Below are 45,588 nucleotides of genomic sequence, written 5' to 3'. Positions count from 1 at the left end.
GGCTGATTGGTTTTTATGCCGAAAATAAAGGAATACACCTTAATTATCAGGCAAATAGTATCAAATCAAGAAGAGTCATCTCTCACCTAACATTAGCGGAGAATGTATTACGCCATTCTCCGCTAATATTATTTGAAATAGTGCTTAATAAAACACTCAAGCACCTCGCCAAAATCTACCAAAATATGGTTTTGATTTATTAGCGCTGATTTGTGGGGATTCCTCAGCGCTTGAGACGAGGTTTGATACCTTACGAATAATTAATTTACATAGACAACGCTTTTAAAACATGAATAGGATCTTTTTCTATTGCTTTCAGCAATGCTTTTGCTGGCCCGGTTGGTTCACGTCTTCCTTGCTCCCAATTGCGTAAAGTCCCAACGTTAACGGAAATCAACTTAGCAAAACCAGTTTGACTTAAGCCTGTCGCTTGGCGAATATTCTTTACTTTTATCGCCTCAACATTAATTTCACGAGAGGGCACACGTTCACCATTAATAATCTCATTCATCTGTGTCATACTTTCAGTCAGCCTGGCAAATAATTTACTATCCATCTCTACCACCTCTCATTTAAGTCTCTCAGGATTTTCTTCTCTGATTCACTCAGATCGTCTTTTGTGCCTTTTTTATAAATCAACAACAATCGGATATGTGAAACATCCACTTTGTAGTAATAAATAATACGTACACCACCACGCTTTTCCTTACCACGAGAGACCCACCTGACTTTACGCAACCCGCCAGTACGCTGGATAACATCTCCAGCCGTGGGATTATCTGCAAGATATTGCTGAAACTCACGATATTCATCGCCACTTAATAACTCTTTACAGTCCTCAGTAAAAATATCAGTTTCAATGAATATCATATTTAAGTGCGTCATAAGTGTATGTGAAATCATCATATGCCCCATCACACAGTAAGTCAATGACGCATAAATGTCTGTTGATATAAACCGCTTTAATAGTAGGTGTTTTTTACCATCCTTTGCTTAGGGTTAGAATGAGCAACTAAAAAAACAATGCTGATATATACCCTATGGATTTCAAGATACATCGCGACGGCAAGGGAGCGAATCCTCGGGAGCATAGCTAACTATGTGACTGGGGTGAGCGAGTGCAGCCAACAAAGAGGCAATTTGAAAGATAACGGGTATAGATGTCGTGGAATTTGTGCACATAGCCTATTTGTTGTCATTAAACCCAGTCCAGATTCTGGACAAAATAAAGCTGAAAAAACCTAGTCTTAACAACAACCTAAAGTGAACATCCACAGTGCATATCACAAATAAAAACACCAAAAAACGCTTTAATTTTATTGGTGTTTTTAGTTTAGGCTTCAACCGATGTCTATAGACTCTGAGAACTTCCCACTCTTATAAATTTGGTGTCGCCCTCCTTTCAAAGTGCACGGTTTGGTAGCCAAGTTCCGTGCGATGCCATCGCGGCTAGAAAAGGATACTTTCGTCCCAACCACCGTGTTTCGCCTGTGTCACTTTAGCTTTTATCCTCGCCTCTAGCGACTTGATAAACCGAACCGAGGCCGCAACATGATTGAAGATCAACAGGCTTTCCTCATAATTCAGGATTGGGTTGTCGTGAGCTAAGCTCTTGTTGTTCCGCACATCGTTAAAGGCTTCAAGCACCGAGATGCTGGACTTTAAGATACGCTCGGTCATCGCTGACTCAAGATGACCTCCATCACGTAACGCCTTCACATACTCGCCAAAGACGCTATGCAACGGTTTGCCACGGGTGATCGTGATGCCGTGAGGCGCACATGTTACACGGATAAACTTGTTGACGAACGTATGAAGCCTATCTAACCCGCCCTCAGGTTGATTTTTCTCGATAGCTTCGCGAACGTGCTCCGCCACCACCTCGAAATCTCGTTCATCCGCGATGGCTATCAGCGCATCTAGCTCAGCAACCGGCTGGTCACTGAGAAGCCGCTGAGCGATCTTCCGGCAATCGTCAATCAGCACTGGGTTGCTGTCACCAAAGCACTGCTTTTCGCTGGCGTAGTCGACCAAACCGCCGATAACTCGACCCACCACATAGTTCGCCTCCAACTCCCAGAAGATGCGCATACGGTTAGCCTTCGACGTGCCGCGCGCTCGGTAGCGTTCGGCATCAATTTCCACCCGGTATTCGTCGAAGAAGTCGCCGAAGGTTCGGTCGGAAAAATTGAGGACGTACCCGCCGCTCATTCCGAGCAGCCTTTCCAGTTTCCGACGTTCACTCCCGCTAAGATCGGACATTGGTGCTCCTATCTCAGCCCAACCGTGCCGCTTCTGCCGCAACGTGGCCTGCCAAAGCTGCCACGAACGTTTTGAGGCTGGTCATCGAGGACAGCTCCGCGAAATCGCCGGTATTCACCGCGCTGCGCTCCGCCGCGATGACGGCAGCGGTAGTGTAAAGCTGCTCCTGCACCAGTCGCTGACACAGCAGGTCATACCGCTTGAGATATGACGCGCCCTTGAATTCCTCGAACACAGGAAAGTGTGGCGACGAGTCGCGGACGGATTTACGAAACTCCGGCGCATCCTCAACCATCATCATCCACCCTACAAATGGACGCGGTTGCTTGCCGAAAGCTGCTTCGCGGTTGCCCCAAAACGCCTTCACGGCTTCGCGGGCTTTCTGTTCGTAGTCGACGAGATCGAGCGCCATTTATTCTCCATTTCCCCCGAGGGCAGATCGTTCTTCTTGGCTTAGGTCGTAGAGCCTGAACACAGCCCGGTTGCAAGCTTGCAAGTCCCGTTTGATAGCAGCCTCGGCTAACTCACGGCGCAGCGGTTCTGACACTTCAGCCCAGTGCGGAATGCGAATGCGGCGCAGGTACTGAGCTTGGAAGCGTAGGAATCCACCCCGCATTTTCGTTGAATAGGTCGCCACAAACAGACGAGTGACAGCGGATAGCAGGACAGCCTGCAAGGCCCGTAAATCCCAGTCGTCTGACGTGACGTAGTAGAGGTTGTGGTGAGGATACAGTTCACCATTTTCATAGACGATATGCGCCTGTCCCTTGATATCTGGAATCAGGAGCTTTGGCCTCGCAGCCAACGACGGCATGATGCGGTCAATTGTGCGATACCAGTTGGCCGGAGCTTTCTGCGCACAGTGACGCCCAGCGATCACCTCTCGTCGAGCCTCAAGGTAGCGCCGCAGACGGGGATACTCGTCAAGATCGACCAGTCCGCCCTGCTCAGCAAAGGGGTTGATAACACCCAGACCGCGCCACTCCACTTCGCCAGTCATGATGTCTTTGGTTGTTACCAGCGGCACCTTCCGGTCTGGCTCAACATTAAGCGCGTCGAAATCCCCGATAAATGCTTTGTCCGCGCCAGTCGCAACACCGATCCCGACCTTACACCCTGCCTCTTCCAGCAGGGGAAAGTCCCCCTCCAGACGGCGAATAACCGCCATCTGGTCGAACGACTCCAGCAACCACGGCTCCGAACCGTTGGTCACTCGGGCAAGTTCACGCGCCGGGCCGACTTCCTTCGGCAGCGAAGGTGCTTTGAGCAAACCTGCCAATGCGGTCAGCGTCGCACGGTCAATAGCCGGGCGGTAAGCGATGCGCGTTGGCCCCGGCACTTCACGGCTGATGATAGTGATTGCTGGGTAAGCAATTACATCGGAGTGGAAGGCAGGTGTATCCACCATGTCGACATAGACTTTCAGGTGGAACCGCTCGGCTACGAGGCTGCGCAGTGGCCCGCCATAGCGGTTTTTCATCCAGCGATCAGCGCAGATGAAGCCTAGGCTGCCACCATCCGACAAAACTGACAGAGACCGCTCAATGAAGGGAATGTAGATATCTGCCCGGTCATACATCGTCAGGTAACGACTACGATATTCTGCAAGCAGCGGCGCCGGAATCAACTCCTGACGAACATAGGGTGGGTTGCCAACCACAAAATCAAATTGCCCCTCCAGCGGTGCCAGCAGGAAATCGCCTTGCGACAGCCAGTAACTAGCCAACGTAACCGCAGCATTCGCAGCGATCCCTTGCCGCCTGAGCAGTGCGACAACGGCAGCTTTGGTGCTCTTAAAGGTCTCGTGGTGCAATTCCACCGCCCGGATTGCATCGGTTAGTTCGTCGAGCGCGGAACCACTCGGCCTTGCTGCCCGCCATGCACTCAGTAGCCGCTCAATGATCGGCAACAGAAAGTCGCCACCACCAAATGACGGCTCCAAAAGCCGCTTTTCGTGAAGCGGTTGATCCTCTGTGTAACCAACCAAGTCGAGAATGAAATCCACCACCTCAAAGCGCGTGAAAATGGCCCCTCGGGCTTCGAGCCCGCCCTCTGTCGCCAAAGCCTCAGTCGCTGCCGTGACGGGACATACAGGCACTGCAACAGCTCTAGGAGTAACCTTGCTGCGCACGCTGTCTGCGCATCTAGTTGTTGGGTCATCCCAAATCCTCATTGGCGCGGCGTGATGACGCCGACGTGCTTGTAAAGTGTGGTTCGAGACACGCCATAACGGCGGGCTACCTCGGCCACCTGAATATCGGGATCGCGCAACAGGGCTTTGATCTCGCGCACCTGCTGGTCGTCTAGCTTCGGTTTGCGGCCACGTGCGCGGGCTGCTGCAAGCCCGGCCTGCTTGAGCGCGTCGCGCTGCAGGTCCAGGTGCCGGTCTATGCCGGACGCGGGATCATTCCCACTCAATAGTCGCAGGTGGTTTACCGCTGACATCATAGACAACTCTTGATATCCCATTGACTTCATTGATGATCCGGTTAGAAACCCGACCCAGGAAATCGTATGGTAAATGCGCCCAATGTGCGGTCATAAAATCAATCGTTTCTACTGCCCGTAACGAAACAACCCAGTCATATTTACGACCATCCCCCATCACGCCCACGGAGCGAACTGGCAAGAATACAGTAAACGCCTGGCTGACTTTATTGTACAAATCAGCCTTATGCAGCTCTTCGATGAAAATAGCATCTGCACAACGCAGCAAATCGCAGTACTCTTTCTTCACTTCACCCAGTACACGAACACCCAAGCCAGGGCCTGGGAATGGATGACGGTTCAACATGTCATAAGGCAATCCCAATTCCAAACCAATCTTACGTACTTCATCTTTGAACAACTCTTTCAGCGGTTCCACCAAACCCAATTTCATCTCTTCCGGCAAACCACCTACGTTATGATGAGATTTGATAACGTGTGCTTTGCCTGTCGCAGATGCTGCTGATTCGATGACATCCGGATATATAGTGCCCTGTGCCAGCCATTTAACCTGAGCCTGTTTGCTCGCCTCTTCATCAAAGACTTCAACAAATACACGACCAATTGTTTTACGCTTCTCTTCAGGATCATTGATGCCAGCCAGTGCAGTCAGGAAGCGATCTTCTGCGGGAACATGAACAATATTCAGTCCAAATTTGCCGGCAAACATTTCCATCACTTGAGTGGCTTCATTCAAACGCAGTAAACCATTATCAACAAATACACAGGTCAGGCGGTTACCAATTGCACGATGCAGTAACAATGCAGTGACAGAGGAATCAACACCACCGGACAGCCCCAAAATAACGTGATCCTCACCAACCTGTTCACGCAGGCGTACAACGGTATCTTCGATAATAGAAGCAGGCGTCCACAACGCTTCACATTGGCATACATCCAGTACAAAACGTTCCAATATACGCTGTCCCTGATGGGTATGAGTGACTTCCGGGTGGAATTGCACGCCATAAAAACGTTTTTCTTCATTTGCTATGATGGCAAATGGACAGGTATCAGTGCTGGCGATAGTGATAAAGTCCTCGGGAATTGCAGTAACTTTATCACCGTGACTCATCCATACATCCAATGATGGTTTACCTTGCTCATTTAATGAATCTTGGATCCCACGGAATAATGCACTCTCCGCTTTAATCTCAACCTGAGCATACCCAAATTCACGCTCAGTAGAATCTTCTACCTTACCACCAAACTGTACTGACATCGTTTGCATGCCATAGCAAACGCCCAGAACCGGAACGCCAGCGTTGAAAACATATTCAGGAGCACGTGGGCTTCCTTGTGCTGTGGTACTTTCCGGGCCACCGGAAAGAATAATGCCGCTTGGGTTAAATTCGCGGATTTGCTCTTCAGTGACATCCCATGCCCAAAGTTCACAATAAACCCCGATTTCACGGATACGGCGAGCAATCAATTGAGTATATTGCGAACCAAAATCAAGGATAAGAATGCGGTGCTGATGGATATTAGTTGTCATGTGCGGTGAATTCCAAAAAAACAAGTAACAAATAAAGATAAGTGGCCCTTATATGGGCCACAATAAATATGGATTACAAACCTAACCGGTAGTTTGGAGACTCTTTGATGATAGTGACATCGTGAACGTGGCTTTCCTGAATACCGGCATTACTGATGCGAACAAATTCTGCTTTGGTTCTCAACTCATCAATAGTTGCACAACCAGTCAGCCCCATACAGGAACGCAAGCCTCCCATTTGCTGATGGACAATGTTTTTCAGCAAGCCTTTATAGGCAACACGGCCTTCAATACCTTCCGGCACCAGTTTGTCTGCGGCATTATCAGTTTGGAAATATCGATCAGAAGAGCCTTTGGACATCGCCCCCAATGATCCCATACCACGATAAGATTTAAATGAACGTCCTTGGTAGAGCTCAATTTCTCCTGGTGATTCTTCTGTCCCTGCCAACATAGAGCCCACCATAACACACGACGCTCCCGCGGCGATGGCTTTGGCAATATCGCCAGAGAAACGAATACCACCATCAGCAATAACTGGAATGCCGGTGCCTTCCAGCGCTTCAACGGCATCAGAGATAGCGGTAATTTGTGGCACTCCTACACCAGTAACAATACGGGTAGTACAGATAGAACCGGGACCAATACCGACTTTAACCGCATTGACGCCAGCCGCTACCAGCGCTTTTGCGCCTTCCCCAGTCGCCACGTTACCACCAATAATTTGTAGATTCGGGTATTTAGCGCGGGTTTCACGGATACGTTGCAGTACCCCTTCAGAATGACCATGCGAGGAATCAATAAGCAGAACATCAACACCGGCGGCAACCAGTGCATCAATACGCGCTTCATTGCCAGCACCGGCACCAACCGCGGCACCAACACGTAAACGGCCACGTTCATCCTTACAGGCGTTCGGTTTACGTTCTGCTTTCTGAAAATCTTTAACCGTGATCATGCCAAGTAGATGAAAGTTTTCATCAACTACCAGCGCTTTTTCGACACGTTTTTCGTGCATTTTTTGCAACACAACTTCACGGGCTTCACCTTCTTTTACTGTCACCAGACGCTCTTTAGGCGTCATTACCGCAGTAACAGGCTGATCCAAATCGGTAACGAAACGTACATCACGGCCAGTAATAATACCAACCAACTCATTTCCTTCAGTGACAACCGGATAACCCGCGAAACCATTACGTTCTGTCAATTCCTTAACTTCACGCAGCGTTGTTTTAGGTGCCACAGTGACTGGATCTGTCACTACCCCACTCTCATGTTTTTTGACTCGGCTAACTTCTTCTGCCTGACGCTCAATGGACATATTTTTATGGATAAAACCCATTCCACCTTCCTGAGCCAACGCAATAGCCAAACCGGATTCGGTGACGGTATCCATAGCGGCAGACAACATAGGAACTTGCAAACGAATGGAGGAAGTCAGTTGAGTAGACAGGTCAGCAGTGTTAGGTAAAACAGTAGAGTGGGCAGGAACTAACAGAACATCATCAAAGGTTAAAGCTTCTTTTTTAATTCGTAACATAAGCAATATCTCACCAAGCTGCTGAAAATTTAAGGGATAAAATATTGCCGCGGCATTATACAGAACGTAATCGGTTGCCTCCAGCATTTTATTAAAAAATTTCTTGCTTACTTCATGATGAAGGTTAGTATCAGCATATTAAGTTATTGTTTTGAAATTTGATCTTTCTCACATGTCACTACTTTTTAATACTGGAATTTTTTCTGTCAGCCGTCTCAATCAGACGGTTCGGCAACTGCTCGAAATGGAAATGGGCAGAATTTGGCTAAGCGCTGAAATATCCAATTTTTCTCACCCCGCCTCCGGGCACTGGTATTTCACGCTGAAAGATGAGCGTGCCCAAGTGCGGGCGGCAATGTTTCGCAGTAGCAATCAACGGGTAACATTCAGGCCACAAAATGGTCAGCAAGTTTTGGTTCGCGCGACAATCACGCTTTATGAACCAAGAGGAGATTACCAGCTTATTGTTGAAAATATGCAACCCGCCGGTGATGGCCTGTTACAGCAACAGTTTGAATTATTGAAACAAAAACTTGATGCCGAAGGATTATTTGACCAAAGCCACAAGAAGCCCCTGCCATCCCCTGCTCAACAGCTTGGTGTCATTACTTCAACCAGTGGCGCAGCCCTGCATGATATTTTGAATATTTTAAAGCGTCGTGATCCATCATTACCCATCATCATTTATCCAACAGCGGTTCAGGGCACAGAAGCACCATTGCAGATTATTCGAGCTATTGAATTAGCTAATAAGCGTCGGGAGTGTGATGTATTGATTGTTGGGCGCGGTGGTGGCTCTTTAGAAGACTTATGGAGTTTCAACGATGAACGTGTCGCCAGAGCCATTTTTCACAGTGATATTCCGATAGTCAGTGCGGTCGGTCATGAAACAGATGTCACCATTGCTGATTTTGTGGCAGATTTACGCGCCCCGACGCCATCAGCGGCCGCTGAGTTAGTTAGCCGTAATCAGCTCGAATTATTACGTCAAATTCAGTCGCAACAACAGCGGTTGGAGATGGCAATGGATTATTTCTTTGCCCAGAAACAACGTGTTTTCAGTCTGTTATCTCATCGTTTACAGCAACAACACCCTCATTTACGACTAGCGCGTCAGCAAAACTTACTGGTCAATTTACGCCAGCGACTCACTGACAGCTTACAACGGTACTTAAAGCAAAGCAGCCTGGCTTATGAGAAATTACAGCAACGGCTCTGGTACGTGGAACCTAGCCCGCAGATCCACCAGTATAGCCAACAGATTCAGCAACAAGATTTTCGGTTAAGACAGGCGATTGAAAAGCAAATCAGCCGTTCCAGAGAAAAATTTGCCGTTTCCTGTTCACGGATGGAAGCCGTTAGCCCTCTGGCAACACTGGCTCGTGGTTATAACATTAGTCAAACATCGGATGGAAAATTACTGAAACAAACCAAACAGGTACGTGTTGGTGATGTCCTGAATACCCGTTTACAAGATGGCTGGATTGAAAGTGAGGTGTTGAAAATCAAAAAAGAACGGAAAAAACGCTCTGCAAATCTGAAATAGTGGCCTTCCTTTGCCACTTATTTCTCCTACAAGTCAGAAACGAATTTCTGCGCCGACAATATAAGTCCGGCCCCGAGCGGTTTGCATAGCCGAAGTTTGCTCAGTCATTAATGGAGAAGAGTTTGCACGATTAAGTGCTTCAGAGTAATTTTTATTTGCCAAATTCTGTACTGAGAATTTCAGCAGCACATTGTGATTTATCTGATAATCGCTATAAAGATCGACTATCGTTGGAATTTTAGGTTCTTTTTGCTGTACAACCCTCCCATCTTCATCAAAATTATATTGATCTGGGTCCAGCCTATGAGAATCACCGGTATATTTAACAATCGCACCAACACGGAATTTCTCATTAAATAAACGAACACCGGTATCCAACGTCATAAAGCTATCAGGTAATTGTGACAACGGCTCTGCACCAAAATGCGCTGTAGCGGCAGAGGTTGGCTGGCGCGTTTTTTGCCAACTATAAGCCAATTTGCTATAAAACATACCAGCATCATAATCAGCAGCAATTTCATATCCGCGTATTTTTACCGGAGTCAAGCTATTGTGATAAATATACATTTTAATGTTAGGATCGACTTCATTGTAATCTGTCGAACTATCGTCTTTACATTTTTTCCTATTGCCACATATAAGCCAGATATCACTGAGAATATAATTTTTTACTTTAGTATGATACCAAGCAGCTTTCAGACGGAAAGTATCTCCCTTTACAATTAAATCTGGGCGGAAACTGTTAAAACCAATTTGATAAGTGTCTGATGACTCTCCTTTCAAAAATGGGTTCATAGATCCACCACCTTCATTACTATAGAAAGTCTCCTGAATATTTGGTGCTCTCATTGAACGGGCATAACTTACGAATGGTTGGAACTCAGGAATAATTTCTGCTGATAGTAAAATACCTGGATTAAACCCATGTTCTTTTAAATCCAATTCGGTTGCTCCCTGGGGAAAACAAGGAATCCGCAGATCACAAGCCGGTTTATAGCCTTTGACACTGTAATCCATATAATTAAACGTAATATCTGCCTGATAAATTCCACGATTTATTTTTAATCCACCATAAATACTGGCAATATCTTGTTTACCACTTGGCGCGAAAACATTATTTTCTTTTACTTCACTATCTTTCTTTTTATATTCGTTCTTTTCTTTTTCATCTTTACCTCGACCAGAATAAACACTATTTGTTGTCCTGCTATATTCGGTTTCCATCAACTTACTGCCAAATGTTAACTCAAAATTTGTATCACCATAGTCGAAGCGACTAATATTATTGATATCTATTGCATCTGATTTATTTTTTGCATTACTATTTAGCAACTTAAAAAGTGAATCACCTTCATAACGTTGACTACTCTCACTGGTGCTAACCAGTAATTTTATATCAACCCATTCACTAAATGGAGTGTAATTATATTTTAAATAAATATCCCGACTATCAATATGACGGCGAGTAAATTTATTGTGATAGTTCCGGCCACTTAGCTCCATATCATGAAATTCATTTGGTTCAATTTTTATTTTCATTAATTGAGAATTAGGTTTTTGCTTAAACGATTTATCTGTAACAAACTCATCGCTTAATACTCCGTCGCCATTCTTATAATGTGCATCAATTGAATGCCCGCTGACAGCTAGCATAGCACCTATTGAACCTTCAGAACTGAAAGCAGGTGTTTTACCTGCAACCGCTATCATACCATTATAGCCAACACCATTATTTCCATACGCTGTTTTTGTACGTACTCCCAATGAATTCCCTGCGAATATCACATCATCTACACCAATTGTGCGAAAATTAGCGCTACCCACTAATGCATTAACACTCGCTGAGCCATCAGATTGACCACGATTGACATCAACTCCTACAATAAAATTGGGATCAATGATTGTACCAAATTGGTTATAAGTAGTACCGTGAGCTGGACTCGTCGGAGATGTACCATAAAAACTCTGGCTAACACCATCAACCATCATATTTACTCGCCCAAATCCACTTAATCCACGAATATTCACACTCACGGTTCCCTGCCCCGGATCTATTTGCGTATAGGTCCCAGGCATACTACGTAATATGCTATCCGTTGATTGAAGTTTTGTATCTTCTCCTTTAGAACTGTATGAACCGGGCCTTTCCATTGCTCTCACTTCCGCATCATCCTGTGAACCAGAAACCTTAAGGCTACTGAATTTCATCACCTTATCTGATTTTCTCTCTTGCTTTTCCTCGCCATAAGCAAACCCTTGAAGCCCAATGAAAACCACACCAGCCCCTGCTATCTTTGTCATTATTTTCATTTCAATCATCCCAAATACATACAAATCAATATTTGCTCACATGCGCGTCTTTAGAAAATAAAAATATTTAGCACTGATAATGATTTATCAGTGCTTTAAATAACAAACTTATACTATTTATAATTTATTTCAGTTATCTTTTAATTGCGGAAAATACTTTTTAGCATCATCCAGCATCAAAATAAAACTGTAATCCAGTGCAGTATCTTTTAATCGATTAAATCGGCCCGATTTACCACCATGCCCGGCACTCATATTGGTTTCTAATAACAAAATAGAGTTATCTTTCTTCATATCCCGTAATTTTGCTACCCATTTAGTCGGTTCCCAATATTGCACTTGGGAATCATAAAATCCACTCGTAACCAATAAGTTTGGATAACGTTGATGTTTTATATTGTCATACGGACTATATGATTTAATCCGGAAATAATCTTCTTTATTTTCAGGATTACCCCACTCCTCATATTCTCCTACGGTCAGCGGAATAGAGGGATCAAGCATAGTTGTCACGGCATCAACAAATGGAACCTGAGCAACCACACCGCGATATAATTCCGGTGCCTGATTAATCACAGTACCCATTAGCAAACCACCCGCACTCCCTCCCATCGCATAAACACGTTTACTGTCACCATATTTCTGAGCAATCAGTGCTTTAGTCACATCGATAAAGTCATTAAAACTATTCATTTTATTTTCGACTTTACCTTGTAGATACCATTTCTTACCCAATTCACCGCCACCACGCACATGCACCAAGGCGTAAACAAAGCCCCGATCTAATAAACTCAATCGTGGTGAACTAAATGAAGGGTCCATGCTGATACCATAAGCCCCATATCCATAAATCAGTATTGGGTTATGACCTTTTTTAAACAGTGATTTGCGATATACCAGAGATACCGGAACTTCAATGCCATCACGGGCCTTCACCCAAATACGCTGGCTCTCATAATGATGTTTATCAAAACCTTTTACTTCCTGCTGCTTAAGTAATTCCCGCCCGCCTGTTTTCATATTCCATTGGAATGTTGAGCTTGGTGTCGTCATGGATGAATAACCATAACGGACAAAATCAGTATTGGGTTCAGGGTTGTAATCAATCCATGCCATATAACTTGGATCATCAAACTTAATCTGTTTTTCTTGCTGTGTCTGCCAATTAATCTGACGAATTGTTGGTAATCCTTTTGTTCGCTCCTGTACGACCAACCAGTCATTAAACAGATCGAAATCTTCAAGATCACTATCTTGCCGTGGAGCAATGACTATTTTCCACGGTATATTGATGGCATCCGTCTGATAAAGACCATAAGTTTCATTTTCATGATTTGAGCGGATGTAGAAATGATCACGGAAATGGTCAACATAATACTCTCTGCCTTCCTGACGAGGAGAAAATAGTTGAAGTTCAGCTTGTGGTTTATTGGCATCAATCAGCAAATATTCAGAAGTCGAATTACTGGTTATCGCCAACATAATATAATCGCGGGAAGTGCTCTTAGACATGCTTAAATAAAAACGCTCATCTTCTTCCTGATATATTTTCTGATCTTCTCTGGTATTGCTACCATATTGGTGACGAAATACCTGATATGGCAATAACGTTTGTGAATGCCTGCGCACATAAAACAACGTATTGTTGTCGTTAGCCCAAACCATGTTGCCAGAAGTATTTTTTATTACATCGTTATTCCACTGTTTATCAGCAATATCTTTAAAAGAGATCTGATAATTACGGCGTCCTTGCGTATCTTCAGCAATCGCAATACGTTTATTATCCAGAGAAATGGCAAAATTACTCAGTTGGTAATATTCGTGCCCTTTAGCCCTTTCATTACCATCGACCAGTATCTGCCAATCTGATGAGCCATCAACAGGTTTACGCTGATAAATTGGGAAATCTTTGCCCGTTTCATAGGTTGTCCGATAAATATACCCATTATAAGTATAGGGTACCGATTGATCATCCTGCTTCACCCTGCCAACCATTTCTTCGTATAACGTATCCCGTAGCTGTTCACCGGGTTTTAGCATCTGTTCGGTATATTTATTTTCGGCTGTCAGATAATCAATGACTTTTTGATCTTTACGATTATCATCCCGCATCCAGTAATAATCATCTATACGAGTATCACCGTGGGTAGTTATATGGTGTGGTTGTTTCATTGCCTTTGGTGGCATAATTTCTTCCTCTGCGGCGACAGGATTCAACCAGCCGCTTAATAAAAACATCAATAACAGCCCTTTAGTTTTCAGGGCAAACCGCGCTTGCTGCCTTAACATATTTGCTGTCCTTAAGTCACTCAAAAGTATTAATTAGTTAAACTAAAATCAATCGGAAGTTCTATCGTAATTCCATTACCGCTTAAAACGGTATCGGGGGGAGCTGGCAACGGTTGCGCTCTTGCCAGAACTTGCTTCGCTTCCCTGTCTAAAGAATGAGTTCCTGAACGACGAACTAAGTCACTGTTAGTAACATAGCCCTGTTTATCAATAGTGAATCTGACTGTAGGCCGACCCGTGCGGTTTCTTCTCTGTGCATCCTCTGGATAGCGTTTATAGCGGTTCAAATGCCCGATAACTTCGGCTCGCCATAGTGCATCCGCATCAGCGATAGCCTTTGAATCACTGTCATAAGAAGCAGCAACCCGCGAAGTAACATTCGTAGATATAGCCGTACTGCTCACCATAGCAGCACTACTTTGAGATTTTTCACTCTCTTGTTCTTCTACCTGCTGGCGCTTCACCGGTGGTGTTTTTTCAAGCTTCTCATGGTGTTTTTTCTGTTTTTTAGGTTTATGCACCAGAATCTGCGCCTGTTCATCTTTAATAAGCTCAGGCGTCTTAATCTCATTAATCTCGCTTTCCTGCTGCCGGCTGGCAACAGAAAGTTGCTGTTCAATACCGATAGGCTGTTTTTGTACCCGATGTGTCGCTTCTGTTAACAATGAAAGCTCCATCATCACCGCCGGCGGTGGCATCAGTTCATCAATAGCAATTTCGTCTGGCTGGTAGATAATCCAACCAACCAAAATGAGGTGAGCAGCAATAGCAGAAACGAGTCCTTTTTTAAAATGCCCCGTTTGAAAGGCCGGGTGTGTCAGCGTCAACATGGATGATAGCGCATAATTTTAATTATCATTTAGTAATGATAATTAATTTCATATGCTAATGAAAATTATTTTTCCCTGTATCGTTAACTTGAGCACATCCCTGTGCCAAGGCCCCTTATATACGGGGAAAAGATTACCATTTGTTTAAAATATCTACGGTTTTTTTACTGGTGTATACCAGACATAATCAGCATATTGGCTATCCAGTACATTGCTTTTTTCAGCGATGATCAACACAACAAGATCCTCTTGTGGAGATAAGTCTTTAACATGCAGAGGAACACCTATTACTTTTGTTGCATGATATCCACCCGCAATCAGTGTGGCAGGAGCCGGTGCTTTAAGTAACTGTTCCGCCATTCTGCGATCCCGCATTTGCTGAATAGCTGTCATGGCAGATAACTGTTGTTCCGTTATTTCACCACCGTGAACATCTTTAATCACCGCTTCAATCTGCGCTTTAACATTTTCAGCAACAGAAATATTCCCCTGGAGGGTCGGAGGGTTACTGTAAACTGCTTTAATTTCACTGCGATCTAAGTTTGCAGACAGCAACGGATAAGGCTGATACATAAGCTCCATAACCAATCCACCATACAACTCCCACCGCCACCCATCTTGCCATGCAAGAAGCTCTTTTATGCGACTTTCACGTACGATAGGCTTAGTTTGCAACCAACTCTTAACCTTATTCACTTTTTGCTGCTGATCAGGATTAATCATCTCTAACAGGACTGACCCCTGTTCTCTTTTAAGCGGAAGTTGCTGAACCAACCAAAGCTCTATCTGATGATGATATGGATTATCATGTTTTTCACCCACAATTACCCGTTGATGTGATGCCAGCCGATTGATCAATTCATCAGGGGTCAGGGCGTTGCCTGTTTTAAGATCGATAATAGTCCCTTGTTGAGTCAGTTCCGGTGAAAGTACCTGGAGAGCGGTTTTTTGTTGTACAGATACACATCCAGATAAGATCAGTAAGCCACAGATAATCAGAAAAGATTTTACAGTCGTGAGAAATTTCATCATGTCCATATCCATATTATTAATGTTTTGCGCATCATGTAGATAATAAGAATCGTTTACAACAAACCGCCCCTGCCTACAGGAAACAGGGGCGATGGGTATTACAGCGGATGAGTTTGCGCTTCAACCGCCGCCAGAGCGACCATATTAACGATACGACGTACAGAAGAAATTGGTGTCAGAATGTGTACCGGTTTGGCAACCCCCATCAGAACTGGGCCAACGGTAACGCCTTCAGAACTGGTGACACGTAGCAAGTTATAACTGATACGGGCAGATTCCATATTCGGCATAATTAACAGATTGGCTGCCCCTTTCAATGGGCTATCTGGCATGATGTCACGGCGAATACTTTCAACCAATGCGGCATCACCATGCATTTCACCATCAATTTCAAGCGAAGGTGACATTTTATTCACCAATTCCAGCGTCTGGCGCATCTTCTGTGCTGAGAGGCAATCTGTGGAACCAAAACTTGAATGAGAAAGCAAAGCAACTTTTGGTTCAATACCGAAACGGCGGATTGTCTCTGCCGCCATAAGGGTAATCTCGGCCAATTGTTCAGGCGTTGGATCATTATTAACATAAGTATCCGCAATAAAAGTATTACCACTTGGCAACATCAGTGCATTCATTGCACCAGCAGTATGAACCCCATCACGGAAACCAAATACATTTCTCACGACATCGTAATGTTCACTGTAACTGCCAACGGTACCACAAATCAGGCCATCAGCTTCACCACGCAGTACCATAATCGCCCCAATCAGGGTGGGATTACCGATAACTGCACGACGAGCTTGTTCAGCAGAAACACCTCGACGTTTCATCATGTGATGATATTCCTGCCAGTATTTTTTGAAGCGCGGATCATTCTCATTATTGACGACTTCAAAATCTTTACCCGCTTCAATATGCAATCCCAGTTTCTGGATACGCATTTCGATAACACTGGGGCGACCAATTAGAATCGGGTAAGCCAGCTCAAGAGAGATCAGCTCCTGAGTCGCATGCAATACACGTACTTCTTCCCCTTCGGCCAAAACGATACGCTTTTTCGCTTTCTTAGCCTGAGAAAAAATAGGTTTCATAAACAAGTTTGTTTTATAGACAAACTCATTCAGCTTCTCGATATACGCGCCAAAGTCTTCAATCGGGCGGGTTGCTACGCCGGAATCCATTGCTGCTTTGGCAACTGCCGGGGCAATTTTCACAATCAGGCGCGGATCAAATGGTTTAGGAATAATATACTCCGGGCCAAAAAACAGATCCTGATCATCATAAGCGGAAGCCACTTCTTCACTCTGTTCCGCCAGCGCTAAATCCGCAATCGCATGAACACAGGCGAGCTTCATCTCCTCGTTAATGGTTGTTGCACCAACATCCAGCGCACCACGGAAAATAAACGGGAAACAGAGCACATTATTAACCTGATTCGGATAATCAGAACGACCAGTACAAATGATTGCATCAGGGCGAACTTGTTTTGCCAATGGTGGCAAAATTTCTGGTTCAGGGTTTGCCAATGCCATGATGAGGGGATCTTTAGCCATCGTTTTCACCATGTCTTGAGTCAACACGCCAGGACCGGAACATCCGAGGAAAATATCCGCACCAGGGATAACATCACCTAATGTGCGGCTGCCATTGTCTTCAATCGCATAGGCAGCTTTAGTTTCTTCCATATTTTTATCGCGACCACGATAAATCACCCCTTTAGAGTCACATACCACAATATTCTTGCGTTGCAACCCAAGCGCAACCAGCAAGTTCATACAGGCAATTGAGGCAGCTCCAGCACCAGAAACGACTAAGCGAACCGCTGAAATCTCTTTTTTCATAATCCGCAAGCCATTCAAAACAGCAGCAGTACAAATTATCGCTGTGCCATGCTGGTCATCATGGAATACCGGAATGTTCATTTTTTCCCGAAGTTTTTTCTCAATATAAAAACATTCCGGTGCTTTGATATCTTCGAGGTTAATTCCCCCAAACGTCGGCTCCAGTGCCGCAATGATATCAATCAATTTGTCAGGATCAGACTCATCAACTTCAATATCAAATACATCAATACCTGAGAACTTTTTAAACAGGACACCTTTTCCTTCCATCACTGGCTTACCTGCCAGTGCACCAATATTCCCCAATCCTAAGACCGCACTACCATTAGATATCACTGCCACAAGATTGCCACGCGCAGTATATTTGTAAGCCGCTAATGGATCTTCTGCAATTTCCAGGCAAGGCGCGGCAACACCCGGTGAATAAGCTAAGGCCAAATCTCGCTGAGTTATCAGAGGTTTAGTAGGAGTAATCGTGATTTTCCCTGGTTGTGGAAACTGGTGAAAATCCAATGCACTCTGTTTTAATTTTTCATCCATCGTCGGATCCTTTATATACAATCTGGAGTAAAAGCAGGAGCAGTATAATAGGTACTGTGTGTCAAATCATAACATTGACAGCATCTTATCAATAAAGTAGCACTTTTTTGCTCATGAAAAGCACTACCTAATTTCTCCACTAATACCATTACTTATTACCGCCTATCTCAATAGGGCTATTTTATTTGCCACTCTTTGCCACTCTTTGCCATAAAGAAAAGAGCGAACTGGGCAGTGCCACTGTTCATTTATAAGAGCGGTCTGCAACAATTACGCTTATTGGGATGGGGACTTAATCAAGGAAAATTAAAGAAAGAAACATTATCATTTATACAATATCATTAAAGTTATAGTAACTTTAATAACTATAACATGGAAAAACTCTCAATATAAATTCAATTAAAATAAATTTTATAAAAGAAAACAAATCTAATAATTATTCATTTAACATGTTGATTTTTAACACTATTAAAAGAAGTGAAGTTATGTATTTTTTGTGAAAATTACTCATCTTCTTTTTTTACTTATCAAACTAATTTGCGCTATTTATATTTTTATATCAGGATGTGCTTTCTGGACTTACAGAGCTATCAACTTTGTAAATCAATCGGTTTTGATAAAATTTTTTCATAGCAATTTAATTTAGGGCAGACCCATTAATTACTGCCTTTTAATCAAATTCAAAGTCTGCATTTCGTGGCTTTACTTATTTAAGGGAGAAGGAAAATGTATAACCATTCAGTGATGATAGTTGATGACCACCCTCTCATTCGCCATGGCTTGAAACAGATTGTAGAGCTCGATCGGGCGCTTACTGTGACAGCGGAAGCTGACAATGGTGAAGAAGCAATAAATATTGCATGCAAGCTGAAACCTGATGTCATTATGATAGATCTCAATATGAATGGTCTTTCAGGCGTGGACACAATTAAATCTATCCGTAGAAAAGGGATCAATTCCTATGTACTGGTATTATCCGTTTCAGATGATCGAAATGATGTTTACGCAGCCATTGACGCAGGAGCTAATGGCTACTTGCTTAAAGATAGCGACTTAGATTCGTTATTAAGCAGTATTCGCCATGCTGCTCGTGGACAAACTGTATTTAGTGAAAAAATATACCAACATCTCGCTAACCGTCATAAACATGTTGATCCTTTATCTGAATTGACCAAACGTGAGTTAGATGTATTAAAAGAAGTTTCCAGTGGCATGACCAATAAGGAAGTTGCTGATGTCTTATTTATTTCTGAAGAGACAGTGAAGGTACACATCAGAAACTTGTTAAAAAAACTGAATGTACGTTCCCGCCTGGCTGCAACAATCATGTATTTGCAACATAGGAAAAATGGAGTAGCCTAATACTTCTTCCGAGCCGCTCCTTGAGCTTATTACCGAGGGTCGGCTCTTATCGCTGTTATGTAGTAAATGTTATGTAGCAAATACCCCCTATGAGAACAGGCCAATAAAATTGAGTCTCCTGTTTTGGTATCTCCGATAATAAAAATCAGGATATCATCTAGATAAAACAGGCATTTTCCAGCATTATGTTTAGGTATTTAAATTTTTTTTAAGGATCTGTTAAATGATATTGGATAAATCTTCTCAACCCGCTTTTACTCTCTATGGGATCAAGAATTGTGACACGATAAAAAAAGCCCGTCGTTGGCTGGAAGAACAGGAAATTACTTACCTGTTTCATGATTATCGTGTTGATGGACTCAATGCAACACTTTTGCAGTCATTTATTGACAAACTGGGTTGGGAATCATTAATTAACACCCGTGGTACAACCTGGCGTAAACTGACCGATCAACAACGAACGACAATTAATAATGCTGACGCAGCAAAAGCGTTGATGTTGGAACAACCCGCTATTATCAAACGTCCACTATTAATTTCTGCAAAAGGTGATTGCCTATTAGGTTATAAGGTGGATGAGTATCAGCAATTTTTTGCTGAGGCACTCTGAAATGACTTGCCCTGTAATTGAACTTGCACAACAACTCATCAGACAACCCTCTATCAGCCCGGACGATAAAGGTTGCCAAAATATTATGATCGCTCATTTGCAAGCAATTGGCTTTACCATTGAACGAATGCCCTTTGGCGATACAAACAATTTTTGGGCCTATCGCGGCATAGGCCCGACATTAGCCTTTGCCGGACACACCGATGTCGTCCCTGCGGGCGATGAATCTCAGTGGGAATATCCCCCATTTGAGCCAACTATCCGTAATGGCATGCTATATGGCCGGGGTGCGGCAGATATGAAAGGCTCATTAGCTGCCATGATTGTCGCGGCTGAACGTTTCGTTGCCACCTATCCCAACCATAATGGACGTCTGGCCTTTCTTATTACTTCAGACGAGGAAGCGAAAGCCACCCACGGCACCATTAAAGTGGTTGAAGCCTTGATGTCCCGCAATGAACGTTTGGATTATTGCCTGATAGGTGAACCTTCTAGCCAGCATCGTCTTGGCGATATGGTGAAAAACGGCCGTCGAGGTTCCCTTACTGCGAATCTCACTGTTCACGGTATTCAAGGCCACGTTGCCTATCCGCATTTAGCTGATAACCCAATCCACCGTCTCCTTCCTGCTTTACAGACATTGATCAATACACATTGGGATAAAGGGAATGAATTTTTCCCGGCGACCAGTATGCAAATTGCCAATATCCACGCGGGAACAGGCAGTCATAACGTGATCCCTGGGAATGTGCAAGTTCAATTCAATTTCCGTTTCAGTACAGAACTGACTGACAGCCAAATCCGTGAACAGGTTGAAACTATCCTCAAAAATCACAATCTCAATTACACGATTGAGTGGATACTGGCAGGTCAGCCTTTCCTAACAGCCAAAGGTGAGTTAGTCAATGCCGTCATCCAGGCAATAGACCAATATTGCGGCTATCAACCTGAATTATCTACCAGTGGTGGTACATCCGATGGGCGATTTATTGCTCCGATGGGTGCTCAAGTTGTCGAACTGGGGCCACTGAACTCAACAATTCATAAAGTTAATGAGTCCGTTAGCGCCGCCGATCTGCAACAACTCAGCCGGATTTATCAACGTGTTATGGAGCAATTAATCCAGTGATCACAGCAAATATGTTAACCGGCCTGGCTACTGGCCACTTGATTTCTCTCTTTGGCAATCACCGATTACAACCAGAAGCCGCCAATGCTTTTCTTTCCATGCAACAAGCCGCTGAAAAGGCCGGAATTCATCTGCAACCGGCCAGCACGTTCCGTGATTTTCAACGTCAGCAAGCTATCTGGAATGGAAAATTCCGTGGTGAACGCCCGGTGTTGGATGAAAACAGCCAACCCATGGACATCACCCAATTATCAGAAGGAGAACGCTGTAAAGCAATTCTTCGTTGGTCCGCCCTGCCCGGTGCCAGCCATCATCATTGGGGAACAGATTTGGATATCTATGACCCAACGATGCTACCGGATAACCAGACGTTATTACTCGAACCTTGGGAATATGAAAATGGTGGTTATTTCGCACCATTAACTCATTGGTTGACCGAGAATATGGCTCATTTCGGTTTTTACCGTCCTTTTGTCGGTAACCGTGGCAGTGTCGCTGATGAACCGTGGCATATCAGCTACCAACCATTAGCCAAGCAATTGGAAAAATTGCTGACTCAGCAGATGTTACTGGATGTATGGCAACAGCATGACATCGCCGGCATTGACTGGTTATCTACTAACTTACCTTATGTATTTGAAAATTACCTCCATGTTGCGCAGGAGACAACCTCATGCAATGGTTAGCTGATTACTGGTGGATTATTTTAGTTTTATTGGTTGGCGTTCTTCTCAATGCAATTAAAGAGTTACGCCGACTGGATGTTAAAAAATTTCTGGACAATAAACCGGAACTACCTCCTCATCGGGATCTTAATAGCAAGTGGGATGATGAAGATGATTGGCCACAGAAAAAGCCGTAGTCCATTCTTGCCAATCTTTGGCAAGTTTCTTATCGAAACTTGACAACGCCTGTGCGGTTTCTTGCCGCCAGAGTCGCATTAATGCCTTATATCCACTCAACTTTAATACGGTGATGCATTGCTCAACACTCATTTCTTGCTGGAGATGATTTCTTAGCGCAATCAACGGCAAATCACTGTTCAGCAACAATCGTTGCAAGGCCGGTAATGAAGCAGAAAATGGTCGGTGAGCAAATGCAAAACCTGACAGTTCCCGCCAATCATGCTGATTGAGATGATGGTCAGTTTGGTAATCAACAGGCAAGCTAAATCCAATCTGCGATTCCAGCCAATGTGCATCACGGGCAAGCTGTCGCTCAGCTTGAATCCCCAGCACAATCCCTTGTTCACTCAGGGGAAAAATAGCCATTGCCGTATAACAACCGCTGCTGGCTTCTAAATGAGTTCCCATTCGCACTAATTGGAAGCCACATTTCTGCCATAATGCCCAAAGCTCCGCGGTATAACCAAAGCTAACGGAAATAAAATCCACTCCCTGTTTTTCTGCCCTTTCCCGTTGATACGCGATCATTCCCTGAGCAATACCTTGCCTGCGATGATTAGCCTGTACAGCAACTCTGCTGATCCGTTGAGATTTCAAAACCGCCGCCTGCGGTAAACCGCTATGGGCAGCTAACGATTGAGCAACCAAATTTCCTCTTGGACGACGCCTGCCTGCCCATATTTCATGGGCTAACTCAAGCGCCAATCCCCCCTCTTCAACCATCCACAAAGCCCCCATTAAGGCATTATTTCCAAGAGCCGCAACAAATTGCATGCCTTTGGCATCAAGTAAACGCCGTAAATCCAGAGGTGAAGTTTTGTAGTGAGCACTGGTTAATATGCCGTAAAACTGCCTCAGTAATTCAGGCTGTTTAATCCATTGCTGCTGATGATAGACCTGATAACTGATCGCCTGATCAGAATTGTTGACAGGAATTGCATCCTCAAACAGTAAAGCGCTTTCCAACCAATTTTCCAGCGGATCATTTTCCGCCCAACGCACAGGAGCCGTCAGGTTCAGGACATGACGATCAGGAAACCCAACGCAAAATTTAAGTAAAAATCCGCGCCCTGTGCCTTCATATCCCTGTACCGTTGTGGTCAACAATATGCGGGGAAAATAGCTGATTAATTCAGATAATTGAGGCATTGGAATAGCAGCGGCTTCATCGATAAGCAACCAATCAATATCTGACACGCTATTTTGTCTACAATATTTGAGCAAATTATCTACGGCCCAGAATTTTCCCTTTTCCCCCGCATAGCACCTAATGACTGCTGTTGTTGCCTTCGCCGGTGCAGTTAACCAACAATTTCCTTGCCATTGCTGCATTAGCATACCTGCAAGTGTCGATTTACCTCGCCCTCTTGGCGCAGTAATGACCCATACCCCCTGACTTGCCCGCAAAAGTCGCGCCAAAATGGCATGCTGGCTGGCTGTTGGGCTGCCATTAGGCAGTTGCCACGCGCTGTATTGTGGAAATGCAGGGATGCATAAGGGATCATTTTGCCGCCATAGTAAAACTTGGGGATCGCTAACAATTTGCTGCTGAATATGCTGAACAAAATGCGGTGTTGGAATAGCATCTAACTGTTCGTTCCAACGCGCACTATCCTTATCTGGTTGATAACGCCATTGGTACCAAGATGGAACCATCATCACCAACCAACTTCCCGCTTTCAATGTGCCTGCCAATATCGCCAGTGCTTCCGCATTAAAACCTGCGGTAGCGTCAAATATTCCATGCAGATATTCCTGACCTAATAAACTGGCCGCCTTTTCTGGCAGCACAGCGTGCTGTTTACGATAAGAGATCCATAACCAATCCCCAATAAATCTTTGCTGTAATTCATTAGCCTGTAAATAGCACCAATGATCATCGCCACTCAACACCAACAAACGACGTAACCCTTGCTGCTGCATTTCCGTCTGTATCACACTCAGTTCCGGCAACATAACGGCTATGATTTACCAATCAATAATGACAAAATCCCCGCTGCAATCAGCGGCCCCACAGGAACACCTTTAAACAGGGCAACACCCAATACCGTCCCCACCAGCAAACCAGCGACTGTCGATGGCTGATTAGACATAAGCGAAATACCCCGGCTACCCAACCATGACACTAATACACCTATCACTATCGCGAGTAACGATTTCCAACTCATAAACGAGTTGAGGACAGCTTGTACTGTAATTTTTCCACTGGCGATAGGCGCCATTACTCCCACGGTCAAAATAAGTACACCGATAGTCAACCCATATTTTTCCACCCACGGGAAAAAATGATTCAGTGGCGTTATACGGATAACCAGCAAGAGCAGCATTGCAAGAGTGACAGTTATGTTGTGGCTGATGATACCCAGTGCTGCCAACACTAGCAGCACCAGTAAAGTAGGATCGAGATGACTCATAGATTTCAATACCCTATACCCGTTATCTTTCAAGTTGCTTCTTTGTTGGCTGCACTCGCTCACCCCGGTCACATAGTTTGCTATGCTCCCGGGGATTCACTCCCTTGCCGCCGCGATCCATCTTGAAATCTATAGGGTATATACCCGTTATCCTTCAAGTTGCTTCTTTGTTGGCTGCACTCGCTCACCCAGGTCACATCGTTATCGATGCTCCCGGGGATTCGCTCCCTTGCCGCCGCGATCCATCTTGAAATCCATTGGGTATTAATCCTATTCGGCTAGGGCAATTTTTCCTTACGTTACAGAAATGACAGGTATTTTCGTATTAATTCAAACAATTAACAAGCTAACGTCGCACCACCATCAACCACAATATCTTGTAGCGTTATATGGCTTGCCAAATCAGAAGACAAGAACAGTACGGTATGTGAAATTTCATTAACACTTGCAATTTTACCGAGAGGAATACCTAATTTATATCGCTCAGGATACCCGTTAATCGTATTTTTTTCATCATCATCAGTTTTCCACATGGAACGCTGCATAGTTGTATCCGTCGAACCCGGTGATACAACATTACAACGTACACCAAACGGCGCGAGTTCTAACCCAACACAATGCGTTAAACTTGTCAGTGCTGATTTTGATGCACAATAAGCCGCCATTTGCATACGTGGAACACGTGCCGCATTAGAGCTGACGCTGATAATAGTGCCACCGCGCTGACGTTTAAAATGGGGAATCACGCTACGAAATAGATAAAAAGCCCCAGAAGCATTCACATTAATACAACGATGCCAGTCACTAATATTTAGCTCATCAATATTTCCCAATTGCAATATACCGGCAGCATTAACCAGAATATCTAATTCGGCTGAGACAGACAGTTGTTGGGAACAGATCGTTTCAACCTTTTCTGGATCACTAATATCGAGTTGTATACATTTATAAGGCAAATTATCTTGCTCAAATACGCGATCGAAACCTATTACGTTAGCGCCCAGAGCGGTAAAATCACGGGCAATTTGTTCACCAATGCCACGTGCCGCCCCAGTTACCCAGACGGTTTTATGGCTAAAATCCATTTGTAAATTTTGTTTATTTTTCATCTTATTTCTTATTTCTTCTTTAATAGCGATTTATTATGCATTTTTTATAAATTCAGTTTATCGAAATTTACTGATGAAATTATCTCTTTAGTACTCACAACCATTCCTGATTTTTCAGCAACATATTTTAAAGCCATGAGGTGATCTTCCAGCGTAAAATCCGCTATCGCATCACCCACTAAAAAAGGCTTTATATCTCTCATGAATGCGTCAACCGCAGTAATCATACAACCAATATGTCCATACACCCCGCAAATAATTAATTGATCCCGACCTAAGTCTTTTATATTTTTTTCTAACGAAGAGCGTTGAAATGCACTATAACGCCACTTAACTATCACAATATCATCGTTATTAGGGGCCAAAGCAGGGTTAATATTTTGTAAATGGGGTGATCTATTCAAGCCGGCCCCCCATATATCATTAAGTAATGCGCGTTCTTCATCACTTTGCATTTTAGGTTGTGCTGTATATATAATGGGGATCTCTTTTTCTTTACAAAAGACTCTCAACAAATGGATATTTTCAATTAATTTATTGATTAGAGGGCTATTATCACCGAAAAACTGTAAGAAATAGTCCTGCATATCATGAATAAGTAAAATTGCCCTATGGGGTTCGAATAACCAAGATGCTTTATTGCTTGGAAAATCTTTTGGCTGAGGTAATATATAATTTTTCAATGATGGAATGGTCATTTTAATACCTTCATGTCATTAATTAACTTTCTAATTTGTCTCGAATGATTTTTCTTAATAAGAATTTATCAATCTTTCCGACTGGTGTAACCGGCATAACATCAATAATCTCGAAACGATCAGGCAATTTATATTCAGCAATCCCCATACCCCTTAAATATTTCCTCAGCTGCAACGTGTTTATATTCGGATCAGCCACTACAATAAAAGCACAACTTTTTTCTCCCATCAGAGGATCAGGCATCGAAACCAAAGCGCTATGGATAACACCTTCATGTTTGAGTAACAAAGATTCAATTTCTTCCGAAGCAATTTTTTCACCACCGCGATTTATTTGATCTTTCTCACGTCCGACAATACACACATAACCCTCTTTAGTCATATAGGCTAAATCACCGGAATAATAAAAACCTTCTTTATCGAACACCTTCGCATTGTGCGCTGGGCTTTTATAATATCCCCGGAATGTATATGGCCCACGAATGATTAACATCCCCGCTGAACCTGGCGCTTGGATATTGCCTTGATCATCAACGATACGTATCTCATCATCTTCACTCATTGGGTGCCCCTGAGTGGTAAATATACGTTCATCATCGTCATTAAGCCGGGTATAACATACCAACCCTTCGGCCATACCAAAAATCTGTTGCAACTTACATGAAAAAAATTTCGGTATCACTCGCGCCACACTTTCACTTAACTTTGCTCCACCGACTTGTAATAACCGAAGACTTTCTAGTGAATATTCGTATTTCCTCATCGTCTGAATCCATAACGCAACAGCCGATGGCACCAGTGAGGTCATTGTTACTTTATGTTCACGTATGAGTGGAAAGCAGGTCGTAGGTCCAGGATCTGTTGCTAATATGACACAACCACCAGCATAAAATACGCCAAGCGCCCCCGGAGAACTCAATGGATAATTATGTTGCGCCGGCAAAGCACAAAGATAACGGGTCTGTTGTGTCAACTCACAAATTTCAACACTGCGTCTCACACTATAATAGTAATCGTCATGCGTCCTTGGAATTAATTTAGGTGTCCCTGTACTCCCGCCTGAAAGTTGAAAAAAAGCGACTTCATCTGAACGTGTCGCCTCAAAATTCAAAGGTAAATTTATTGGCTCTAACCACGGCTTTAATTCATTGGTATATAATTCATTAGTATATTGTATTTTGCGACCATCAACGACGATACTCCTTAACCGTGGACAATGTGTTTTTAATTGCTCCAGGAAATCATTATTCTGTAACAGTGAATGATCTGACGAAAATACAATTAGACTTGGATCAATTTGTTGCGCATAAGCAAGTAACTCTAATTTATTATGGCTAAACAATGCATTAATAGGTACTACCCCCATTTTCAGTAACGCAAAAAATGTAATATAAAACTCAGCTATATTTGGCAATTGTACGATAGCAGTATCACCCCTCTTTATTCCCACTAACATTAAATTTTTGGCTAATGCAGATGATTGTTGATCAAGTTGATGATAACTAAATTTACGGTCACCACAGATAATAGCTATTGCTTCAGGTTGGCTCTGACATTGTTTATAAAGTATGTCAGTCAAGGGTTTACCAAGCCAATACCCCTTTTCACGATAACGCTCTGCTAATTCAACCGGCCAGGGTGTAAATTCAATAGACATGATTTTATTCCTTACAATAATATTCAATACCTTGAAAAATCGTCGATTACTGTTTATACCTATTTACTTTATCCTCAACCAGAAATATTTCGAACCCTATTTTGTGAGCTGCTTCTAAATAAATTCATTCCGTAACAAATCATACTTCGTGCAAGCACTCAAAATACAAATTTAATTACCTAATATATTGCAAAATAAAATCATATTGCTAATAGTTAGTAACGTATAACCTTTAATCCAACAGGGGTAAATTATGTCATGCTTTCCTCCTGGATATTGGGAACAATATCCGAACACCGCCACCGTGATCACAACATATACTTGCAATGCTGCTTGCAAAGAATGTTGTTTTGAATGTAACCCCTCGGTAAAAGCGCGTTTAAGCCTGGATGAAATTAAACAATTTATTGCACACTCAAAAGCTAATTTTCCAGGGCTAAAGTTAGTTGTTTTCAGTGGTGGGGAGTGTTTCCTGCTAGGTAAAGATCTGATTGAAGCCATTCGCTTTGCCTCAGATCACGGCTTATTAACTCGTTGCGTGACTAACGGTTATTGGGGGAAAAATAGAGAAAAGGCGCAAAAAATCGCTCAAGATTTAATAAATGCGGGCATCACAGAGATGAATATCAGTACAGGGAAAGATCACAGTGAATGGATTCCCCTTGATAGCGTAGTGACAGCGGCAGAAGCATTGGCCGAACAAAATATTACAACACTGATTACCGTAGAACAGGATACCTTTGATTCCGCCATTGCAACGCAGATCACCCAGAATCCCGTTATTAAGCGACTGAAAGGGCAAAACAAGATTAATTTACAGCGAAATACCTGGATGCCGTTTTATGACACCAGCGAAGAACGAAAAGATATTCCAAACCGGGATCAGCAACTGGCAAAAGGGTGCGATCAGGTCTTTGAAAATATTGTACTGACACCACACGGTGAAATTTCCGCTTGCTGTGGGCTGACATTAGAGCATATCCCCGAAATGAAACTTGGCCGTTTACAAGGAGGCGATGTATCTCAGCTTTTTAAAGGTCAGGAAGAAGACTTTATGAAAGTCTGGTTAAGAACTGAGGGACCATACAACATCCTAAAAAAATATCGCCCGCAGGATAGCAATATTAATCTGGAAAAAATCGTTCATCCCTGCCAAGCCTGTGCTTATTTGCATAAAGACGAAAGGACACGCCGGAATCTGTTAGATAATTATCACAAAGAAATTATTCCGGTAATAAAGAAATTTAACGCTAAAGAACGGCTGGATCTCATCTACTACTCAGCAGAAAAAAATGCCATTAATTTAACTGAGGAATGAAAAATATATACCCTATGGATTTCAAGATGGATCGCGATGGCAAGGGAGTGAATCCCCGGGAGCATAGGTAATTATGTGGCCGGGGTGAGCGAGCGCAGCCAACAAAGAGGCAACTTGAAAGATAACGGGTATAACAGGATCGAGTTGGAGCTTTGATGTTACTACTAACGAATATTGCGAAAACACCCTTTTTCCGGCTAGCAAATTTTTATTGAATGTAGTGGTAATCAAGGAAAGGAAATACTTTATTCTTCTTTAGAAATATTTTTACTTGTTATTTTGTGATCGGACTCTAAATAAGGACATTTTGTCGCAAGATATATTTAGTCTAAACGCTCAAAATATAAATTTAATCAACTAATCTATTGCAAAATTTCACCATCCAGCTAATAGTTAGTACCGTCTAACCTTTAATCGAGCGGAGGGTAAATTATTCTATATTTTCCCATTGAGTATTAGATGCTATACCCAAATACTGTTATGGTAATCACAATATATACTTACAATCAATATCGCAGGCAAGAAATATCAGTTAGATAATTATTTCAGTAATGAAGAAGCTTAATAAGGAAAGGTTACATATTATCTTATACAACGCTCAATAAAAAAAGAATTCCGTTAACTTATAAAGGAACGAATTATGAAAAGACGTACATTTATTGGCGTGGCTGCCGGTGCAGCTATTGGCAGTGTCATACCCACCGTCAACGCTAGCACTGATAGCAACCGCCTGTTTGGCGTGCCACGTTCATTACTCTCTCCGGGGGAGGTTGAAGAAAATAAGCTAAGGCTGTCAATGTCAAACGCCAAACTCCCGGTTGAAGTTTGGGAAGAGATCATCACCTATAACCGATTCTGGGAAACCCTACAACAACAGCCCAATTTAGCATTAGAATACCGGGAATCACCGGAAAAAGTGCTGGCTGAATTTGGCATAGACAAAGATATCGTTAGCCCCGGTTCCGCGGAGGAATTACTGCTATTCATCACTTATGACAAAGACTTAATGAATGCGGTAAAAACCAACGACTATGAAGCGCTCTTTTCCCACTTAAAAACCTATGGTTTAAACGAAAGGGGCTCAAGTCTGAGAAGCCGAATCAATCACCATCTCAATCAAGATGCCAGTCTTGTCGCGCATTTTAAAGAACACATCGAATCCTACCAGCTCCAAGACACAAACACTCCTCCTCTTATCCGGCTGAAGGAAATTCTGGAACCCTTAAACCGTGAAGATGACACCAGTATTGAGATTGCTCGCCTTGTGGTAGGGGCAAATGTCGTCGCTGCGGTTAACGTAGCTGTTGGCACCCGAGTTGTCGCAGCGGTGAACGCGGCGGCGGCCGTTAACGTAGCAGCTTACTTGAGCCTGGCGGTACAAGTAGCGGTTACTGTATGTATGGCAAATTATTTACCCAAAATTGATCATAGCGACCTTTCAACCGGCACGGCTTCTCTTCATCTTGCCAGACTCTATAACAACCAAGAAATGGTGGATACACTGGTCAAAGAAGCTGTTAGAAGGGAGATCACCGCTTGCCTGTTTGCGGCGCAAAAGTGTGGTTATATCAATCTGCCCGCAACCCGCGAAGAACGCAAAGAAGTGATTCATCTCTTTACCAAATTATCTTTAGGAATGGCAGCAGCATGAATAATATCGTGGGATTAAATCCAGACTTCAAAGTCATATTAATGAATGTCGCTATGCTCGTCCTGATCGCTTTAGTTTTTCTGCCTGTACCATACTGGCTCAGTAACAGCAATCCCAATAAGCTGGCGGCAAGTATCGCGACAACGCTCTTTGTCATCATTACCTTATTTATAGGCTATCAACTGTTATCAAATAAAGCCGTGGTCAAGGAAGGAAAATTATTGATGAAGTCCGGGGTATATTCACACGAATGGGTTATTTCCTCATTACACCAGGAAGAAGGCGTTTCCTTGGAAGATTTTAGTCGAAGTAATGGTATACATATTATCCATTATTCGTCTGGATACTACCACAAGGGACAAAACAAACATTTTATTCTGCGTGTAAGTAAACGCCCTCTGATCTGCTTTAGCTCAGAAGGTAATATTGGGTTATGCATAGATGAATCTATTTTTGAAAAAATAAAGGGCGAGTTACAAGGTAAAATATAGCGCCTATCCCAATAGGCGTCATTGTCGCAGGCCATTCTTATCAATGAACAGTGAACACGGACAGCGCGGAAAAACCGGAGCGTACACGTAGTACGTGAGGATTTTGAGCACTGCCCAGGTTCGCTCTTTATAGCAAAGAATGGCAAATAAAATAGCCTATTTGGATAGGCAGATAGCGTGGAGCCGCAAAATAATGGAATATAGTGACAATTATTGGCCGTTGAATTATACACAGCTCCGTTTAGCTATTGCTAACACTGTTGCTGACGATAAGTCTGTCTTCAATGTCGGTGAATTCGTCAGTTTCAGTGATAATATTAGTTTGGCAAGATTGAAGCAGGCCATTATAACCATTCATCACTTCAATGATGGTTTTTCCTTACGTTACCGTATTGCTGAACACAATATTTTTCAGGAGAAGGGATCTACACAGGTCGAAGTTATACCAATAAAACTGTCAGAGCCAATAGTAGAACCAGCGGCAAAAGCAGATTTTGCAAAGAGAACAACTCAACCGCTAGCGCCTGAAAAGGGTGTGACGATAAGGCATTATCTTTACTTCAATGATGTTGGGTGCTATTTCTGGGGAATCATCGCTCACCATATTGCCACAGATTATTGGGGCATAGGTCAGTTGATTCATGATGTTTTGTCTTGCTATGAACAACCAACATTCCACCCAACATCAGCGCCTATTTTTACCTATCAGGCTTACCTTGACGAAGTTAAATATAAAGCAAACGTGCATTATGCCAACAACAAAGAGTATTGGAATAATTACCTCAACCAACTGCCCAAATTAGAGGATTATGCCCGTAAACGCCTATTTCCCTCAAAAGCAATTAAAGTAAGCCGGCCGCTCACCGCAAATAACGGTGGTTTTACCTTTAATGATAAATTAATGATGATACTGGCTCTATGTCTGCAAATGACCAAACGAGGTTGCTTATCAACAAGTATCATCAATTTACCCTTCTCTAACCGACATGATAAAGGAGAGTACCGCTATTATCGCCCGGCAATGAACACCTTGCCTCTGATGGTTTCTTTGGCCCCGCAGGCAACAATAAAACAGATCCTCGTAGCAATGCAGTCGCAAATTAGTCTGCATAGCAAGCATAGCCGTATTGATATAAATGATTTAAATGATTTAAATGATGAAGCAATCAGTCGAGCAGATCAATTTACTGCCGCTCCCTATGTTAATCTGCTACATGAGCTTGAACATGATCTTATGAAAGATAATCGCGCCATTCGCGGTTGTATGACTTCCGGCGCAGTCAACAATTATGGTATTAACATCCGGTTTTCTCCTGATGGGAAATCAGCATTAGTTGAATTGGATGTGGGGAGCCGCCTGTATAGTCATTTTGCCGCCCATACTCTGATCGACGATTATTTACGTATTTATGGTACGATTGCAGAAAATATTAATGAAACGGTTGAGACATATTGGGGGAAATATAAAGAAATTGAACCAACGGATAATATTATATCTAGCCTAGATAACCCAGAAAATATTGTCGTTAATCACCCTATCAAAGAGAATATTATTGGTCGAATAGCACAAATATTTGCAGTATCACCGGACAAAAAATCTGTCATTTATGGGGATCAAACAGAAATAAACGCCGTGCATTGCCTTAATTACCGTGAACTTTACCGAAAATTATCCACTTTCAGTCAATTGTTATTATCCTGCCCACTACAAAACCGAAGGGTAGCCGTATTATTGCCCAGAGGGGTGGATTCCTTATTATCCATATTATCCATCCATACTGCGGGATTATGTTTTGTCCCAATCAATATGACATTTGGGCAAGAAGAGATAAATAATATATTAAGTAGCCTGAATATTTCTTTATTAATCACTGCTCGTCATTACCATGAAAAAGTAAACGGTGTTAATAATACGCACATTCTCTTTATCGAAGATATAGAAACTCGCCCTTCCGAGATATTTCTGGGGCATGATATAAAACGTCCCGCAACTCAAGAAGACGAAGCCTATATCTTTTTCACATCAGGCACCACAGGTGTACCGAAAGCAGTACCGATAACGTTTAAGGGGCTTTATGCCTATTTGGCGGCAATGACAGAGCAGTATGATATTAAACAAGATGACATTATTCTCAATTTCAGCACACCCGTCTTCGATGCTTATATTGAAGAAGTGTTCGGATGTTTTTATCAAGGCGCTACATTAGCCATTGCCAATGATAATATGATCGTTGAACTGGAGACACTATTTTCATTTTGCCATACACAATCGGTCACTATAGTTAATTTTCCTACCAATTATTGGCATCAAATTGTCTTTTTCCTACATTCAACCATTAAAGAACTCGCACCTTCGATTAGAATGACAATTATCGGTGGCGATCTAGCAATGGATAAAGCCATTCATCATTGGTTGGAAAAAGTAGGATGCGGTATTTCCTTGATTAACTCTTATGGCCCAACAGAATGTTGCGTTGTGGCTAGCAGTCACAAAATAGATGATAAATTTCAACCCGGTAATATCATTGGTAAAGCGCTAGCAAATACCACTATCGTTATTCGGGAATATGGAACTAATAAGATCATTAATGGCAGTAGTGGAGAAATATGCATCCGGGGCGATTCTATCTGTATCGGATATATTAACGATAATCAGTCAACTTCACGTAAATTCTTACAGTTGAACGATGGAGAAATCTATTATTTAACCGGAGACCGTGGATTTTACGATGCCCAAGGGAATTTAAATTTCATTGGCCGTCTGGATAAAGAGCATAAAATTGACGGGAAACGTGTCGATCTGGATGAAATGCAAAAATTAATTACAGCGGCGATTAATATTGATGACATTCATTTAGCGATAAAAGAAAATGAAACGGGGTACCAATATATTAATATATTTATACCTGATAGATCATGCTCAATCACACGTCACGAAATCGTCTCATTTTTGCGTGGATGTTACCCAAAATTGCAGGTACCTTTTATTGTCGAATTATCATCATCCAACAATTCTGTTACAATATCAGAGTTGAATAAAGAAGATAATATTTCTCAGATTAAAGGCGAAAAACGAGAAATATTTTTTACTTTATGGCGGGAAGTTTTTGGCGATAGCGATGGCATTGTTGATGAAGAGACGAATTTCTTTGACGCAGGTGGTACTTCGCTTAAGGCATTATTATTAATTAACAAGATCCAGCAACGTTTTAATTGTTCTATTCACCTGGAAGATTTCTATCACGCCCCTAGATTAGGTTATCTATTACAATCTGTCATTCAACAAGGACAAATACCGGTTTTAATCGATAAAAATAACACTTGCCTGACAGAACAACACGACCAGTATTATTGGATCATCGATACTATCTCTAATCGTTCCGGCGCTCATAATATCCCACTATATTATCATCTGACCGGCGAGATTGATTTAAAGAAATTACGTTACGCTTTGCTGTATATCATGCAATATTTCCCTGCCCTCTGCCAAAGAGTCACCATAATAGATGGGCAACTCTCTTTAACCCTCTCACCTGTTATTGAAGAGAACCTGCCTTTCGAATATATCGATTTAACTCATGCTACCGGCATCAATATTGAGATTTCATTCCGCAAGATCTTAAATGATATGGCATTTAAACCGATGGCGTTACAGGATAATCCACCGGTATATTTTAAGTTATTAAAAATAGCAGAACATGAGAACTATCTTTTATTAAATTTTCATCATGCATTTTGTGACGGGATGTCGATTGCTCATGTGTTGCAAAAATTATCTTCCGTTTACGCAGATAATGTACCAAAGATTGAAGCCTCGACGGAAACAAGCATTAATCTCATTAATCAGCGCATGTCAGACGAAACATTAAATTTTTGGACAGAAAAATTGTTCAACGTCCTTTCGGTTGCCGGACAAAATAATGATTCATCGGAAGCTCATCTTAGGGTCCGAGGCCGACGTTATTCAATGCCGTTGTCTCCACAATTAATCGCCGCACTATCCAGCACACAGAAAAAATATTCGGTGACTCTGGAACATATTGTGATTGGCGCATTTCTGATGACCATTAACTCATTACTCAATAAAGATGAGATTATCATCGGTATTCCTTGTGCCAACCGCGTTCCTCCCATACCGTTTGACAGTGTTGGTAGCTTCGCAACCACACTACTGCTGCCCTACGTTACTGCGGAAATTTCGCTGATTAACGTATCCAGGTATGTCCGCGATTTTCTGGCAGAGGCAAATATCCATTCCAATATCTCACTGGCCTATTTGAAACAACATCTCCATCACCACCACGGTATGCAATTGCCGGAAGTCACTTATTATTTTTCTTCTCAAATAGGGTTTGAAACCGGTTTATATCTTGGTGAAACCCGTTGCACCAAAGAAAAAATCAAGGGGCTCAAGCCTAAAGGAGATATCGCGCTCGAACTGATCAATTTGCCAACGGGGATAGGTCTGGAATGGCTCTACGATGATGATATTTTCTCTGAAGATATCATCAGCGACATGGGGCTGTTTTTGATTGATTTATTGGATTGCATAGGCACTCAGCATGACCTGATGCCTGGCAATATGGAACGATAACAAATAGTAAAATGGATGCTGATTGTGCTGGTCAAAAAAAAGAAATGGGTTGTTATCACCATCATCATGATCGCTTTTCTTGCCGTGGCTTATAACAACTTTAGCCAAAAAGAGACATCTACGGTGATGACAGAACAAATCATCACCGGAACGTTATGTGATGTTATTACTACGGTAAATGCTGCCGGTGTTGTACAACCAACCAGTCAGGTCAATGTTGGTAGCCAAATCTCAGGCCAGTTAACCAAGTTATATGTTGAAGTCGGGGATAGCGTTGAAGCAGGTAAGCTGGTCGCTAGCATTGATGATACTTTTTATCGTACTAAAGTTGAGGCAAGCCGAGCGCGACTAGAAAAATTGCGAGCCATGTTGCAGGAAGAACAATATGCTTATCAACTTCTGGTCATCACGGAAAAGCGCCAAAGAGAGCTTAACCTGCACTCCGCAACCAGCCAGCAACTGCTGGATGAGGCTGCTTTTGGCGTCAAAAAAAGCCAGGCCAGAATTGAAAGCCTCAAAGCAGACATCAGGCAAAATGAACATATTTTGCATAGTGAAGAAGTCAGCCTCAGTTATACCCAAATCTATTCGCCGATTGCCGGCGTAGTGACTGCAATTCATGTTGACCCCGGGCAAACGCTAAATGTCAATCAACAGACACCGGTTCTCATGCAAATTGCCGACCTCAAAAATATGACTGTTTATGCAAAAGTTTCCGAAGCAGATATTAACCAAATCGTGACGGGGCAAAAAGCTTCCTTCAAGATCTATAGTACAAATCAGCATATATGGCACGGTAATGTTAAGAAGATTATGTATAAGCCCGATCTCATTAATAATGCCGTTTATTATACCGTGCTATTTGATGTCCCTAATGATAATTTCCTGCTCAAACCCAGTATGAGTGCGGATGTCACTATTGTGACCCACGAAAGCACCGGCGTAGTGACCATACCCAGTGACATACTGAATAATAAACGGCATCAACCTTTGAACGATGATCTAACTACCTATTTTTTACGTGAGATGAAAGATGGAAACATCGTAGTAAGAAAATTATTGATCGGTCATAACAATGGAAGACGTTCAGTCGTTGTCAGCGGATTGCAGAATAACGAGCAGATCGTTGTACTTTCCAAACAAGATAATCTTGGAGGTAGTAACAATGATAACGCTAAATAATATCTGCAAAACCTATGGTAATGAGGGTAAACAGCATCTTGTCCTGAAAGATATTTGCTTAACCATAGACCAGAATGATTATGTTGCTATTCTTGGTCGCTCCGGTTCAGGGAAAAGTACCTTATTGAATATAATAGGGCTTTTGGATATCGCCAGTGCGGGAGAATATCTTATTAACGATCTCACGGTAACTCAGCAAAAGATTTACTCATTGGCGCTTTTACGGCGAAAATATTTTGGCTTTGTCTTTCAAAATTATAACCTGCTGGAAAACTACCGCATTGATGAAAATATCTTGATGCCCATGTACTACTCAAAAAGAAACTTCAATTATGACAGAGAACATTTCCGTTACTTAATCGATCGTCTCCAGCTTGACAATTTATTAGATAAATACCCGCGCCATCTATCAGGGGGAGAACAGCAACGCGTTGCTGTCGCTCGCGCTTTGATCAACAATCCAAAGTTTATTATTGCTGATGAACCTACCGGCGCGTTAGATACCACTAATGCGACCAACCTCATGCAACTTTTTACTGAATTACATCATAATGGATGCGGCATCATTCTAGTAACACATGACCAAGTTGTTGCTGAATATGCCAAACGCCGGCTATATCTGGACAGTGGTTGTTTGGTGGCTCAATGAGCATGAGTAAAATAACCTTAAGATTCAATGCTTACTTAACCGTTATCCTGTTCAACCTCAAAATGGCGGTACGCTCTCTTACCGCTCATAAAACACGAGTCTTCTTGACTCTATTATGCATTGCCATCGGAGTAGCTTCGATTGTGATCATGCAAGCAATTGGTACAGAAACCAAGCATCATATTGTTAAGATGGTTTCTTCAATGGGAAGTAATATCATTTCAGTAAAATACAAGGGACAAAAAAACGGCGCTTTCGATTCCCATAATAATTATCTGACGCAAGAGGATATAACGTCACTTTCAGGTAATCCGCATATTAGCCACAGCACTCTATTTTATACTGCGCCAGGAACAATAGTTTCGCCACAAGGCTCTGCTGATGCTCAATTGATTGGCGCTAATGCAAATATCGCGATTATCCGTAATCTGGTGATTGATCGTGGACGTTTTTACACACCACAAGACGATGCTGCCTTGGCAAATGTCGTGGTTTTGGGAGCATCTCTGGCCGAGCGACTCTTTCCACAAAAAGAAACCGCATTTGAGCAGAGCATTAAGATCAACGACATCTCAATGCAAGTTATCGGTATCCTGACACAGAAAGGCGAAGGCATGGATGCAGGCGTCGATGATGCCGCATTTTTGCCAGGCAACAGCTATTTGGTACGGCTGTTCGGCCATACACCTCCTGGCGGTATGGTGTTGAAAGCCAAAGATGCCTCCCATATTGAGCCGGTTAAATACGCTGTTGAACAACGGTTGTCACGGTTTAAACATCAACAAAGCTATGAGGTACGTAATACCACCGAGTTGTTGAAAACGTTGCATGAGACCCAGTCAAAAATTAATCTTTTCCTACTGTCAATATCATCAGTGACCCTCTTTGTTGCGGGCGTCAGTGTGATGAATACGATTTTAATCAGTGTTAAAGAACGTAGAAGAGAAATTGGTATACGGCTTGCTGTAGGGGCAAGTTATTCCGATATTTTTTACCAGTTTCTTACTGAAGCATTTTTAATTTCATTATTGGGAACATTATTAGGATTGTTATTCTCATTTATCGGTTTCAGAATTTTATTACTATTTGATATTGCGGTTGGTTTCTCTTTCTACTCCTTTTTACTCGCTTCCCTCGCAGCCTGCTTTATTACCGTAGTATTTGGTGTATATCCATCACATCGCGCAGCCGCATCAGCGCCAATCGAAGGTATCAGAGAATTGTAACTTGTTTTGTTTCATAAAACTTTTTGGAGACACAATGAAAAATCAGCTTATCTATGAAATTTTACATCGAGAAATCAGAGCGCTTCACCCGGAAGCAGAAATAATACCAGAGGATGAAAATCTTTTTGATATCGGTTTCGATTCGATAAAAATGCTGATGCTGGTTGATAAGCTAAAATGTGCGGGGTATCCAGTCAACTTTGCAGATTTAGCGCGATGGCCGACAATTAACGATTGGGTCAAACTGCTGGCAAAAGATAAATAGCGCTTTCATTATTTCATGATGAATGGTGGATGATCCACGCAGACAGATCCGCAATTACCTGCTCCGGTATCTGACCTGGTTGCAAATAATCCTCTCCACCATCACATCCTGTTGTAGGCAATAAAATATGATTCAATCCAGTGTAGAGTTTGAACTCTGTCTGCCTATTATTTTGCAGTGCAGTTTTCCACATCGTGAAATCAACATTATGCAAAATCTGGAAATCCTGATCTCCCTGGGCAAAAAATAACGGCATTGCAGGCAAGCTGTTTAAGCAGTCAAATGCATGATAATTCTCAATCTGTTTGAGATAACTATCCGGCACTGACAAAAAGCGCTCAAGAGATACTGTATCTTGCTCTTTCCCACTGGGTAATTGGGATAAAATCACCCGGAGTAAATTACGGAAAGGCGCCGCCAACATCGCAATACCCGTAACATTTAAACCCGATTTTTGCTGTAAGTTCTTTGCAATTAATGGGCTGACATATCCGCCAAAACTGTGCCCAACCAGAAATACTGGCACATCGTGAAATTCAACATGTCCCATCAAACCAGTCAGAATATTACAAGCATCATCAACAATTTCCGTATTGAGATCGACAACCTCAGGGTTCATATTTCTCTGCTGGATACGGTAATAACGTTTGTCAAAACGTACACTCGCAATTCCATATTGACTTAATTCATGTGCCAACATACGAAACAGTGGATTAGGCCCAACATCATAATCCATCGAATGCGGACCAGAACCCGCAAGCAATAGTACAAGTGCTTTGGCATCATTATAGGGTGATGGCAAACATACCAAACCATCCGGGACATCTCTAAGACCAAACGTCTTTAACGTTTTTTCGATAAAAATACCCTGTTTTGCATACGCATCAGGTATTGGGCATCGAGATAACGTGAGAGAATTAATTTGCCGATCTTTAATCCCAATATAAAGATTGAACTTTCCATTGAGAGTATTTAGCCGCAAATGACAAGCACCTTGCTGGTGGTAAATAATATCGATATCTGAGTTACACAAACTGTCTGCCAATACAGTTAAAGCCAAATCATCAGCCGCCATACGCAATGATTCATTCATTAATTCCCTGGCGGCTTCCCATTGCTCATTAAGCAATGTGGTTATTAATATTTGTATTTCACCTTCCAATGTGACAATTAAATTCTTAATAAGCATGTAATTACTCAACTTATTACGGCCACAACCGTGATGTATGCACTAAAGTTAAAATCCAGACAGTTTCACTACTTATCTCATAAACCAGTCGATAGTGTCCGTGTGGAAAAATCTCCAAAGTACCAGAGAAGAGATCTCCCCGGCATGACCTATTCTCTTCGAGCCGAAAAAATCGCTTTTACGTCGCTATGTTCAACACCATTACTCTCTTTTACAGATTGGCGTACGATATCAACCTTTTCCTGAAGGAAAGCACGATATTTATGACGCTGGACATATTCACGCATCAGTTCACGGACAACTTGAGAGGCTGAGCGGTATTCTGCTGCCGTGGCAGCCATAAAGTGATCGCGCAGATCTGATTCAAGTTTCATAGTAAAAACAGCTTGTTTACCCATAGTTCCTCCTCGTTTGATATAAAAAAAGTATATATCATTTCATTACCTACAAATAACACGTTAGCTCAGTATCCTCAGCCAGATACCAAGCATAATTTTTCATTTGTGGATAATCAGCGATTTTTACCATAACAATCTCTCTTTTCATATTTACAATATAGCAGAGTGAACTACCAACTCAACCCTATTGCAAATACCCACATATTCACCGCAGTAGCAGCCACGAAGTAATCATGCAAATCTGATTCAAGTTTCATAGTAGAAATAGCTTTTTTATTCATAATCGCCCCTCACCAGATATGGAAAAAATATAAACCATTTCATTATTGACACCCACTCCTACCAACTTAGCCAGGAGTGGATATCAAGTGGATTATGCTAACTCTCTCCGCCGTTGAACGGTAACAATATGGTCCGCCTTAGCGAGAAGATCCGCATTTTGTGAAACAACAATCCACAGACCGGGCCAGCACTCAGGTAAGGTAGACCATAAACGACGGGCCGTATCCGTATCTAATGATGAATCGCAGTTATCAACAATATAAACGTCAGCGGGACGACATAACATCCGGGCCAATGCCAAACGTTGACGCTGGCCGCCAGATAATTGACCGGCACTGCCAGAGTTAATAACGGTATCGAGTCCTTCTGGCAATTCATATGAGCCGGGCGTCAAACCTACCGCCTCCAGCGCCCGTACCATGACATCATCATCGATATCCTTATCACCCAACGCGAGGTTTTGCCTTACGGTTCCACCAAAAAAACCCGCTTTCTGTCTGGCATATCCGATACGTGGATTCCGCCACCAGTTTTCATTGCCCAGAACCTCTCTGTTATTCCAAAGTACACTGCCGGAACTGGATTTTTCCAGACCAATAAGGTAACGCAAAAAGGTGGTTTTACCCGAACCAATATCACCGACAATGCCAATAACCTGATTAGCCGTTGCCTCAAACGAAACAGGGGGCTGAGTTTTCGAGTAAGTTAGATGATTAACACTTAGCTTATGCAGGATTTCATCTTGCCCATATTCTTTGCTCTCTTTTTTATCTACTTTATTTGCCAGAAACTGCCTGATTCGGCCATAACACACATCAGCATTTTTGTAATAGGCAACCGACCGACCAAAGAAGAGTATCTGTTCACTGATCCAACCGATATAGGTCAAAAATAGTGCCAGATTCCCTACAGTAAAACTGCCATCAACGATCCGTTTACTCACTATCAATAAAACAGCCGACGTTCCAAGTATGACAATATTTTTGAACAGCCCAGAAAGAAGGTCAGTAAATACCTGATGTTTAGCTTGAATCGCCCGTCGATTGACAAATTTCCGCGACAACCTCTCAATCTGCCCCTCCATTTTGTTGCCAAGGCGCAGATCGCGTATACCCGTTAAGACATCAGTAATCTTACCGGCAATGTCCCCTTGCGATTGACGTTTACTCTTCTGTAAATTCCCTACCTTGCGTTTAAGTATCGCCCCGACCCAAAGGCCCACAATCATAGGCATAAGAGCAAGTGTGGTTATTATGTCAGTGTTGATAAGCACAACTAATGCGATAATTAAAAGTAATGCGCGGTAAATAAAATCAGAGGTCCAACTTAGAAACTCGGCAATTTCATCACTATCATCACGAATACGGTTCAGAATATCGCCTTGAGAAAAAGTCTGTCTCTGATTACGGGAACAATGGCTTACTCCCCATAAAACCCGCTCTTTCAGGTAAGCACTGACTTTGAAGATTAACGTAAAATCAAAGGTTAACCCCAGGAACAGAAACAGCGATCGCAAGACCATTGTGGCAATCGCAGAGGCAAGCAACCACCAGACGACAGGGTGAGTTGGCTCATTCATCGCTCTATCGAGTAATTTACTGATTAAGTAACCAATCAATAGAGGAAAACCATGCATCAGTGTCCACACGAACATGGTAATGAAATAGAGCGGAGCAAACTTTTTTACCAGCTCAATCAAGGCTGGTAACATTTTAAGCTTAGTTGATACATTGGATATAGTCATACCATGAGTCCATGATTGCTCGTTAACGTTGCAATTTCGGCTTCGGGGACTCGCTGTTGAATCCGCCCATCATCGATAATGATAATTTCATCAACGACCGAAAGTGTGTGAAGGCGATGTGCGACCATCACGACAGTGCAATTGTGACTTAACTTTTCAAGCAATTTCAGCCAACTCTCTTCCGTTCGGGGATCAAGTTGAGAAGTTCCTTCATCAATAATGACCAACGAGCAATGCTGTAACATCACTCTGGCACCCGCTATCATTTGAATTTCTCCTGCTGATAGCATCAGACCATTAGTACCAACCTGTGTATCAAGGCCATCTGGCAGTGCCCTAACCCATTCAAGCACATCTAATTCTTGAAGAACCTCCCAAACTTGATCGTCAGATATTTCATTACTGAAAAGCGTTAAATTTTCCCGCAATGTTGCGGAAAACAGATGAGAACGTTGACTAAGAACAGCAATCTTTTTCGCAAACTCTTCCGGCTTAATCGTTGAGACATCGACATTGCCAATGGTCACTCTTCCTGAATCGGGTCGCGCAAATCCACACATTAAATTAAGAATGGTACTTTTTCCCGCCCCCGTTCTACCAATAATGCCAATTTTACTCCCCGGAGCGACGTAAAAATTAACGCCGTGCAAAACCTGCGTTTCTTCTCCGTTATAACTGAAATCAACATTATCGAAATGGATAGCGAGAGGACCATCAGGCAATAAATTATCCGATGATTTATCAGGAGCGCCTTCATTTAACATTTTTGCCGAAAGTGACAAAGCAGCAAATAATTTCTGTATCAGCTCTATTTCCGATGACATATCCTCCACCGGCTCCCGAAGTTTATCAACGTAGAGATAAACCATCGTTAATGTACCGATACTTAAGCTGTTCTCACCAAGTAATTGAAGCCCAAAACCAAAACCTATACCGAAACAGAGTGCAAAGAAGATCTGGGTAATTGGCCAAAAAGCCCGGCCACCAATATAAGCACTGCGTTCAAATTTGAGCAACATTGACAACATCTTACGAAATGCAATGGCAGGCCAATGCGCCTGCGACAGTGGCTGTAAATCATCCATTGCATGTAATGAATCACCGACAAAACCAAAGATTCGGGCTTTTTCATTTCGCGCAATTAGCCAACGACGAACAGAAAGTCTGGTTAACTGAATCAACACATACGCCACGAGTATGACGACGATTGCTATGGCAATACCAGCCTGAGGCATGACGCTGAATATAATGACCAATGTCCCTAGTGTCAGCGCTAAATTAGCAATGGCCTTAAAGCCTGCTTTAGAAATCGTTTTTCCTATAATATCAGCATTACCTTCGATATTTTCCAGCAATTCTCCCTGTGATCGCCGTTCTATTTCCAATACAGGTAAAACTGTCATCACATGGTGAAAGAGCTTATATCTAATGGTATCAGCAATACCCCAACCGGCTTTGGTGCTCATGTAACTGGTTACCAGACTACCGATAACACCAATCGACGCAATAAAAACATAAATGATTGCCAACATGATAAGTTGATCAACAGTCGTTCCTGATGTCGCCTTATCAACATAATTCCTGATAATATAAGGACCGCTTAGATCGCATGATAATGTAACGGTTAAGGCCAAAAACGCACATACAACTGTCCCCTTAAATGGTACGGCACTCTGTAGCAGTATCCGCCATACAGTTAAATTCTTTGACATGACGCTTTTCATCTTTAGGTTATGGCACCTCATTCAAATTAGAGATGTTATTTGCAACATCAGTGTATGCAGCCAACATCAAAGTTATTAATAACAGATAGATCACAACAGCAAGATCTAGTTCACATTCAGCAAAATGCAATTATCGCAAAATACTCGCATTTATCACGATCTGATTGAAATGTTTATAAACGCTATCACAAGAAAATAGCCGAAAAATAAAATTGATACCTTATTCTACAATGTCAATACCTTTATTAGGTCATTTAATAACCTAATCGTCAGATACATTCTCAATATATACCCTAAAGATTTCAAGATGCATCGCGACGGCAAGGGAGTGAATCCCCGGGAGCATAGATAACTATGTGACCGGGGTGAGCGAGTGCAGCCAACAAAGAGGCAACTTGAAAGATGACGGATATAAATAATGAACAATAAATAACTTATTCCAAACGATGAATCACAAATAGAGTAAAAAATAGCAATAATTCCAATGAATTATAATGATTTTTACAAATATATAGCGACTATACCCTATGGATTTCAAGATGCATCGCGGCGGCAAGGGAGCGAATCCCCGGGAGCATAGATAACTATGTGACCGGGGTGAGTGAGTGCAGCCAACAAAGAGGCAACTTGAAAGATGACGGGTATATATAAATGAATTCCTATTCAATATTAACGTACCTTAAATTGCTCGTGCAAATCATAACCACCCGCATAGCGGGTGGTTTGCTCTAGCCCTATAAGGGCATGTTACCGACCGCGCCTAAATGACGCCGCTTTCTCTTTGTTCAAGCTAAAGGGTCATTGTCTCTTTGGCTTACCCCT

General features: G+C 42.6%; 38 protein-coding genes and 2 pseudogenes. 16 read left to right on the top strand and 24 right to left on the bottom strand.

Annotated features, from left to right (window positions below):
- Window positions 1–203, top strand: a pseudogene (locus CKY02_RS18105) (IS4 family transposase); the annotation flags it as partial.
- A gap of 62 nt (window positions 204–265) precedes the next feature.
- Here CKY02_RS18105 and CKY02_RS18100 read toward each other — a convergent pair.
- Both CKY02_RS18100 and CKY02_RS18095 read right to left on the bottom strand, forming a co-directional pair.
- Window positions 266–556 (bottom strand): helix-turn-helix domain-containing protein, encoded by a 291-nt coding sequence (locus tag CKY02_RS18100; protein ID WP_112875692.1) that lies wholly within the window; start codon window positions 554–556, stop codon window positions 266–268.
- 2 nt (window positions 557–558) lie between these two features.
- The gene (locus CKY02_RS18095) at window positions 559–870 is read right to left on the bottom strand and encodes a type II toxin-antitoxin system RelE/ParE family toxin (protein WP_112896362.1); all 312 of its coding nucleotides are present in this window, start codon (window positions 868–870) and stop codon (window positions 559–561) included.
- 153 nt (window positions 871–1,023) lie between these two features.
- Between CKY02_RS18095 and CKY02_RS24875 the strand changes: the two genes are divergently transcribed.
- Window positions 1,024–1,245: a hypothetical protein gene (locus tag CKY02_RS24875; protein WP_162120960.1), complete on the top strand. Its 222-nt coding sequence runs from the start codon at window positions 1,024–1,026 to the stop codon at window positions 1,243–1,245.
- 204 nt (window positions 1,246–1,449) lie between these two features.
- Here the strand turns inward: CKY02_RS24875 and CKY02_RS18085 are convergent, their stop codons facing one another.
- The 6 genes from CKY02_RS18085 to guaB all read right to left on the bottom strand — a co-directional run bounded on the left by CKY02_RS18085 (window position 1,450) and on the right by guaB (window position 7,784).
- The gene (locus tag CKY02_RS18085; RefSeq protein ID WP_112896352.1) at window positions 1,450–2,262 is read right to left on the bottom strand and encodes an abortive infection family protein; all 813 of its coding nucleotides are present in this window, start codon (window positions 2,260–2,262) and stop codon (window positions 1,450–1,452) included.
- A 13-nt stretch (window positions 2,263–2,275) separates the two neighbouring features.
- A complete protein-coding gene (locus CKY02_RS18080; protein WP_112896351.1) occupies window positions 2,276–2,674 on the bottom strand; it encodes a PaeR7I family type II restriction endonuclease in 399 nt (132 codons plus the stop codon).
- Window positions 2,675–4,324 carry an Eco57I restriction-modification methylase domain-containing protein gene (locus CKY02_RS18075; RefSeq protein WP_112896361.1) on the bottom strand — a complete coding sequence of 550 codons (1,650 nt, stop codon included), beginning with the start codon at window positions 4,322–4,324 and terminating at the stop codon, window positions 2,675–2,677.
- A gap of 107 nt (window positions 4,325–4,431) precedes the next feature.
- Window positions 4,432–4,710: a helix-turn-helix domain-containing protein gene (locus tag CKY02_RS18070; RefSeq protein ID WP_240002086.1), complete on the bottom strand. Its 279-nt coding sequence runs from the start codon at window positions 4,708–4,710 to the stop codon at window positions 4,432–4,434.
- Window positions 4,667–6,244, bottom strand: coding sequence for a glutamine-hydrolyzing GMP synthase (guaA, locus tag CKY02_RS18065; RefSeq protein ID WP_112896350.1), 1,578 nt, complete (start codon window positions 6,242–6,244; stop codon window positions 4,667–4,669). The genes CKY02_RS18070 and guaA overlap by 44 nt, the downstream gene beginning before the upstream one ends.
- Before the next feature lie 73 nt (window positions 6,245–6,317).
- Complete coding sequence (gene guaB, locus CKY02_RS18060) at window positions 6,318–7,784, bottom strand: IMP dehydrogenase (RefSeq protein ID WP_112896360.1); 1,467 nt, start codon at window positions 7,782–7,784, stop codon at window positions 6,318–6,320.
- Window positions 7,785–7,956: 172 nt separating this feature from the next.
- On the opposite strand from guaB, the gene xseA reads away from it, so the two are divergent.
- On the top strand, window positions 7,957–9,330 hold the full coding sequence (gene xseA / locus CKY02_RS18055; protein ID WP_112896349.1) for an exodeoxyribonuclease VII large subunit: 1,374 nt from the start codon (window positions 7,957–7,959) through the stop codon (window positions 9,328–9,330).
- 33 nt (window positions 9,331–9,363) lie between these two features.
- On the opposite strand, the gene CKY02_RS18050 is transcribed toward xseA, so the two are convergent.
- From CKY02_RS18050 to maeB, 5 genes are all read right to left on the bottom strand, one after another.
- Window positions 9,364–11,640, bottom strand: coding sequence for a TonB-dependent receptor domain-containing protein (locus CKY02_RS18050; protein WP_112896359.1), 2,277 nt, complete (start codon window positions 11,638–11,640; stop codon window positions 9,364–9,366).
- Between the two features lie 129 nt (window positions 11,641–11,769).
- Window positions 11,770–13,878 carry a S9 family peptidase gene (locus tag CKY02_RS18045; RefSeq protein WP_420800741.1) on the bottom strand — a complete coding sequence of 703 codons (2,109 nt, stop codon included), beginning with the start codon at window positions 13,876–13,878 and terminating at the stop codon, window positions 11,770–11,772.
- Between the two features lie 80 nt (window positions 13,879–13,958).
- The gene (locus CKY02_RS18040) at window positions 13,959–14,759 is read right to left on the bottom strand and encodes an energy transducer TonB (RefSeq protein WP_112896348.1); all 801 of its coding nucleotides are present in this window, start codon (window positions 14,757–14,759) and stop codon (window positions 13,959–13,961) included.
- A gap of 153 nt (window positions 14,760–14,912) precedes the next feature.
- Window positions 14,913–15,788, bottom strand: coding sequence for a ChaN family lipoprotein (locus CKY02_RS18035; RefSeq protein ID WP_112896357.1), 876 nt, complete (start codon window positions 15,786–15,788; stop codon window positions 14,913–14,915).
- A 101-nt stretch (window positions 15,789–15,889) separates the two neighbouring features.
- Window positions 15,890–18,169 (bottom strand): NADP-dependent oxaloacetate-decarboxylating malate dehydrogenase, encoded by a 2,280-nt coding sequence (gene maeB / locus CKY02_RS18030; protein WP_112896347.1) that lies wholly within the window; start codon window positions 18,167–18,169, stop codon window positions 15,890–15,892.
- A gap of 726 nt (window positions 18,170–18,895) precedes the next feature.
- Here maeB and CKY02_RS18025 point away from each other — a divergent pair.
- The 5 genes from CKY02_RS18025 (at window position 18,896) to CKY02_RS18005 (ending at window position 22,132) form a co-directional block, all read left to right on the top strand.
- Entirely contained in the window at window positions 18,896–19,531 is a 636-nt protein-coding gene (locus tag CKY02_RS18025) for a response regulator (protein ID WP_011146941.1), read from the top strand.
- 226 nt (window positions 19,532–19,757) lie between these two features.
- Window positions 19,758–20,141, top strand: coding sequence for an ArsC family reductase (locus tag CKY02_RS18020; protein ID WP_112896356.1), 384 nt, complete (start codon window positions 19,758–19,760; stop codon window positions 20,139–20,141).
- Between the two features lies 1 nt (window position 20,142).
- The gene (gene dapE, locus CKY02_RS18015; protein WP_112896346.1) at window positions 20,143–21,270 is read left to right on the top strand and encodes a succinyl-diaminopimelate desuccinylase; all 1,128 of its coding nucleotides are present in this window, start codon (window positions 20,143–20,145) and stop codon (window positions 21,268–21,270) included.
- The gene (locus CKY02_RS18010) at window positions 21,267–21,956 is read left to right on the top strand and encodes a M15 family metallopeptidase (protein ID WP_112896345.1); all 690 of its coding nucleotides are present in this window, start codon (window positions 21,267–21,269) and stop codon (window positions 21,954–21,956) included. Before dapE ends, CKY02_RS18010 begins: the two co-directional genes overlap by 4 nt.
- Entirely contained in the window at window positions 21,944–22,132 is a 189-nt protein-coding gene (locus tag CKY02_RS18005; protein WP_112877663.1) for a YpfN family protein, read from the top strand. The genes CKY02_RS18010 and CKY02_RS18005 overlap by 13 nt, the downstream gene beginning before the upstream one ends.
- Here the strand turns inward: CKY02_RS18005 and CKY02_RS18000 are convergent.
- From CKY02_RS18000 to CKY02_RS17980, 5 genes and pseudogenes are all read right to left on the bottom strand, one after another.
- Complete coding sequence (locus tag CKY02_RS18000; RefSeq protein ID WP_112896344.1) at window positions 22,083–24,131, bottom strand: tRNA(Met) cytidine acetyltransferase TmcA; 2,049 nt, start codon at window positions 24,129–24,131, stop codon at window positions 22,083–22,085. The genes CKY02_RS18005 and CKY02_RS18000 overlap by 50 nt on opposite strands.
- A 5-nt stretch (window positions 24,132–24,136) precedes the next feature.
- The gene (locus tag CKY02_RS17995; RefSeq protein WP_112896343.1) at window positions 24,137–24,589 is read right to left on the bottom strand and encodes a DUF441 domain-containing protein; all 453 of its coding nucleotides are present in this window, start codon (window positions 24,587–24,589) and stop codon (window positions 24,137–24,139) included.
- Window positions 24,590–24,927: 338 nt separating this feature from the next.
- A complete protein-coding gene (dhbA, locus tag CKY02_RS17990) occupies window positions 24,928–25,698 on the bottom strand; it encodes a 2,3-dihydro-2,3-dihydroxybenzoate dehydrogenase (RefSeq protein ID WP_112896342.1) in 771 nt (256 codons plus the stop codon).
- Between the two features lie 77 nt (window positions 25,699–25,775).
- Window positions 25,776–26,396: pseudogene (locus CKY02_RS17985) on the bottom strand (isochorismatase family protein); the annotation flags it as partial.
- Window positions 26,397–26,418: 22 nt separating this feature from the next.
- Entirely contained in the window at window positions 26,419–28,053 is a 1,635-nt protein-coding gene (locus tag CKY02_RS17980; protein ID WP_112896340.1) for a (2,3-dihydroxybenzoyl)adenylate synthase, read from the bottom strand.
- Between the two features lie 253 nt (window positions 28,054–28,306).
- Between CKY02_RS17980 and CKY02_RS17975 the strand changes: the two genes are divergently transcribed.
- On the top strand, window positions 28,307–29,371 hold the full coding sequence (locus tag CKY02_RS17975) for a radical SAM protein (RefSeq protein WP_112896339.1): 1,065 nt from the start codon (window positions 28,307–28,309) through the stop codon (window positions 29,369–29,371).
- A 21-nt stretch (window positions 29,372–29,392) separates the two neighbouring features.
- On the opposite strand, the gene CKY02_RS24870 is transcribed toward CKY02_RS17975, so the two are convergent.
- Window positions 29,393–29,557 carry a hypothetical protein gene (locus CKY02_RS24870; protein ID WP_167405331.1) on the bottom strand — a complete coding sequence of 55 codons (165 nt, stop codon included), beginning with the start codon at window positions 29,555–29,557 and terminating at the stop codon, window positions 29,393–29,395.
- 454 nt (window positions 29,558–30,011) lie between these two features.
- On the opposite strand from CKY02_RS24870, the gene CKY02_RS17970 reads away from it, so the two are divergent.
- From CKY02_RS17970 to CKY02_RS17940, 7 genes are all read left to right on the top strand, one after another.
- Window positions 30,012–31,022, top strand: a complete 1,011-nt coding sequence (locus tag CKY02_RS17970; RefSeq protein WP_112896338.1) for a hypothetical protein — start codon at window positions 30,012–30,014, stop codon at window positions 31,020–31,022.
- Entirely contained in the window at window positions 31,019–31,513 is a 495-nt protein-coding gene (locus CKY02_RS17965) for a hypothetical protein (RefSeq protein ID WP_112896337.1), read from the top strand. Before CKY02_RS17970 ends, CKY02_RS17965 begins: the two co-directional genes overlap by 4 nt.
- Window positions 31,514–31,706: 193 nt before the next feature.
- Entirely contained in the window at window positions 31,707–36,107 is a 4,401-nt protein-coding gene (locus tag CKY02_RS17960; protein WP_112896336.1) for a condensation domain-containing protein, read from the top strand.
- A 24-nt stretch (window positions 36,108–36,131) separates the two neighbouring features.
- Window positions 36,132–37,289: an efflux RND transporter periplasmic adaptor subunit gene (locus tag CKY02_RS17955; protein WP_112896355.1), complete on the top strand. Its 1,158-nt coding sequence runs from the start codon at window positions 36,132–36,134 to the stop codon at window positions 37,287–37,289.
- Window positions 37,273–37,938 carry an ABC transporter ATP-binding protein gene (locus tag CKY02_RS17950; RefSeq protein WP_112896335.1) on the top strand — a complete coding sequence of 222 codons (666 nt, stop codon included), beginning with the start codon at window positions 37,273–37,275 and terminating at the stop codon, window positions 37,936–37,938. Before CKY02_RS17955 ends, CKY02_RS17950 begins: the two co-directional genes overlap by 17 nt.
- Window positions 37,939–37,940: 2 nt before the next feature.
- Window positions 37,941–39,164, top strand: a complete 1,224-nt coding sequence (locus CKY02_RS17945) for an ABC transporter permease (RefSeq protein WP_112896354.1) — start codon at window positions 37,941–37,943, stop codon at window positions 39,162–39,164.
- A gap of 34 nt (window positions 39,165–39,198) precedes the next feature.
- Window positions 39,199–39,429: a phosphopantetheine-binding protein gene (locus CKY02_RS17940; RefSeq protein ID WP_112896334.1), complete on the top strand. Its 231-nt coding sequence runs from the start codon at window positions 39,199–39,201 to the stop codon at window positions 39,427–39,429.
- Between the two features lie 13 nt (window positions 39,430–39,442).
- On the opposite strand, the gene CKY02_RS17935 is transcribed toward CKY02_RS17940, so the two are convergent.
- The 5 genes from CKY02_RS17935 to CKY02_RS17915 all read right to left on the bottom strand — a co-directional run bounded on the left by CKY02_RS17935 (window position 39,443) and on the right by CKY02_RS17915 (window position 44,754).
- Window positions 39,443–40,618, bottom strand: coding sequence for an alpha/beta hydrolase (locus CKY02_RS17935; protein WP_112896333.1), 1,176 nt, complete (start codon window positions 40,616–40,618; stop codon window positions 39,443–39,445).
- A 16-nt stretch (window positions 40,619–40,634) separates the two neighbouring features.
- The gene (locus CKY02_RS26560; protein ID WP_338015692.1) at window positions 40,635–40,736 is read right to left on the bottom strand and encodes a type II toxin-antitoxin system RelE/ParE family toxin; all 102 of its coding nucleotides are present in this window, start codon (window positions 40,734–40,736) and stop codon (window positions 40,635–40,637) included.
- Between the two features lie 31 nt (window positions 40,737–40,767).
- Window positions 40,768–41,016 carry an antitoxin of toxin-antitoxin stability system gene (locus CKY02_RS17925; protein ID WP_112896332.1) on the bottom strand — a complete coding sequence of 83 codons (249 nt, stop codon included), beginning with the start codon at window positions 41,014–41,016 and terminating at the stop codon, window positions 40,768–40,770.
- A gap of 373 nt (window positions 41,017–41,389) precedes the next feature.
- Window positions 41,390–43,042 (bottom strand): ATP-binding cassette domain-containing protein, encoded by a 1,653-nt coding sequence (locus tag CKY02_RS17920; protein ID WP_112896331.1) that lies wholly within the window; start codon window positions 43,040–43,042, stop codon window positions 41,390–41,392.
- Complete coding sequence (locus CKY02_RS17915) at window positions 43,039–44,754, bottom strand: ABC transporter ATP-binding protein (protein WP_238399227.1); 1,716 nt, start codon at window positions 44,752–44,754, stop codon at window positions 43,039–43,041. Before CKY02_RS17915 ends, CKY02_RS17920 begins: the two co-directional genes overlap by 4 nt.
- Between the last annotated feature and the right edge of the window lie 834 nt (window positions 44,755–45,588).

Origin of the sequence: Photorhabdus bodei, from assembly GCF_003287735.1 — a bacterium.
GTDB lineage: Bacteria > Pseudomonadota > Gammaproteobacteria > Enterobacterales > Enterobacteriaceae > Photorhabdus > Photorhabdus kayaii.
The sequence above is the reverse complement of the archived record's forward strand: the minus strand, read 5'-3'. Positions and strand labels throughout refer to the sequence as shown.

Excerpts from the sequence above, each read along its gene's own strand:
- CKY02_RS18005 (WP_112877663.1), top strand. The coding sequence starts at position 21,944 with ATGCAATGGTTAGCTGATTACTGGTGGATTATTTTAGTTTTATTGGTT.
- CKY02_RS17920 (WP_112896331.1), bottom strand. The coding sequence starts at position 43,042 with ATGACTATATCCAATGTATCAACTAAGCTTAAAATGTTACCAGCCTTG.
- CKY02_RS18050 (WP_112896359.1), bottom strand. The coding sequence starts at position 11,640 with ATGAAAATAATGACAAAGATAGCAGGGGCTGGTGTGGTTTTCATTGGG.
- CKY02_RS17915 (WP_238399227.1), bottom strand. The coding sequence starts at position 44,754 with ATGTCAAAGAATTTAACTGTATGGCGGATACTGCTACAGAGTGCCGTA.
- CKY02_RS18000 (WP_112896344.1), bottom strand. The coding sequence starts at position 24,131 with ATGTTGCCGGAACTGAGTGTGATACAGACGGAAATGCAGCAGCAAGGG.
- CKY02_RS18025 (WP_011146941.1), top strand. The coding sequence starts at position 18,896 with ATGTATAACCATTCAGTGATGATAGTTGATGACCACCCTCTCATTCGC.
- dapE (WP_112896346.1), top strand. The coding sequence starts at position 20,143 with ATGACTTGCCCTGTAATTGAACTTGCACAACAACTCATCAGACAACCC.
- dhbA (WP_112896342.1), bottom strand. The coding sequence starts at position 25,698 with ATGAAAAATAAACAAAATTTACAAATGGATTTTAGCCATAAAACCGTC.
- CKY02_RS17975 (WP_112896339.1), top strand. The coding sequence starts at position 28,307 with ATGTCATGCTTTCCTCCTGGATATTGGGAACAATATCCGAACACCGCC.
- CKY02_RS18070 (WP_240002086.1), bottom strand. The coding sequence starts at position 4,710 with ATGATGTCAGCGGTAAACCACCTGCGACTATTGAGTGGGAATGATCCC.
- CKY02_RS17945 (WP_112896354.1), top strand. The coding sequence starts at position 37,941 with ATGAGTAAAATAACCTTAAGATTCAATGCTTACTTAACCGTTATCCTG.
- CKY02_RS18035 (WP_112896357.1), bottom strand. The coding sequence starts at position 15,788 with ATGAAATTTCTCACGACTGTAAAATCTTTTCTGATTATCTGTGGCTTA.
- guaB (WP_112896360.1), bottom strand. The coding sequence starts at position 7,784 with ATGTTACGAATTAAAAAAGAAGCTTTAACCTTTGATGATGTTCTGTTA.
- CKY02_RS18095 (WP_112896362.1), bottom strand. The coding sequence starts at position 870 with ATGATATTCATTGAAACTGATATTTTTACTGAGGACTGTAAAGAGTTA.
- CKY02_RS18040 (WP_112896348.1), bottom strand. The coding sequence starts at position 14,759 with ATGTTGACGCTGACACACCCGGCCTTTCAAACGGGGCATTTTAAAAAA.
- CKY02_RS17950 (WP_112896335.1), top strand. The coding sequence starts at position 37,273 with ATGATAACGCTAAATAATATCTGCAAAACCTATGGTAATGAGGGTAAA.
- CKY02_RS17965 (WP_112896337.1), top strand. The coding sequence starts at position 31,019 with ATGAATAATATCGTGGGATTAAATCCAGACTTCAAAGTCATATTAATG.
- CKY02_RS17970 (WP_112896338.1), top strand. The coding sequence starts at position 30,012 with ATGAAAAGACGTACATTTATTGGCGTGGCTGCCGGTGCAGCTATTGGC.
- CKY02_RS18100 (WP_112875692.1), bottom strand. The coding sequence starts at position 556 with ATGGATAGTAAATTATTTGCCAGGCTGACTGAAAGTATGACACAGATG.
- maeB (WP_112896347.1), bottom strand. The coding sequence starts at position 18,169 with ATGGATGAAAAATTAAAACAGAGTGCATTGGATTTTCACCAGTTTCCA.
- CKY02_RS17980 (WP_112896340.1), bottom strand. The coding sequence starts at position 28,053 with ATGTCTATTGAATTTACACCCTGGCCGGTTGAATTAGCAGAGCGTTAT.
- guaA (WP_112896350.1), bottom strand. The coding sequence starts at position 6,244 with ATGACAACTAATATCCATCAGCACCGCATTCTTATCCTTGATTTTGGT.
- CKY02_RS17995 (WP_112896343.1), bottom strand. The coding sequence starts at position 24,589 with ATGAGTCATCTCGATCCTACTTTACTGGTGCTGCTAGTGTTGGCAGCA.
- CKY02_RS17940 (WP_112896334.1), top strand. The coding sequence starts at position 39,199 with ATGAAAAATCAGCTTATCTATGAAATTTTACATCGAGAAATCAGAGCG.
- CKY02_RS18085 (WP_112896352.1), bottom strand. The coding sequence starts at position 2,262 with ATGTCCGATCTTAGCGGGAGTGAACGTCGGAAACTGGAAAGGCTGCTC.
- CKY02_RS17960 (WP_112896336.1), top strand. The coding sequence starts at position 31,707 with ATGGAATATAGTGACAATTATTGGCCGTTGAATTATACACAGCTCCGT.
- CKY02_RS17935 (WP_112896333.1), bottom strand. The coding sequence starts at position 40,618 with ATGCTTATTAAGAATTTAATTGTCACATTGGAAGGTGAAATACAAATA.
- xseA (WP_112896349.1), top strand. The coding sequence starts at position 7,957 with ATGTCACTACTTTTTAATACTGGAATTTTTTCTGTCAGCCGTCTCAAT.
- CKY02_RS18080 (WP_112896351.1), bottom strand. The coding sequence starts at position 2,674 with ATGGCGCTCGATCTCGTCGACTACGAACAGAAAGCCCGCGAAGCCGTG.
- CKY02_RS24875 (WP_162120960.1), top strand. The coding sequence starts at position 1,024 with ATGCTGATATATACCCTATGGATTTCAAGATACATCGCGACGGCAAGG.
- CKY02_RS18045 (WP_420800741.1), bottom strand. The coding sequence starts at position 13,878 with ATGTTTTTATTAAGCGGCTGGTTGAATCCTGTCGCCGCAGAGGAAGAA.
- CKY02_RS17925 (WP_112896332.1), bottom strand. The coding sequence starts at position 41,016 with ATGGGTAAACAAGCTGTTTTTACTATGAAACTTGAATCAGATCTGCGC.